The organism is Nostoc sp. NZL, assembly GCF_015714705.1.
Lineage (GTDB): Bacteria > Cyanobacteriota > Cyanobacteriia > Cyanobacteriales > Nostocaceae > Nostoc > Nostoc foliaceum_A.
Genome location: NZ_WBKL01000001.1, coordinates 57672 through 105605 on the forward strand (window position 1 = coordinate 57672; position 47934 = coordinate 105605).

Consider the following 47934-nt stretch of genomic DNA (forward strand, 5'->3'; position numbering starts at 1 on the left):
TTGACAGGGCCAGGAGTTTTAGACCAACAAGCAATCGCTCCGACACTTCCCGTAAATTTTTGGGACTTCTGGATGCAGAATCACCAAGCCTATCCACAAGGCGTAGATGTATTTTTATTTACAGAAAATGCAGTAATGGGACTACCACGCACCGCCAAACCAGAGGTGTACTATGACTCTTGATATTCGCATTGCTACCCGTGAGGATTGGCCTCTATTGAATCAGCTTTATGCTGATATGGATGGTGAGTCACCCTTACCAAGCAATGATGTAGAGAAAATCTTGACAGAAATTACACAAGTTCCTAACTATTACATCTATATTGCTTTTTTAAATCAGCAACTTGTAGGTACTTTCAGTCTCCTCTATGCGCCAACAATGATGCACCGGGGCTATCACAAATTTGCAGTTCTAGATGCAGTGACAGTTATTACTCAAATGCGAGGAGAGGGGATTGGTAGCCAAATGGTAAAAGCCGCGCTCCAGTTCAGTGCTGAGGCTGGGTGTTATAAAGTCACGCTCTCTTCTAATTTAAAACGTAGCCGCGCCCATCAATTCTATCAATCACTGGGATTCGAGCAGCATGGCTGGAGTTTTAAATGCTTAGTCCAACCAAGCCTGTAAAGCCAAAATTGCGGAGGATAAAAATATAAATATGGAAACCTGAGAACCCGATTAAAGCCTAACTCTCTTAATCACAAATTACGAATTACGAATTACGAATTAAAAATTATGCCATACGTTGCAGTCAAAGGCGGTGAACAGGCAATTCAAAATGCAGAAGCACTCCTCCAAAGTAGACGCAGAGGTGATCCTGCAATTCCCGAATTGACCCTAGGCCAGATTGAACAACAGCTTACCCTAGCAGTAGAACGGGTAATGTGTGAAGGTAGTTTATATGATCGGGAGTTAGCAGCCCTTGCTATTAAACAATCTTGGGGTGATTTAGTAGAAGCAATTTTCTTGTTACGAGCCTATCGGACAACACTACCCCGCTTCTACTATAGCCAGCCAATAGATACCAGCAAAATGCAGATTCAGCGCCGCATTTCTGCCATTTTTAAAGATGTACCAGGAGGACAAAGGTTAGGGACTACCTTTGACTACATCCACCGCCTACTAGACTTTAAGTTGTTAGCAGAAGGAGAAGTCCCGACAGCACCAGAAGCAGAAGCAATTACAGAATCAGTTCCGCGTGTAATTGACACTTTAGATCGTGAAGGCTTGATGCAAGCGGAAGAAGGGCAGGGGAGCAGGGGAGCAGGGGAGCAGGGGGAGCAAGTAAATAATGATTCTCCGTTATCTCCCTCATTTCAACCATTTGATTTAACTCGTCAACCATTAACTTTTCCTGCTGGACGGGATGCGAGACTGCAAAATCTAGCGCGTGCAGATGAGGGTTTTTTGCTATCTTTGGCATATTCTACACAGCGAGGCTATGGCAGAAACCATCCTTTTGCCGGAGAGATTCGCATGGGGGAAGTAGAAGTGGTAATTTGCCCAGAAGAATTGGGATTTGAAATAGCGATCGCAGATATTACTGTCACCGAAGTGCAAATGGTAAATCAGTTTAAAGGTAGTAAAGAATTACCTGCTCAGTTTACCCGTGGCTATGGGCTTACCTTTGGTTATAACGAACGTAAAGCGATGTCGATGGCGCTGGTAGATAGGGCGATGCGAGCAGAGGAATTAGGAGAAACAATTCAAGGCCCAGCCCAAAATGTCGAGTTTGTACTTTCCCATTCCGATAACGTTGAAGCACAAGGTTTTGTCCAACACCTTAAACTTCCACACTATATTGACTTTCAAGCAGAGTTAAATCTGGTGCGAAAAATTCGAGAGCAGCAGCTAAATAATCAATCGTCATTAACTGTTGCTGCCCAAGAATCTCAGCCTTTAGAAAATAGTGATTTGGTTTTGGAACAAGCGAAATGATTACAGGAATTAACCATATTACTTTGTCTGTCTGCAACTTGGAAAAAGCTTTTAAGTTTTATACCGAAATTCTAGGTTGTCAAGCGATCGCCAAATGGCAAACAGGTGCTTATTTATTAGCGGGTGACTTGTGGTTGTGCCTATCTTTAGATTCCAACACACGCCCAAATCCTATGGACGAGTACACTCATATTGCTTTTAGTGTCTCTGAAGAAAGGTTTCCAGAATATAGCGATCGCCTCAAAGTTTTAGGAGTCAAACAGTGGAAACAAAATACAAGTGAAGGCGAATCTATATATATTCTCGACCCCGATCACCACAAACTGGAACTGCATATAGGTGATTTATCTTCCAGAATTGCCGCCACTCAAAAAGCTCCATATAAAAGCATGAAATTTTTTACTGAGGTAAGTCAGTGACAACACCTAAAAATATCCAAATATTATCAAAACCAACCAACACAAAAATTGCTATTCAAGGAGTAAATGTACTAACTCCCGATGGTTGGCTGGAAGATGCCACAGTTTTAATTGAAGATGGGCAATTTACCAGCATTGATCAGGCCAGTAGTCCTAATAGATTTCATTTGGTAAATGCTCAAGGACTCCAGATGTTGCCAGGAATTATTGACTTACACGGCGATGCTTTTGAAAGGATGATTTGCCCTCGCCCTGGAGTTAACTTTCCTCTACCAATAGCGATCGCAGATAATGACCGCAATCTCTTAGCATCGGGTATCACAACTTTTTACTGTTCAATCACCGACTCTTACGAACCAGGTTTACGCAGCCGAGATTCTGCCCGTGCTTTAATTGACTTCATCTTAGGGACAGGAAAACAAGTTTTAAATTGCAATCATCGCATTCATATTAGACATGAAGAAGCAAATATTGTAGGCCATCAAGAATTGTGTGATTGGATGGTATCCGGTCGTGTGCATATTTTATCGATTAACGATCACCTACCACCCCCAGGAAATCAAAAGAGATTGAGCCGATATCTTAATAGTGTGAGGCAAAGATCATCGATGTCCATAGAAGAAATCGAAGAATTAGTCAACCAAGTAACAGAACGCCGACATGAAGGAGACGTGCAAATAGAACAACTGGTGAATTTAGCTCATACCTACAGTATTCCTCTTGCTTCTCATGATGATGATAGCCTAGAGAAAGTAATACTAAGTCAACAACGCCGAGTAGCGATCGCAGAATTTCCAGCTACTGTGGACTTAGCTGCTCAGTCTCGTGAATATGGTGCAGCAGTTATTATGGGTGCGCCTAACTTAGTGCGTGGTGGTTCTCACTTAGGTTTGATGAGTGTAGCTGAGGCAGTTAAAAATAACGTTATCGATTGTCTTTGCTCAGACTATCATTATCCTTCCTTGTTCTATGCACCCTTCAAACTCCAAGAATTAGGCTTAATGTCCTTTGAACAAGCGTGGTCATTAGTTTCCAGCCAACCAGCAGAGGCGGTGGGGATAAGCGATCAAAAAGGTAAAATTGCTCCCGGTTTAGATGCTGATTTCCTGTTGATATCTCCTGATAATCCTTTACTCTCTGCAATTACTGCCATCTCATGCGTATACGTAGCAGGACAAGAAGTTGCTCGATATCAAATTCAATAAATATCCAGTCAACAGTCATCAGTCATCAGTTACCTATTATGAAACCTACCATTGAAAGCATTATTGAACTCTTCACCGAAAAGAGTTCTCAATTGTATGGTGCAGAAGCCGTCAGTCAGCTAGAACACGCCTTGCAATGTGCTAGCCTTGCTGAAATATCAGGTCAAAACCATGAATTGATTACCGCTTGCCTACTCCATGATTTAGGGCATTTAATCCATAACTTGGGAGATAATCCCGCCACCCAAGGCATAGACGATCAACATGAACATCGAGCCATTCCCTTACTACGTCAGATGTTTGGGTCAGCAGTCACACAACCAATTAGGCTTCATGTAGTCGCCAAACGCTATCTTTGCTCAGTTGTTCCTGAATATTGGGATAGTCTTTCAGCCGCATCCAAACACAGCTTAGAACTGCAAGGAGGCATATTTTCCCCTGAACAGACAGAGAAATTCATTCAGCAACCCTACGCCCAAGATGCTGTGCAATTAAGGATTTATGACGATAAAGCCAAAATTACCAATCTACCAACACCCGATTTAAACCACTTTACCCAATTTATGAGCGCCTCTTTAAATAAGCTGTCGCGTATATAAGTTCTATGTACATCTTTTCGTATGGTCTGTTAACAGTCAACAGTCATCAGTGATCAGTCTAATGAATATCTCTCCCAATCCCCATTACCCCTTATCCCCAGAGGGGGCCCCGAGTTCCCCAGAAACAGGCTTTAACTTTGCTTACTTAGACGAGCAAACAAAACGTTCCATTCGCCGCGCCTTGCTGAAAGCCGTGGCAATTCCAGGACATCAAATTCCCTTTTCTTCCAGAGAAATGCCCATGTCTTACGGCTGGGGTACTGGTGGAATTCAGGTAACAGCTGCTGTGATTGGTCAAGCTGATGTATTGAAAGTAATTGACCAAGGGGCAGACGACACCACTAACGCCGTTAATATTCGTCGCTTTTTCCAAAAAGTTTGTGGTGGAAAAACCACAGAACGCACACAAGAAGCAACTTTAATTCAGACTCGCCATCGCATACCCGAAACGCCACTACAGGAAGGACAGATTTTAGTTTACCAAGTACCGATACCCGAACCTTTGCGTTGGCTAGAACCCTCATCTGTAGAGACAGGCAAAATGCACGCTTTAGAAGAATATGGAGCTATGTATGTCAAGCTTTACGAAGACATTACCACACATGGACATATTGCTACATCCTACGACTATCCGGTAATGGTGCATAACCGCTATTTGATGAGTCCTAGCCCGATCCCACGTTTTGATAATCCCAAAATGCAGATGAGTCCGGCATTGCAATTATTTGGTGCAGGGAGAGAAAAACGCATATATGCAATTCCACCTTACACCAAAGTCAAAAGCCTCGACTTTGAAGACCATCCGTTCACCGTAGAAAAATGGGATAAAGCCTGTGAATTATGCGGTTCTACAGAAAGCTATTTAGATGAGGTAGTGATTGATGACCAAGGTGGGCGAATGTGGATCTGCTCAGATACAGATTTTTGTGGGGGACGGTTGACGGATGATGGACGACTGATCAGTATGGACTAATGACTAATGACTAAACCTCTTTTACAAGTTCACCAACTGAGTAAATCTTACGGCGCAATTAAAGCGTGCGATCGCATTTCGTTTAATCTCTATCCTGGGCAAGTTCTCGGTATTGTCGGAGAATCAGGTTCAGGTAAGTCTACTTTGCTGAGTGCAGTTGCCAATCATATTGCTGTTGACAAAGGTAACGTTACTTATACTAGGCGTAGCGGTGAAGACTTAGAAATTTTTCAACTTGCGGAAGCTAAACGGCGGTTATTAATGCGAACTGAGTGGGGCTTTGTGCAGCAAAATCCCCGTGATGGTCTGCGAATGAAAATTAGTGCTGGAGCAAATATCGGCGAACGCCTACTAGATATTGGGGTACGGCACTATGGCAATATTCGGGATGAGGCTGCTCATTGGCTACAACAAGTGGAAATTGACCCAGCACGGATAGATAATTTGCCAGTCCAATTTTCTGGAGGGATGCAACAAAGATTACAACTTGCTCGTGTATTGGTGACACGTCCTCGGTTGATCTTGATGGACGAACCAACGGGAGGTTTGGATGTATCAGTGCAAGCGAGGTTATTAGATTTATTGCGATCGCTTGTCCGCAATTTTCACCTTAGCGTGATTATAGTTACTCACGATATCGGCGTAGTCAGGCTTCTAGCACACAGATTATTAGTTATGCAACAAGGACAGGTAGTGGAATCAGGTTTAACTGACCAAGTACTTGATGATCCACAACATCCATACACCCAACTCTTAGTCAGTGCTGCTTTAACACCCTGATATTTGTTGATTGTTGACGGTTAACAGTCAACAAATATCAGGGTGTTGCGCGGGTTTCCAAAGCACTCTGTTGGGCAGCTTTGCCGACTTGAAAGAAATACCGCCGCGTTGAAGCAACTGGCGTTCAACAGTCATCTATTTTCTTAACCATGCAATCATTAACTGTTAATCATCGTCCAGTAAGCTCTTCTGGCAAAGCACTTTTACAAGTTGAAAATTTGCGAAAAAGTTTTACTCTGCATCAGCAGGGAGGCATTAATCTATCGGTGTTAGAAGGAGCGTCCTTGAGCGTTAATGCTGGGGAATGTGTCGCCCTTTCTGGAGCATCCGGGAGTGGGAAATCTACATTTATGCGCTGTTTATATGCTAACTATCGCGTTGATAGTGGTTCAGTCTGGATAAAACATCAGGAAGATTGGGTTGATTTGTGTCAACTCGCTCCCCACGAAATTTTAGCAGTTCGGCAGAAAACCATTGGATATGTCAGTCAGTTTTTAAGAGTAATTCCCAGAGTGCCAGCGTTAGAAGTTGCCGCAGAACCACTGTTGGAATTAGGGGTAAATATAGATGTTGCATATAACAAAGTTAAAGACCTATTTCATCGCCTCAACCTCTCAGAACGACTGTGGTATCTTTCCCCCACTACCTTTTCTGGAGGCGAAAAGCAACGGGTAAATATTACTCGTGCTTTGGCAGTTGATTATCCCATTTTGCTACTAGATGAACCAACTTCAGCCCTAGACGCTACCAATCGCCAAGTAGTAATTGAACTGTTGCAAGAAAAAAAAGCTAAAGGCTGTGGCTTAATTGGCATTTTTCACGACGAAGAAGTGCGATCGCAGCTTTGTAACCGTGAATTAATCTTTGACAGGTGATTTGCCAAAACAAGATGATGCCAGTATTAAAAATTACGAATTACGAATTACGAATTACGAATTAGTATGAGTGAACAGATTTACACTAACTATCGTCTGCAACTCCCAGACAAAGAACTACTAGGTACTTTGGTAGTGCGAGATGGATTGATTGCTGATATTCAGCCAGGGATTGTGAGTCATGGTCAAAATGGACAGGGAGATTATCTATTACCAGGGTTGATTGAGTTACACACCGATAATCTCGAACGCTGTATGTCTCCCCGTCCCGGTATTCGTTGGCCTTTAGAAGCCGCAGCAGTTTATCATGACCGGGATTTAGCCAGTGCGGGAGTAACAACAGTATGTGATGCGATCGCAATTGGTGATGTGGCGGCTGGCTCTCCTCGCTTAACTAACTATGCGCCGATGATTGATGTCATTTCCCAAGGACAAGCCGCCGGACGCTTTTGTGTGGAACATCGAATTCATCTGCGGTGTGAACTGGCTTTTGACAAGGTTTATGAGATTACAGCACAATACTCAGATCATCCTCTTTTATCAATGATTTCGTTGATGGATCATACTCCAGGTCAACGGCAGTTTACCCGGTTGGACAAGTTTAAAGAGTATTACATAGGAAAACACGGTGTTACTCCTGACAAAATTGACGAGTTCATCATCATTCGTCAGCAACAGCAACAACTATATGCACAAAAAAATCGTATGGCTTTAGTAGAACTTACCAAAACCAAAGGTATTTCCTTAGCAAGTCACGATGATGCTACCGTGGAACACGTCCAAGAAGCGGTTCAAGATGGAGTAGTGCTAGCCGAGTTCCCAACTACATTAGTAGCTGCCAAAGCAGCGCATAATTTAGGATTACAAGTTTTGATGGGTGCGCCTAATTTAGTGTTAGGTGGTTCTCACTCTGGTAATGTTTCAGCTATGGAACTTGTTTTGCACGATTTAGTTGATGTGATCTCTTCTGATTATGTTCCGCAAAGCTTATTACAATCCATTTTTATGATTGCCAAGAAAACGGGCAAGCCTATTTACCAAGCTATGCAATTATTTACCAGCAACCCAGCCCAAGCCATTAATGTATTTGGCGATCGCGGTAGTTTGGAGGTCGGAAAAAGAGCTGATGCGATCACTGTTCATGATGATGGTATCATACCCCGTTTGAGTGCAACTATCTGCCGAGGCAATCGTATTTCTTAAGTTAAAAATATTACATATAAATATAACCTTTATGCTTAGAATTGCTTCTAGAGCAATCCCAGCTATCTACATCTTTACATCTTTTGAGGTTCTATTTGATTTTGTTCATTTCTAGCCAGTTGTAGAGCATTAACTGAACTCCATTGAGCGCTGTATCAATTATGTAGAGCGTTTCTACAGCACTCGTTTGACAACTGGCATAGCACGGGACACCAGAAGCGGAAAGTTTTGCCATATCCCTCGTACAACTTAACTCCTTACTGTCTCATTGTGGTAATATCTCCATTGAAACTGCAACCCAAAGATATTGGATCCCAAATTGCCAAAATTGTTCAGGGTATTCTCCCATACTCCGACTCCAGAAGCGTCAACAGCTTCTCTTCCACAGCAGTAAGATAAGGACGGTTCAACTTACCTAATAACTGCAACAGACTTTTGACTGTCTCCTCCAGTGTGTCTGAATACACCCGAATAATGCGTAGGCGTAGGCAATCAAATAATTTGATTGTTGCCGACTATGCCCAAAGCGATCGCGGCAATAATCTTCAAATGTTTTATGCGTGGAGCGATAAAGCCGTCTGTCCCTCAATTCCGTCAGCGCTTTCCCCGCCTCAAAAAACGCCCGTTCCACTTTCCTCTCCAGGAGTAGGCGCTCGCTCTGTTCTTCCTCTGTCAACTCTGGAACTTCAACAGCAGTAACCGTAATTGTTGCTGAACTTGGATCTACTTGCTGGGAGATATCCTCGTTTACGGGAGCGATGCGATTGTGTTAGATCGGACTTAAATTCTCAGTTACAGAGGTAGATTCTCAATAAAAACAGTTATTTAGCTGCGATCGCACCTCTAAATAGGTGACTTAGTACCCGAATTTTAAGCACCTCACAAAATGGGGTTTTTTGTACAAACCCTCGAAAAGGGGGAATAGGGAAATTAGTGAACCGGGGCTTGGGTTAGCAGTCGAGCGATCGCATTCAACGCCTCCCGCATTGTGCGCCGCGAACCTTCACCAAGACTGTTAAGGTAAACTTCAGCCGGGTGCATAGTTAGCGGAACTGGTTCAGTTAACGCCAGCGACTCTGGGTTGAAGTTAAAGTTGGCGATCGCGCGGGTGTTCACGGCAAGTTTAATGAGGCTTTGAATTAGATCCTCCCTCAAAAAGAGCTTCCTGTATACCTCCCAGCCCCCACTTGGTGCGAGAATAAATTTTTCTCTCCACCCGTTTGCGGAATGCTACTCATACCCCAGTGTATATAAGTAGAGTAGCCACTCTAAGTGCAACTTTATCGTTAAGTTGCAGGCTTTTCATACAAGCGTAGGAGACTACTATTCACCATAGATGCTGCGTCAGAAGCAAGCCAAGCTGTAAATTCGCCAATGTCATCAGCAGTAATCCAGGTAGGTTGACTGCGCTCTTTGCTGCTGCGAGTTGCCACCCAGCTATGAACAATGACTTCATTAATTCGGATAGTACTACCTTTATTTTCCTGCATCAATACCTGAGCTAGCATCAACTGTCCAGCAGCAGAAATGCTCACAGGGCTGACATTGGGAATCGGTACTTCGGCTGCGGCTCCTCCAATCAAGGTATAGCTAGCACCTTTGCGTTCTTGAAGAATAGGTAGAAAGGTACGGGCGGCGATGAAATGACTCGTTAAATTACTATCTAAATATTGTTGCCATTCTGCGATTGAGACTTCAGTCAAAGGTCTGTTACCAAACCACCAGCCGCCAAGGGAAGCAACCACAGCATCAAGCCTTCCAAATTGTTTAAGCAGTTGGTCACGAATACTTTCGGCACTATCAATTTGACCAATTTCTCCCACAATGGGAATAAAGCGATCGCCTTGTGCAAGTTCACCTAAATAAGTGCGTAGTTCTTCTAGTTTTTCGACTTTACGGGACGGCACAGCTACTATGGCACCTGCTTTGAGAAATGCTCTCACAATGCCTTCTCCTACATTGCCTGCACCACCAAGAATTAATGCAACTTTGTTCTCTAATTGACTCATGATTGCTCCCGCATCTATTGTTTTTACGAAAACCCACATTCAGCAAGTAAAGCAGTGATCACGCCGCCAGTAATCCGCCATCCACAGCCAGGGTATGTCCATTGACAAAATTGGTAGCATCAGAACACAACCAGATCACAGCATTAGCAATGTCATCGGGTTTGCCCAAACGTCCGGCAGGAACAAAATTCTCAAAAGCTTTGGTATTACCGCCAGTTGCTTGACTGAGCATTTCCGTTTCAATTGGCCCTGGTGCGATCGCATTTATCCGAATTTTTTGTGAGGCATATTCTAGGGCTGCGGCTTTTGTCAGCATCACCACAGCTGTTTTAGAGGCATCATAAATCGATAAGCCAGGTGCTAAAGGACGAAAACCATTGATGGAGGATGTATTGACAATTGCTCCACCATTACCTTGAGCCAACATCTGGGTAATTTCATGCTTCATACAGAGAAAAACTCCCTTGACATTGACTCCAAAAACCCGGTCATAATTTTGCTCTGTTTGCTCTGCCAGCAAGGCATTTTTACCCAGCAACCCCGCATTATTAAAGGCGATATCAAGCCTACCAAACTTATTGACAACAGCGGCAATGGTTGCTTCTATGTCTGCTTCTTGAGAGACATCAGCTTTCACAAATAAACCTTCACTTCCTACCTGATGAATCAAGCTGACGGTTTCACTGCCTTCTTCTTCTCGTCGTCCGACTACAACAACTTTGGCACCTGCATGAGCAAAAGCGATCGCAGTAGTCCGCCCAATTCCAGAAGTACCACCAGTAACAAGGGCAACTTTGTTTTCTAACGGTTTCATCCAAATCTCTCCATTTTCGCTAACTAAAGCAGTGTGCCTGATTTGGATTCTTCTTTACAAGAAGGAACTTTCTGGTGATATAGTTACCTCATGGTTCCCAACAATGAGCAAATACTCTTGGGCGCAAACTGTCCTATGCGGCAAATGCTGGATTTGGTAGGAGATAAATGGACACCGCCAGTACTCTATCTTCTATCTTCTGGTACTAAGCGATATACTGATTTTCAACGTCAAATTCCTGGAATATCAAAAAAAATGCTGACACAAACCTTAAGAAGGTTGGAGTCAGCTGGTGTTGTTAATCGAACTGTGTATCCAATTGTGCCGCCCAAAGTGGAATATAACCTGACTCCCTTTGGTGAAAAGTTGATTGAACCGATTTCAGGTTTGGCAGAGTGGGCTTGGCAACACCAAGAAGAGTTGAAATTGGTTTCCGAACGTCAACAGATGTCTTTGAGTAGTCAGAAATTGAAACTTTGAAGTTTTTCAAAACGGATTCAGGAGTTAAGGCACCAGACCCTATAAATCGCCATCTCTACGAAGGATGATTCTTGTAAAGATGGCGGTAAACCGCGTCTTTGTGATCTATCAAAAAACCTTAACCGAAACGTATTGAAAAAGGACTGATAAATTGGGAGTTTGGCGCGGTTGACGGGTCTTTTTCCCCCTGGGAAAGGAGGGGGTGAAGAAATTGCCTATGGTGGCAAAGGAAAAGGTATCCTCATTCACACTCTGACTGAGGGCAATGGAATGCCCGACCTCGCTACCATTCACATCTGGATTAACAAAATATTATTAGTGGGATAGGTTCTAGTAAATCCCTGAGAAAGTTTTTGCAAAAGTTCAGTAGGGGAGTAAAATGTCTAACGATTCAATACAAAGTTAGCGATCGCCTTCATGCCTGATTCTCCTTTTCGGTTTTCGATGATTGAACCTGATGCCAAAGCACCCACATTGAAGCGCCTGCGCCAATTAAGCCGACTGCTGGATAATGTTATTACCATTCCTGGCACGCAGATTGGTTTTGGTCTAGATCCAATTATAGGATTAATACCTATTGGTGGTGATTTTTTGGGAATCATGTTTTCTAGCTACATCATTCTAGAAGCGGCGCGGCTGGGTGTATCTAGAGCCACTTTAGGCAAAATGGTTCTGAATGTGATCGTTGATGGCTTGGTAGGCGCTGTCCCAGTTTTGGGAGACTTTTTTGATTTTGCCTGGAGAGCTAACACTAATAATATCAAGCTATTGGAAGATTACTTAAAGTTTCCTAGCCAGCAAAAGAGTGCAGATGGGTGGTTTATCTTTGCAGTTTTGGCTGGATTGTTGCTGATTGCCATTGTCTTAGTAGCATTGCCCGTGATACTAATTAGAATGCTGTGGAATGCCCTAACTGGTGGTTAAAATAATTCGTAATTCGTAATTCGTAATGACGCTCGAATACTCGCTAACGTAATTCGTAATTAAGTTTTGTAACAGTGATAAACACAAGTGTCATAAAACTTGCCTTGACTCGACAGAGCACTTACCGGGCGTCTTATTAGTTGCTATGCAACTTAAACCCACATAATTAGTTAAATTACTTATTGATAACGGAATGAAAGATTGGTGGCAAGCTACTTTTCCTAAAGGGCGGCAAAGTCTAATTATTACTGATGCTAAAGGCTATCCTGTACAAATTTCTTATGGCGAAAAAGGTAAAGGTAAACCGCTAATTTTATTACATGGCATGGGTAGCTGGAGCTATAATTGGCGTTACAGTATAGAACCATTATCTAAATATTTTCGGGTAATTTGTTTTGATGCCAAAGGTTTTGGCTTTTCCGAAAAACCATTGTCTCGGAGAGAACACAATGGTCATCAAGTTATTGAGTTTCAAAGAGTTATTCAGGCATTATGTGATGAACCCGCAGTGATTGTAGCTGAATCTCTGGGAGGATTAGTTGCCCTTGCCCTTGCTCAAGAAAATCCACAGTTAGTCGGGCAGCTTGTAGTAGTAAACGTACCTGTTTTTGCCGAACGTCTACCCCATTGGGCTATGTGGTTACTTGCCCAAACACCCCTGGAAATCATCCAAACAATTGACTCCTTACGTCTGGCATATTTGTTTGCACCTCTATTGAGAGAAATTATGGCAATAGAAAGACGTGGGGTATTATTTGATCCGTCAATTTTGACACAGGAAGATGTCTATTGGATAACTTACCCGTTTATTGAATTTCCTGGTACTATTGCAAAAGTCGCCGAAGAGTTACAAATAGCAGCGCAAGAAATTGAAAATTGGCAAGTAAATAAGCCAAATATGCTTACCCAAATTCAAAATAACCTGAGTGCGATTAAGTGTCCTACACTAATTTTGTGGGGTAAGCAAGATAGCTGGTTTCCTGCTAGTCATGGTGAAAAATTGCATCAGCATATCCCCAATTCTAAATTACAAATTTTGTCTAACTGCTGTCATGATGCTTCAACTGGTGCTTCTGAGGTGTTGAATGCAGCAATTATTGAGTTTTTACGAGATACTGATTTATAAAGATAGTTCATATTTTGATGAGAGCATCCCAAATATGTAAAATACCTCACAATTACGCGCGAGTATTTCAACAATAATTCCGAATTATGTTACCGTAGCGGTAGCGAGTCCGCATAATCTGTAAGAGTTGCAAGCTACGCTTCTAGCGTCTCGTAGAGAGCGTCATTACGAATTACGAATTATATAAAAAGAGAATGGGAGGAAGCATATCAGTCAGCTTTCAAACTCCCACTCTGCCATTTGCCACTGAAGTGAACAGGAATGTATACAGACGTTGCCCGTTATTTGAGGGCTAATGCGTACTTCAACAACAACACCCGCACACATTTAATATTCCTGTTGCAGCAAATGCCAAACCTAATTATTGATATTTATCTGCTGAGAAAAATACTCCGCAAATAATTGGTAGAAATAGTTTTTTCTTGTAAATCACTTAGTAGATAGTGTTTTACAAAAGGAATTTGCTTACGTGGTAGTCCCTGATAACAAAACCCTTGAAGTCGTTTATCTTTGTACAATTTAACTTGGTTAATTAGAATCTGGTTGCCATTTTGGCAGGTTTTTAAATTTCCGAATTGCTCGCCTTTCCTATTGCAGCACCATCCGAAATAGATCCAGACTCAGACGATAGAGATTAAGCTCACAGGAGATTCCTAAAAAACTACTGTTGGGCGATAGTATAGCTGTAGATTCTTTCAATTCTCTGATCTACCATGCCAAAACAGTCTATAGGCCTTGATAACCAACTATATAATTACCTTTTATCCGTTTCGCTGCGGGAACCGGAGATTCTTTTGAAGTTGCGCCAAGAAACGGCCAGCCATCCTCGTAGCGGAATGCAGATTTCACCAGAACAAGGGCAGTTTATGAGACTACTGGTGCAGCTTATTGGAGCTAAGAGAACCCTGGAAGTTGGAGTATTTACAGGTTATAGCTCACTTTCTGTAGCTTTGGCACTACCAGATGATGGCAAGATTATCGCTGCTGATGTGAGTGAAGAATTTACTGCGATCGCACGGCGTTATTGGCAAGAAGCCGGGGTTGCCGATAAAATCGATCTGCGATTAGCACCAGCTTTGGAAACTTTAGATCAACTGTTGGCAACTGGCCAAGCCGAGACATTTGATTTTGCCTTTATTGATGCTGATAAAGAAAATTATGATGGATATTATGAGCGATCGCTGCAATTGGTGCGTCCAGGTGGATTGATTGCTATTGATAATGTTTTATGGTCAGGACAAGTTGCCCAGGAGCAAAATCAAGATGAAAGCACCCAAGCTATCCGGGCGCTCAACGAAAAGTTACATCATGACGAACGGGTTACCCTCTCCCTTGTCCCCATTGCTGATGGACTTACTTTAGCAATCAAGCGACCTTAATCCAGTTTGATGCCAACTTACTGTTATAGCTGTTTTTTAGTTGTTGGAATAGAGTATGGCTGCACAGATGTGCATTGGTGTCAACTTAACGTGAAAGTCAGCCTATAAGCAGCTTTTAGATATTGTCTCGTTCCCAGTCAAAGACTGGGAATGCCGTCCTAGAGACTCCGCCTCTCTTGCTGGCGGCAGAGCCGCTTTTGAGTTGCATTTCCAGCCCAGAGGCTGGAAACTAGATTTGAAAAGGCTTTTAGCTTAAGTTGACACCAATGATATCTGTTTGCCCCTAGTGCATTTTCTACTTAGAAGTTGTAACCAACTCCAAATAGTAGCCCTACATCAGTTTGATCCATAAAAGCAGCATTTACAGCACCTGTCACCGTAAATCGATTACCTACAGGAACGTCTACACCACCAGTTAGCAGTAATCCAAAATCAGTATCAAGATTAGCTTCAATGGCTACGCCAGCACCTACATAAGGAGATATAGAGAAAGTTTGTTCACCCACTGCACCTGCTGTGCGCGGAGAAAAATCTAAAGTCAAGGGAACCAAAAATATTGTATCGCCACCAAACAGCACCGATGGCCGCACTGATATGTTACGTGTCAGACCAATTTTGCTGATCACTGCAAAGTTACCGTCGCTCACAGCTGTATCATTACCGCTCAAACCAATATTACCAGCAACACCGATATAGCTAGGCCCACCAAGAGTGGTTCTACCTGGCGTAACATCAGGCGTTGTACCATTTGTGGTTCCTGTTGGTGGTTGATTTAATTGACTGATGTTAATATCAGGCGGGATCAGGACTTGGTTAATCGCATGAATAACACCATTGCTAGCTTGGACATCCGCCTGGATAACTCTGGCATTATTTACCGCGACTTGATTGTTAGCGCGATCAATTTGAATATTTACAGGTCTTTCTTCATAGGTTTTCAGTTCCCCAGCCGAGAGTTGACTAGAAGTTACTGCACCAGGAACCACATGATATCTTAAAATCTTAATCAATGCTTCTCTGTTCTCTGGTTGCTGTAACTGTTGTAGGGTAGCAGCAGGTAAAGCAGCAAATGCTTCATCGGTGGGAGCAAAGACTGTATAAGGGCCAGGCTGTTGCAAAATATCTGCTAAACCAGCTGTCTTTAATAAAGAAGTCAGAGTTGTCAAAGAAGTACTGGATGCAGCAAGAGAAACAATATCGCTACCTGTTTGAGTACCACCAGTAGTTCCACCGACAATATATTGAGTAGCTGGAAGATTACTAGCAATGGGTTGCACCCGTCCCTGTCTGGCCAAAGCTTGATATAAGAGTGCCGCAGCTTCAGCACGAGTCAGGGGCTGTTGCGGATTGAGTTGTTTTACATCTGGATAATTAACAACGATATTAGATTGTGTTGCTATTGTCACACTATTAACAGCATAGTCCGGGATAGCTGAAGCGTCGTTGTAGTAGGTGCTGAGGTCAGTGCTGGTTCCAGTGGTGCTAGCAGTTAAACCCAAACCATTCGTTAAAGCAACGATCGCCTGTACCTTGGGTATTTGTTGATTTGGTGAAAACACGTTCCCAGGATAGCCTGCCAGAAATCCGGTTTCGTAGGCGTACTGAATTGCAGAAGCCGCCCAGTAGCCAGCAGGAACATCACTAAATCCACCTGCGGTTAATTGCCGAACTCGGTTTTGGTTAGGGAAAGCTTTTTGAAGTAGGGCGGCAAACTCGGCACGAGTCACAGCTTGATTCGGACGAAAGCTGCCATCAGGAAAGCCAGTAATCACATTATTGTCAGCTAGGACTTGAATGAAGGGACGCGCCCAATAATCTGAGGAAACATCAGACAAGTTAACAGTTGAAGTAGGCGATGGTGTCGCAGATGGTGTTGCAGGTGATGGTGTCGTAGATGGAACAGTATTTTGAGATGAAGCTGGGGCAGAAATTACGATGGGGGTTATTGTAGCAGCTGTCATTCCCAGAACTAATAAAGCAACCCTTGCTGATGACCAACGAAAGAAACTAAACATAGAAATATCCTCTCTTCAAATTCTTGGATTGACTATTGAAAAAACTGGATGCAAGGTTAAGTGAATACAAATATCGAGATGATTGTTTGGTTTGCCTCAATATGAAAACCACAAATACAACCATTAACTCTGTAAAATTAAAATGTTGGACATTATGAGTAGCTGCTCTGATATCTCATAACTCATATTTATCCAAATGCTCACCACACATATAAAACTCCTATTTGATTTTTAAAGAAACGCAGATAACACTAATAAGCGTAAGCAGGCGTATTGTGGTAATATCCTATGTTGCAAAAATAAAGATAGTTATTGCAAATATGCGGTTTTATCAGTTATAAAATCGCAGTCAAGCAGCAAGATAATTGGCTTTGAATAGCCGTCTCTTTATAATTGCCCAGGAGGGTTAACGCCGTCAAGCTCAATGCATCATATTGAGCAACATTTAAAAAATGAAATGTGTCTTGGCGATATACCCGATTATTAAGCTTTGATCAAAATAATACAACTAACTAATGGCTGGATTTCAAGGAAAAACTCTCACTCTTTAGATAGTTGTCTGTGATGGTAAATTTTAAAATACTAGACTGGAAATTAGCGATCGCAATCAAAAATTTGGGGCATGATTTCGCCAAGTTTTTTGCCTAGTGTTTATTTTTTCGCAAAAGACAATTTCATAAAAATGAAGCCACGGATAAACTAGGATTTTTGAAAGGTGGCTAATCTGTGTCAATCTTGCTCATAACTCCTCTGGAGGTAGGGCAACAAATCCGGTTTTGACTCCACGCTAGGAGCTACGCATTGATAAGAAAGACTAAATATAGCGCTTCTCGGTTGAGTCCAATACAGACCTAACCCCCAGCCCCTTAAGAGCTAGCGTTGGGGAGTAAAATTCAAAGCTTCTCTCCTTTTAGGAGAGAGGTTTAGAGAGAAGTCAAAGTGTATTGCTTCCATTCGAGAACCGCTATATAGGTGATTTAAAAAACCATATCTGTGGTTCGCATTTTGAGCCAGTCAGAAGCATTACTTAGTCTTGACCTAGCAAATCTGCAATTGAGGTTAGTAATTCAGTTGGTTGTACTGGTTTAGCAAGGTGTTTCTGGAAACCAGCTGCTAAGACTCGATCGCGATCGCTTTCTCCAGCATAGGCGGTAAGAGCGATCGCAGGAATTTCCCCTCCCTCCTCCTTTGGCATTGCTCTGAGTACCCTAATCAGGTTGTAGCCATCCATCTCTGGCATTCCTAAATCACTGATTAATAGATTAGGTACAGTTTGGGCGATGAAAGCCAGCGCCTCTGTTGCCGATGCTGCAACAGTTGTCAGCGCTCCATTCTGTTGTAGCAAGAAGTGCAAAAACTCCCGTGTGTCAGCATCATCATCAACAATCAATATCTGTAGTCCGCTAAGAAGTGACGAGTTAAATTTTTCCCCCACTCCCCCACTCGCCTGCTCCCCTGCTCCTCTGTTCCTCTGCTCCCTCGCTTCCCCACCATCCTTCATCAGAGGCAGCCTAACAGTAAAAATTGCACCCTGTCCAATTCCTGGACTATCTGCTGTGACAGCCCCACCATGCAACTCTACCAAGTGACGAACTATTGCCAATCCCAGTCCCAGCCCGCCAACTTTTCTGGTTGTGCTGCTATCGGCTTGGCGAAAATATTCAAATACGTGGGGTAGGAATTCAGGTGAAATACCTAGTCCTGTGTCTTTGACTTGAATTAGTGCTGAGTGGGAAGCCAATTCCCGACTCAATGATAGGCTGACTTCTACTGAACCATTCGGGGGAGTGAACTTGACAGCGTTCGAGAGTAAATTCCCCACAACTTGCTGTAAGCGATAATAATCGCCTAACACTTTGCCAACATTGGGGTCAAGCTGTATTTTTATCTGGATGGATTTGGTTTCTGCTGTTAACCGGACTGTTTCTAATGCAGCATCAATTACCGATACCAGGTTAACAGCAGCAAAAGTCAGATTCAATTTACCGCGAATAATTCGGGACACATCTAGCAACTCATCAATTAATTGAATCTGCAATTGAGCATTTCTTTCAATGGTTTCTAAAGCACGATTTGTAGTGGCTTCATCAAATTTGCGGCTTTTGAGTAGCGATGACCAACCAAGAATCGGGTTGAGGGGCGATCGCAATTCATGGGAGAGAATAGCAAGAAACTCATCTTTGTTGCGGTTTGCCTGTTTGAGTTCCTCTGCTTGTTGTCTAAGTGCCTTTTCTAATTGCTTCCTGGGGGTTAGGTCAAGAATAAAACAGATCCAAGATGCCGGATCTCGCTCCACTAAGGCACCACCAATTAGTATGGGAATACGGGAACCATCCTTGCGGATGTATTCTTTTTCATAAGGTGTACATACCCCAACCGTTAAAAGTTGCTCTATCCCTTGCTCATCAAGAGCATGGTATTCAGGCGGGGTGATATTTTTTCTGCGTACTTGGCCCGCCAAGAGTTCCTCTCGGCTATAACCCACCATTTCTAAAAAAGCCTCGTTCGCCTCAGTAATGTAGTTAGGAGTGGCGAACATAATGCCAATAATGTTGGAATCAACTAATCGCCTTAATTGAGTTTCGCGCTGGCGCAAATTATTTTCTGCCTGTTTGCGCTGGGTAATATCCTGGGCAGTACCCATCAACCGTACTGCATTACCCTCGGCATCGTAAAAGACACGACCTTTAGCAGCAATCCAATGAATGCTACCATCAGACCAAACGCTGCGGTATTCTATATCACACTCAACCTTTTCTTCAAAAGAGCGAGCGATCGCTTCATTGATGCGTTGACGATCTTCTGGATGTATACAGTTGAGGAAAATCTCATAGCCCATTTCGGCTTCTGGGGACAGTCCAAACAACTGCTTACACTTCTCTGTCCAAATTAACTCCTTGGTGGACATATTCCAAAACCACATACCCAGTTCCGCAGCGGTAGTGGCCAATCGAATCCGTTCTTCACTCTCGCGCAGGTTTGTTTCAATTTGTTGGCGTTCGTGCAGCGCAGCTTGCTGTTCAGTAATATCAGTACTAGCACCAACTACCCTAACTACCTGACCATTTGCATCCCTGACAGCAAAACCCTGGTCTTGTACCCACAAATAGCGACCATCCTTGTGACGAATTCGATACTCGATGCTATAACGGTTTCCAGTCAGCATACTAGCCATGAACTGGTCATTAACTATTTGTTGGTCATCGGGATGGATGCGTTCTTGCCACCATTCTAAGGTAGGTTCAGCTTCTTGTTGTGTGTAGCCAAAAACCTGGGTTAAACCCTGAGTTCTCTCCACCGTATTTGTATGAACATCCCAGTCGTAAATTAGGCAATTAACCGCCGCCGCTGCTAGCTCAAACCTTTCGTTACTTTGCCGCAGGGAAATTTCTATGTGTCGTCGCTCTGTAATATCAAAAGCGATCCCCAAAAGATATTGCGGTAATCCATCAGCAGTTCTGCTGTATAGAGTGTCATAGCTACAAAACCAGCGCCACTCTCCATTAGCGTGTCGAATTTGGTATTCAAAGCTGATGACTTCGCCCTGAGGAGCAGAATTAAATTTTTCAAAATAGCTAGGGAGTCTAGCCAAATCTTCAGGGTGTAGAAGTTGGGTAAATAACTCCTTTCCCATTGCCTGGATTTCTGCTGGTGTGTAGCCCCAACCTTGAGCAATCTCGTAATTAACGTAAGAATTTCGTTGCTCAATTAGGTCATAAATGTAAAGTATCCCCGGAAGAGTGCCAGCAATTTGTTGAAGCAGACGTTGACTATCCCACTGAGGCTTAAATTGATCTGCATCAATAGGAGGCAAGGGGGCAGGGAGCAGGGAGAAAGGGGGAATGTCAAGCGCTTGCAAGTGAATGGGCGAAGAGGGAGATGGGTTTGATTCCCCAGATGCGTTAAGCGATTTTCGTACCCTGCTGGAAGCTGGCGCAAGAGGTGGGGTTTGAATCCCTTTTCTATTCATCCCCCTGCCCCCTGCTCCCTTCTCCCCTGCTTCTTCCTCAAGCTGTGCGTGCTTAGATTCTGTAATATCCGAAAAATTTGTAACGATCGCGTAGGGAGTGCTTCCTCCAACTTGGAATAGAGGTTGTGAAGACAACAATAGCCAGACTAGCTCACCATTTGGCTTATAAAAGCCACACACTACATTCAAGCAAGGTTTACCTGTTTTGCAGGCAACGATCACTGGGTGAGTCTCACTGGGCAAAGGAGAACCATCTTCATGAATAAATTGCCACTTGGAATTGAGCAAATTTTGCCCTACAAGCTGTTCTGCGGTCAGTCCCAGAATGCGATCGCAAGTTGCACTGCAAGCCTGAATAGTGCCATCAGCTAACTGAAGCACCATTCCCTCTTCTACCAGCGAATAATTTGCTTTGTTACTAACTTGCCGATTCAGCAGCTTCTCATTAGCCAGCTGGTTTTGAGATTTTTCCGCGTCTGGCATTCTAAAAAGATAAATAAATTTAAATAAGATTCAGCGGCTCATACTTACATAAATTTTAGGGCAATTTCTTCCAACTTTAGGCTGAATATAGTTGATTAGCGAATTGGCATTATGGCTGGGGACTTAAGGTGTTTCAGTTAATCTAGTTTTAGAGTATCTAAACTGTACAAAAGTTGATTATGTGGATGCAACCTTTACTTCAGCAAAAGTTGCTGTCCAGATCCCCGACTTCCTCAAATCAACATCCCAGCAATACAAGCGGTGATAAAACCCGCTAACAATCCGCCAATCATTGACCTTACACCCATGCGAGCTAAATCATGCTGGCGATTAGGTGCTATCCCAGCAATGCCGCCAATGGTAATTCCTATTGAACCTATATTTGCAAAATTACATAAGGCATAGGTCGCAATAATTACTGCGCGTTGGGAAATTTTACCGCTTTCGATTAGTGCCTTTAAATCCAAAAAAGCAATAAAGTCATTCAAAATTGTCTTTGTACCTAATAAAGCCCCAACTTGCCGACAATCAGTCCAAGGTACGCCCATCAGCCACGCCACGGGAGCCATAACAAAAGACAAAATCCACTGTAATGACAGTTGCTGTAAGCCCACAAATGCCCCCAACCATCCCAGCAGTGCATTCAGTGCAGCTAATAATCCCAAAAAGGCGATAATCATCACCCCAACATTAACTGCTAGCTTCACGCCGTCAATTGCTCCGGTAGTAGCAGCATCAATTACATTTACATAATTGGTTTTTAGATCCACTTTTGCTTTACCAGCCGTCTCTGATACTTCTGTTTCTGGATATAGTAATTTTGATACCACCAATGATGTGGGAGCAGTCATAAAAAAAGCAGCAATCAGGTGTTCTGCGGGTATCCCAAAGGAAAGATATGCCCCTAGAACTCCACCCGCAATTGTGGCAAAACCACCCGTCATTAAGGCATGAAGTTCGGATTGCGTCATCTTCGCTATATATGGTTTAACCATCAGCGCCGACTCTGTAGGCCCCAAAAAGATGTTACCTGCACAGGATAAAGATTCAGAACCCGATGTTTTCATTGTCTTCATCATTACCCACGCCATCACGTTTACGACTCGCTGTAAAATGCCGTAGTAATACAAGACGCTGACGAAGGCAGAAAAAAAGATAATTGTCGGCAGCACTTGGAAGGCAAAGAAATGATCCTTAAAATTTTCTCCAAAGACAAATTTTGCACCCACATCAGAAAATGCTAAAAATTGGCTGACAAAATCTCCTAGGGATTTAAACACATTGAAACCCCAAGGAGTTTTAAGAATCACCAGTGCAAACACAAATTCCAACCCCAAGCCCCACGCCACTAAGCGCCAACGCACTGCTTGACGATTAACAGAGAAGGCGTAAGATATACCAATAAAAACTAAAATTCCCAATGCAGAAATGGCACGTTCCATAATGACTCCCGGAAATGTATCGCTAAGGCACATGGTCACAGAGCATACACAAAAATCCGCGTGTTTTTATGGTTTTGTAGTCAATTACTAGAGTTTTGATGGTGCAAAGAAGGATTTAGCGATCGCCCAAGCGATAAATTTTAGACAATGCTGGATCTGATAAAGCTAGACGTAACTCTCTTTCTATTTGCGTGAAATCAGGCTTTTCTGGCTGCATTTGCAAGTAAGCAAGCAATTCTGTGGCTGATGTGCCAGTTCTAAAAAATACCGATGCATAACCGTCTCCTCCAGAAACGACTCTCCAATCAACTAAGGTGAGTTCTGATGATTGCGCCAGCGCCATAATCAGTGAAGTGTCGGCTTGGTTATCTGTGCCAGTTATGCCACCATAACCAGACTCAATGCCAAAATTGCGATCGCAGTTTCACAACCCCATAACCGTCCGATAATGAGCCTCTATTTGCGCGACGGTTTCAGACTTACGCTTTGCCTCCCATTGACTACGATTAAATAATTCTTGTCGTAATTCATCAACGTTAATTGTTGTCACTTTCCCATCAGCAACAATTTGCTTACCATTTACCCAAACACTATCTACAACATTACTAGGACGACCTAAAACTAACAAACCAATGGGATCTGTACGGGGTAATAATGATAAATTGGTGAGGTCATAAAGTACCAAATCTGCTTGCTTCCCCACAGTTAGGGAACCGAGTTTATCTGCTATATTCAGTCCCTTTGCGCCTCCCAAAGATGCCATTTCTACTGCTTGACGCGGTGTAACCCAGGATTGATAATCGGAGTCTGTAATATTATGTAAGATAGAACCCATTTTGATGGCTTCTAGCAAGTCTTGGGAGTCATTACTTGAAGCACCATCGCAACCAAAAGCCACATTTACTCCAGCTTGGCGATATTTTAAAATCGGGGCGATGCCACTACCTAAACGCAGATTACTTAAGGGGTTATGAACAACTGTAGATTGAGTTTCGGCGAGAATGGTAATATCAGTATCATTTAACCAGACGCAATGAGCAAGAGAAGTACGATCGCTCAAAAACCCGATTCTTTTCAAATGTTCCACAGCAGTACAACCGTACTTTTCTTGAGCGAGTTTTTCTTGTGCCCTGGTTTCGAGTAAATGGGAGTGACGGCAAAGATTATAGCGATCGCTTAACTCAGTACACCCCTCAAATAAAGCATCAGTACACAATTGAATCCCTGTTGGTGCAACTAAAATATTTACACCCTCATCTGGGCGATGAAATTGCCTTACCGCCTCTTCGATGATTTCCAAAGTTGCCGCAGTTGAGCGAAAATAAGGTTCATGATTTTGGACTGATTCCCCAGATGGCATACCTGCGGTGAGGGATTCATCTTGAATTAAGGGGGCGATAAAAGCGCGAATTCCAACTTCTCTGTAAGCGCGAGTGGCAATGGCGATCGTTTCTAACTCAAGTCCGGGAATTAACACCAGATGATCTACCACACTCGTCCCGCCGGAAAGTAAGGTTTCCACCGCAGTCCCCAAGGCGCTGAGATAAACCTGTTCGGGATCGAGGGGGGCAAAATCATAAAGTTCCGCCAACCATAATTCTAAAGGGAAAGCTGACATGATTCCTCGCTGCCACATTTCTGATGAGTGGGTGTGGGCGTTAAAAAAGCCAGGTAGCAGGAGCTTATTTTTGCCATCTATGGCTGTGCCAATTACTTGTAGATTGGGGGAAATGGCTGCGATCGCACCATCTACAATCTGTACATCTACCGTTGCATAATCATCACTGACGGCAATCAAAACATTCTGGATAGTAAAATTCACCATATTTAACCTTGATTAAGTAATTGTATTCTCGACTGAATTTCAAGTTACAAAATAGAAAATGGTGTTGGGTATTGCAATTTTATGAATTTACCATTACGGACATTGGGAGTTCCACCAAATGCGTGGACAGTGAATGATGCGATCGCAGATATCACTCGTCCCCAAAAGACCCCACAACCCGTTATTTTATCAACAGAAACTAAAACCCTGCGCCTAGACTTAGCAAAAGCTGCTATCCTCGTCATTGATATGCAAAACGACTTCTGTCACCCTGATGGGTGGTTAGCGCATATCGGCGTGGACGTAACTCCAGCGCGTCAGCCTATTGAACCTTTGAACAACTTACTTCCAGAACTGCGTGAGGCTGGTGTTCCGGTAATTTGGATAAATTGGGGAAATCGTCCCGACTTACTCAATATTAGTGCTGGTTCGCGTCACGTCTATAATCCCACAGGGGAGGGTGTAGGATTGGGCGATCCACTGCCAAGCAATGGTGCTAGAGTACTCATGGCAGGTAGTTGGGCCGCAGCAGTAGTAGACGAACTAGAACAAATTCCCGAAGATATTCGTGTGGACAAATACCGCATGAGTGGATTCTGGGATACGCCATTAGATAGTATCTTACGGAATCTGGGAAGGACAACATTATTTTTTGCTGGCGTTAATGCTGATCAATGTGTACTCACTACGTTATGTGATGCCAACTTCTTAGGATATGACTGCGTGTTAGTTAAAGACTGTACCGCTACCACTTCTCCTGAATATTGTTGGCTGGCAACATTGTACAATGTCAAACAATGCTTCGGTTTTATCACTGACTCGCAAGAGATTTTAACAGCGCTGCAAAAGGGTGAGGAGAGACGCGATTAATCGCATCTGTACAGGAGTTAAGAGTAATTAGTGATTTTGTGATTTAGAGATACAACTAACAACTCAATATTCAAAACTCGGATTTTAGGAATTTTCGTACCCATCGATAACTTCAGAGGGGATAAATAAATGTACGCTACTCGTTGTGTAATTCCGGTTATCAAATCTACCAAAGATTACCAAGTATATCGCATCAGTCCCAACGACTCTAATCGATTAGCAATTATCTTCGATTCGACAAATGCTAATACTTCCTTGACTTGCTGCATAGAAATTTTTGATGTTGGTGGACAAACACCACCAAATCGCCATCAGTGGGCGGTAGAAATGTTTTTCGTCCTCAAAGGGGAAGCGATCGCTATGTGTGACGGCAAGAGTGCCATGATCAAAGCTGGAGATAGTTTATTAGTGCCTCCCACCGGTACTCATTTGATTAAAAATACTGGTTCTACTCGCTTGTATACGTTGACTGTTATGGTTCCCAATGAAGACTTTTCGGAATTGATTCGCAGTGGGATTCCAACGGAGTTAGATGAAGAAGATATGGCAGTACTAGGGAGATTCGATGCTTTGATGCCCTGTTAGAATAATTCGTAATTCGTAATTCGTAATTCGTAATGACGCTCCTGTGTCGCTAACGTAATTCGTACTCACAGGTGTCATGCCTCCCAAATGCAACATTTACGTCATTTTCAAAAATACAGCATTTGCGATCGCCTACAGCGGGCGGGTACGCCATCGAACTGCCGAATATGGGCTACCATAACAATCTTGAATCATTCGTGAGAAACAAGATCCCTGACTTTTCCAAGAAGTCGGGGATCTGCGGGTTGCAATCCTCTCAAATCAAATAGGATTGCTATATTTTGCTCAAAAAAAGGGGCTGGAGGTTTAGTCTGTATTGAACTCAGCCCAGAAGCGTTATAAAATTCAAAATTCAAAATTCAAAAATGAGTCAGAAGTCTAATTCATAACTGATTTTGGCGACAAATTCCAAATGCTGAAGTGTAGGCATGTAAGAAGGTTCTGCCACCAACAGGGCCGATTTCACCACCACAGAAAAAACCGCCTACAGGAATATCGTTGAGGTAGCGCCGAAATAGTTCAGAATCGAAATTTGGTTTACCATACAGTCCTTCACCTCGCCCCAGACAGGAAAACATTAAGGCAGCTACGGCAGAGGGTTCAGACTCTCGTTGGTGTTGATAACTTTGGAGGAGTAATTCTAGGTCTTCAGCGGAGGCTTGGGCATCGCGTAGGTGGAATTGCAGCCTTTGACCAGGACGAACACGATCGCCAATTGCGATCGCCCCAGCGGTTGGATCGACCCCAAGAATACCACGAATTAAAAAGTCTCCCTGTTGCAAAGCCAGCTTAAATTCATCCATCGCCACACCAACAAACAGAGAGTGCTGTGCTAAAGTCCGTTCGTGTTCGCTGAGACTGGCAATCAAATCTCGCAACACCACTAGAGGCACTTTCTCATCTAACTCTAGAATAATATTGCGATCGGCTTTTGTAACTTGTAATGGTTTCCCAATCGGCCGGCATCCTTGGGCTACAATCGTTTCCAAAACAATATTGCCAGTCAAAGCTATACCAACAGTGCCCTCACGATACAAACTTTGGCATTCCTCGCCCTCAGTATCATTACAAAAAAGAGCAACACGACCACCCATACCTCCACCACTAGCTTGTCCCCCCACTATCACCGATCCTGGATAAGCGAAATCCAGCCCCTGCAACAAATCGTTGATTCCAGAGGCGAAAGAACTAGACAACAAGATGAACTGCGGTGTCGGTGATGCTGGCACACCGATCAAATCAACCCAAGCATCTGGTGAACTGTCTAAGTCAGGTAATTCTTCAGCAACAACATGAAAAACTTGAACCTTCACTCCTGGAAGGTGTGCTAAAGTCAAGCTAATAGCTGGTTCAGCTTCTAGTTCTTGGGTTTCTCCGCTAACTGTTGTCCCAATCACACCTCCACCACTACAGCCAATTAGCACAGGCACAGAAAGTTTCTCAGCTAACAAGGGTAACAGTCGGGAATACTCACTCGTAAAAGCAGACGAAATGAATACCAGTCCTAGATCCGCAGGTGCTGTTAATGATGAGACAGCCCGTTCCACCACATCTGTAACAGCTGCTTCCAAAGAATGACGGGTTGATAGGGCGTTTGCCCACTGCATTTGGTCTGCCATGAGTTTCGGACTTCTTTTTCTTTTTAGGCTAGTAAGTTTTGATTTTTGATTTTGGAAAGAATTGCATCCTACAAGAATTGACACCAGCCCTTTATCTCCTTTATCCCAAGAAGTTGGGGTTGTCATTCCTAATAGATGCATCTAAATATATTGTATGATTGTTTATCTATGGTACCGATTCCACAAAATCTTAAAAAATAAAGATGAATGCATTATAGATGCGGCAGTTTACTGTAATGGTTATAAATCAATAGGCTAAAATACTAACTTATTAGCTAAGTGGTTAGAATGGTTAGTAATCAAGCTAAAATCTGCCATTTCTGAAGTTTTTCTATACTAGTATTAACAACACACAACGAGACTAAAGCAATGACCAACATCCAAGAAACAGCAAAGAGCGACATCCAAGAGAAAATCCAAGAAGAAGTGGAGCAAGCGCGTACTGTCTGTGACATTAACGGTAGCGGCTCACCAGAGTGTGCTGCTGCTTGGGATGCAGTAGAAGAATTGCAAGCCGAAGCTTCCCACAAGCGCCAAAGCAAGCCAAAGAATTCTCTAGAACAGTATTGTGATGACAACCCAGATGCAATTGAATGCCGGGTTTACGATGACTAAATATTGAGGCAAGTGAATTTTCTGTCCCTTTGGTTAGCAAGCAACCAAGATTTACTTACTGAGATTTAGCACTTTTACCTCACTCCCGCCTAAAATCGTCCTCTCCCTCTTTCATAATTTTCCCTAACGGGCAAAAAATTAGTGAAATATCTGGAGTTAGGGATGTATGAAGGTTAAACTTTGAGAGTTTTTATCTTAAAAGGAAACCTTTACACCCAAAAAATTGGGGTTTTATCCGGGAGTATTCAAGTATATAGGCGCTGGGTGGGTTTTGAACAGGCTCCCTAGCGGTACTACAGGTAGGTGCAAAATCTAAGTTGAGGATCTTTGAGTTGCTTGTTTTTTTGCTAAATAGAGAGATTGAGGAAAGTGAATTAAAAAATTTACTATGTAATACCTTTTCCACAAATCTTTGCAACAAATGAATAGGCTGTAGAAGTGTATAGAATGTCGTTGGTGTCAACTTAACGAAAAAACGAGTCTAGAAACAGCTTTTAGGATTGTCTCGTCAAGAGTCTCTGACTGGGAATGCCCTTCGTTGGGGCTGTCGTCTCCCTTACTGGCGGCAGAGCCACCAGGAGCAGCATTTCCAGCCTCTGGCTGGAAACGAGGATTGAAAAGGGTTTTTGACACGTATGACATTCTATATGCCCCTACAATCGTGTTTATAGTATAAATTTCGTGAAATTGTAATGAGTTGGGGAGCCACTTGCTTGTACAAAGAAGTTAGAGCATAGTGTTGAGGCTAGACACTAAGCTTTGTGCTTTGATTAAACTGTTATGTAATATAGATAGACTACTTGCTAGCTAATAGCTTACAGGGTTGTCAGTTATAGATACTTGCTCTTGGTTAAAAATGTTTTATTTATCGTTTGAGAAAAATTATGGACTATAACGTTTGGTTTCGCCCTTTCGTCTGGATTGATTATCGGCTAGCAGTATTATTCCTGGTAATTATTCCGCTAATTCTCCTGATTTGGGCATTTGTGCAAAAAGCAGAAGGCATACAACGCTTGTTAGCTATATATTGGCGAGTATCAAGCCTAGTGGCAATCACTATTTACTTAATGATTGCCCAGTATCCAGTTAGCTTTATCTCTGGGTTGATAGCTCAGATTTTGATCCCGATTTCGCTGTGGTTCTGGGTGGATATTAACGATGAAATTGAGTATCAAACTAGTGGCTCTTTGAAATTGATTTTTACCTCTTGGCGCTGGGCTACAACTGTTTATTGTATTTTGGGTACATTAGCCTTTATCCCGTTTGTAGGTTGTGCTTTTTCTGCCAATTTGCTAAAGACTCCTTATTGTCGTGTCTGGTTTGAAGCTCCCTTGCTATTCAAAGAATATTTCCATGCTAATAGCAAGGCTGAGTTCTTAGGTTTTCTTGGCATAACTAGTTTAGTAATTTATGTGCTTTACTTAAGCTATTTTGTTCTGATTAAGCTGGGCAAGCAGGGACGTTCAGCCACACCACAGTAATCTTCGCTGCCCACCGTACCTCTAATTTTTAAAACATGAATTCCATTGGCAAGCGACTGGAACAATACACCGCTAAACGCCCCCAAGAAGTCCTACTTGTAATAGTGGAAATTGCCGATGAGCAAGATACAATTGCTGTTTTCAAAGGCTTTTCCAGTTCTTTGATGCGCCCTACGGCATTTGATGCAGATGTACCAGTTTTGCCAGATGGAGCAAACATCCTCAACATTGACCGAGTAGCCAGTCCTTACAATCCTGAAGCACCCCGTTATATTCAACAAGGACTTTCTTGGGAAGCTATGGAAGCTTTATTATCAGAAGTGGGAGTATGAATAAACCGATTGTTTGGATACATGGAGATTGCCTTAGTCCATACAACCCTGTACTGCAAAAATACCCCGATGTCCCAGCTATCTGGGTTTGGGACGAGGCTTTGATAGACGAATGGAAACTGAGTCTCAAACGTCTCACCTTCATCTACGAATGCTTGCTAGAGTTACCCGTTGTTATCCGTCGCGGTAATGTGGCACAAGAAATTTTAGCTTTTGCTAAAGAACATGATGCGAATTTAGTCGTCGCAGCCAACAGTCCCAGTCCCCGGTTTGATGATATCTGCAATCAAATAAAGGGTTTTATAGCAGTGGAAGTGCTTGAGGTAGAACCATTTTTTGAATATGATGGCTATATTGACCTGAAGCGGTTTTCGCGCTATTGGAAAGTGGCTCAAAATTATGTTTTTGAATAGCTCAATTGTTATATTGTAATGTCTAGTGATCGCAGATCCAACTGATGAAGCAATCTGCTAGTTACAGCTTACAAATGGCAAAATTTATGAAGCATTAAATTTTCTGACTACCTTCTCGTGCTAAATTACTAAAGCTTGGAGTTGGGAAACTCCGGTGAAATTCCGGGACTGTGCCGCAGCTGTGATGGGATCACCCAAGTCAGAATGCCAACCCTCAAGATGTCCTCAATACACACTCAGCGTCTACTCCCTGCGTTGCACGGGGAAGGAGTTCCAAGTTTGCTTTCTGGATTTGCCACTTGTCCTGGCTTGTTTTATGCTACACCCGCCGCAGATGGTATATTATCTCGCATTAGAATACCAGGTGGAATTATTAGTAGTCAGCAGTGCCGTGCGATCGCAGATATAGCAGAACAGCACGGTGGCGGCTATCTGGATGTGACTAATCGAGCTAATTTACAAGTCCGCGAAATCCACAAAGGGATAAATACTGAAGTTTTGAAGTATCTACAGAGTATAGGACTGGGTTCTCACAATTCTGTTGTAGATCATATCCGTAATATTATGACCAGCCCTACTGCTGGTATCGACCCGCAAGAATTAATCGACACTCGTCCTTTTGTCCAAGGTTGGGATCATTATATTGCTGCACATCCAGCGCTTTCGGGACTGTCAGCAAAATTTAGCGTTTGCTTTGATGGTGGTGGGATAATTCGGGTGTGCGATCGCTTGAATGATATCCTATTTGCTGCTGTCTTAGTTAACAGTGATGTTTACTTCCGCCTATATCTCAGTGTAGGGGCGAAGGGTCAACCGCCTAGCGATATGGGAATATTGTTACCACCAGAGGAATGTTTGCCCGTCTTGGCAGCTTTGGCGGATGTCTATCTAGCTCATAGTAATACTACAAGTAAGCGTCGGCTACGTCTCTTAGAGTTATTGAATACTTTGGGTTGTGAAAATTATCTCCAGGAAGTTCAGCAGCGTCTACCTTTCCCTCTTTTATGCAGTGAAGCAAGAAATGACCTAACCCCCCAATCCCCTTCCCTGCAAGGGAAGGGGTTGGGGGAGAGGTCAAATGCTAGCTATCAGCATATTGGCATCCATCCCCAACGTCAGAAAGGCTTCTTTTACCTTGGTGTTGTCTTGCCCCTTGGGCGATTGGAGAGTAGACAGATGCGGGGTTTAGCAGATTTAGCAGCAAAATACGGTAGTGGAACTCTCAGGCTAACCCCTTGGCAAAATTTGTTGCTAACTGATATTCCTCAGCAATGGGTTGGCGATGTCCAGCGAGAAATTGCTTTCTTAGGATTAGATTTCTCAGCAACCAACATCAAGAGTGCATTAGTTGCCTGTTCTGGAAAAAAGGGTTGTGCTGCTTCTGCTACGAACACCAAGGATCATGCATTGGCATTAGCAGAGTATCTGGAAACTCGCGTCATTCTGGATTGCCCAGTTAATATCCACTTCAGCGGCTGCGAAAAATCCTGCGCCCAGCATAGCAAAAGTGATATTACTCTGCTCGGTGTCAGCATTGAGGCTGACAATGGAACTGTGGAGGGTTATCACATTTATGTTGGTGACAGCAAGCAGAAATTCGGACGTGAAATATATCAATATGTAACTTTTGCCGAACTACCTGCATTCATAGAGCGGATGCTATATGTATATAAAAATCAACGCCTAAATTCTGATGAGTCCTTTGGGAAATTTGCTAATCGATATGCGATCGCCCAATTACAGCATTTATTTAATATTATTCCTAAATCATTCGTGAATAATAAGATTCCCAACTTGTTGGAAAAGTCGGGAATCTGAGTCTTTCGATTTTCATTGGTCAATCCCAAATTTAAAATCCCAAATTTAATGCCCGACTATATCCGAGATGCCAACGAAATTTACCGTAATTCCTTTGCAATCATCCGGTCAGAAGCAAACCTAGATGTGCTGCCACCAGATGTAGCAAAAGTTGCTGTGCGTCTCATTCATGCCTGTGGGATGACGGATATTGTTACTGACTTGGGATATTCACCGACAGCGGTGCAATCCGCAAGGGAAGCACTAGCAGCAGGAGCGCCGATTCTGTGCGATTGTCGGATGGTTGCCGATGGCGTTACCAGGCGAAGGTTATCTGCAAACAATCAAGTTATTTGTACCCTCAACGAGCCGGAAGTGCCAGAAATTGCCCAGCGTCTAAATACTACAAGGTCGGCGGCAGCTTTAGAATTATGGCGATCGCACCTGGAAGGATCAGTGATCGCAATTGGCAATGCGCCCACAGCACTGTTTAGGCTGTTAGAAATGCTCGATGAAGGAGTGCCCAAACCTGCTATTATCTTAGGCTTTCCAGTGGGTTTTGTCGGTGCAGCAGAATCGAAAGCAGCACTAGCAGCAGACAGCAGAAATGTACCATTTTTGACCTTACATGGTCGGCGCGGTGGAAGTGCGATCGCAGCCGCAGCAGTTAACGCCCTGGCAACGGAGGAAGAATGAATATGAAAACCAAAGGTCGTCTTTATGGAATTGGTGTCGGCCCAGGCGATCCCGAACTATTGACTCTGAAAGCGTTGCGGTTATTACGTGCGGCTCCTGTGGTAGCCTATCAATCAGCAACAGATAAAGAAAGTATTGCTAGAGCGATCGTGGCGCAATATCTTCCTGGCAATCAAATCGAGGTGCTATTTCACCTCCCCCGCGCTTTGGAGCCAGAAAAGGCAAAGTCTATTTATGACAAGGAAATTGAACCAATCGCCGACCATTTAGCAGCGGGTCGAGATGTTGTGGTGCTATGTGAAGGCGATCCATTTTTCTATGGTTCCTTTATGTACCTGTTCACGCGGTTATGTGACCAGTACGAAACAGAAGTTGTCCCTGGAGTTTCCTCGCTGATGGCTTGTCCGGTAGCCTTGGGTGTCCCGTTCACCTACTATACCGATATCCTCACAGTGCTACCCGCCCCATTGCCCGCAGAAGAACTGACTACACATCTGCTGATGACTGATGCAGCCGCAATTATGAAGTTGGGTCGTCATTTTACCAAAGTACGAGATATCCTGCATAAATTAGGGCTAGCGTCACGGGCAAGATATATTGAGCGGGCATCAACTTCACAGCAACGCATCGTACCCCTGGATGAAGTTGATCCAGCCGAAGTACCCTATTTCTCGATGATTGTGATTCCCACCAAGAATCGGCTATAGTCCTTTGATATAATTCATCGAAAATCGAAAATAGAATAACCTCCTGGCAGATTGAACCAGGAGAGTTCAAAAAAATTGATTCATCTTTACAAACGTTGTAGCAGGCTCAAACCGTGGGTATCAGTACCACAGGTATTGAAAAGAAAGTATTCATCAGCCAACTTTTGCACTTGTTCTGATTCCAATACGCTGGGTTGCCAAGGGTTAGGGTTATTGTAGGCGTAGAAAGTTTCCACACCATCGATACCCTTTTGGGCAGCAGATGGAATTAAGTCAAAGTGCGATCGCTTGTAACGAGCCGGATGAGCCAGAACTGCCAATCCCCCAGCATCATGAATAGCGGCAATCACGTTACTTGCCTGATATTCTTCGCCTATAGTCGCCCTTCTTTGGAGATAAGGCTTCATGCTAGGGTGTTCTGGTGTAAAAGCGTAAGCCAAAATGTGAACTTCTATATCCAAAAGGCTGGCATTAATTTCCACGCCACTCCACAGGTAAGGAGTACTTGCACCAGGATTACTCCACTTCCAATCTTCTAACCAAGATTGTGCAGCTTGATAGCCGATAATACCATGATGATCGGTGATGGCTAACCCTTTTAGCCCAATAGCGATCGCCTGTTCCATCAATCCAATCGGCTGCAACCTCCCATCCGAGTAGACAGTGTGCATATGAAAGTTAAATAACCTTGGACAACTTTGTGCATCAATGTTCTGGAATACTTGCTTCAAAAGTTCTGTGGAAGCAGTAGTCCGGGCCAAATTTACAGCCATAACCCCCTCTGAATAAAAATATATATTTTTAACACACTAAAACGCCCTATCTACAGATGAGAAACCTCCAACACTGTAAATTAGTATTGGTGGCTACTTTCTCAGCTTTTTCAGCAAATTTTTCAATATGTTAAGACTACGTTAGCAAATCTTAACCTCAGTAGTCATGGGTAATTTGGACTACTTGAAATATAAGTAGTAAAAAATATTGCATATAAAATTTTATAAATAGGTTTATAGTATTTGTGTGAAATGGCTTATGTTTAAAGGCTTAGGAGAGTAATTTTCTCTAGCAAGCCTAAGATGTGACTTTATATATCGTGTAAAAAATACTATTTATAACGGTAATTACACTAAAATTATCTAACTAGTAATTACTTCAGCGTAGGCGTAGCCCGCCGCAGGGATCGCAGTGATTGAAAATGGATAATTGTCTACAATAGCTTCAAGAAAACTAGCGATGTCTACGACGGGCTATGCCTACGCTTGCGGCTAACTATACCCCTCGCGCAATCCCAAAAGAATCTCCCTTCAAGGTGATTCCAAGCGGTTTTACCACAACCTCGCGGGCAAGAGACGCTTCAACTTTTCCGGCAATCACCGCTGAAAGCTTATGTTCTCTTGCGAGGATAACGATCCTCTCTGCATCCTGCACCGACTCTGTATAAAATGCAAATCCTGCTCCGTAATTGAACACGGAAAGCATCATAGCTGCCCCGCCCTCAAGATGACCCTCGGCAAAGGTAAATATCTCCGGTACAGGGAGCATCGTTTCGATGACGTACCGCAGCGGCTTCACCGACCGCATCAGCTTCTGCCAGCCATGGCCAGTAATGTTCTCCATTGCGGTGGGACGAATTCCCTCACCGAGCACCGCCTGGACAAGCGGCGTGTAGAGATACGAAGCGGCATTCATCGCTTCCCAGAACTCCTGCCCACTTGGAAGTTTGGTTCTGTAGCCATCAGGGAGAGACTCAGCAAGCTTTCGCAGTGGGGTAAAGCCATTCTCATGGGGCCCCGAACTTTCGACGAGAACAATAGTATTTCCGGCATCTAGACGCGAGCTATCAATGGGAGCGACACCAGCAGGCATAACCCCAAAAACCGAGCCTGCGATGTCGAGCCGGCCTGGAATCATCTTTGTTTTTAGTTGAGGAGTTTCCCCTGAGAGGTACACACACCCCACTCGTTTGCACGCCTCAACTACTCCATCAAGAAACCCATCAAGGAAAGCTGGGGTAAATATCGTTTCAGGAGTACTCGACGGCAGATATAAACCGAGAAGTATAGTCTGCATACCTGATGTTGCCGCATCATTCGTAAGACACGAGATGATCTTGATACCTATATTCCACCAGAAGCGTCGAAGCTCTTCTTCGGAAAGGTCGTCAGGTCGAGTATCGTCTGCGGTGCCCAGTCCTTCCGGGACAAGTGTCATCGAAAGTTCTCTAGCTCCCGCCTCTAGAAATGGAGCAAGGTTGAAGCTGAAAGCATTAGCACTTGCTCCGAGACCCGATGCGGGCACGATGCCATAGGCGCTTGCAAAGCCAAGCGTGCGTTTTGCAGCATCGATGAAGCGTCGTTTTGCGGCATCGAGAGTATCGTAATCGACTTGATCGAGAGCTTGAGCCATCAGGTTGCGTTTTAAGTTAGAAGTTAGGAGAGATGCGATTAATCGCGTCTGTGCAAGAGTTAAAAGTTAGGAAAACTCATAACTCCTAACTTTAAAATACCTCATCTTCAATACCACGCCACCATTCCCCCAAATTCATCAAGTCTTTGTAAATGTCTTCTAATTCTTTGGTGTAGACATCGTTTGTAAGAGTCGCTCGACGCTCTTGCAATTTCTGGAGGCGCAGTTGTACCAATACCCAAGGTTTAGTGATGCTATTCGTTGCTTCGATGTATTGCGCTAGTTCTTTGCTATCCATAATGTTTTATATTTTGATTTTCATTTAACTACTTTTATTCAAGTGATTGCCCATTCCGCCACTGAAGAATGGAAAAGGGAGAAATTAAAAAGAATTTCTCCCTTTTCTTGCTGGGCTTTCTGCTTCAACTTTTGTAAATTAACTGATTGTTTCTACTTTACATAGTCTGGCACAAGCCATGTATACACATTTAACTTTACCGTTCCCAAAAGGTAGGGTAGCAGCTTGCTAGCATGTATAGCAGCCAGTTTAAAACTGACAATTAATTAAGCTTTGGCCAGGTTTTCAGCAGCAAAGTCCCAGTTGACCAAGTTTTCTAGGAAATTCTTGATGAACGCCGGACGGGCGTTTCTGTAGTCAATGTAGTAGGCGTGTTCCCAAACATCCAAGGTTAGGAGTGCCTTCTGACCATAAGCTAGTGGATTTTCTGCATTTGGTGTCTTAATCACCTTCAGCGTCCCACCATCATCAATCAACCAAGACCATCCACTGCCGAATTGAGTTGCAGCAGCGTTAGAGAACTCTTCCTTGAATTTGTCGAAGCTACCAAAATCTTTATCGATTTTGGCTGCGAGATCACCAGTAGGTGCGCCGCCACCGACTGGTTTCAAGGAATTCCAAAAGAAGGTGTGGTTCCAAACCTGGGCAGCATTGTTGAAAATTCCCACCTTAGAGGAATCTTTGAAGGAAGTTTTGATCACTTCTTCCAGAGACTTATCAGCAAGTTCTGTACCTTCAGTGAGCTTGTTGAGGTTGTCTACATACGCTTTGTGATGCTTGCCATAGTGATACTCGAAAGTTTCAGCTTTCATGCCATGTGGCTCTAAAGCATTAATGTCGAAGGGTAGTGGGGGCTGTACAAATGCCATTGTGTCAAATCCTCTCTTTACCGGTTTCCAGTTTTAAGCTATTACAGAAGCTTAGGAAATTAACAGCTTTTATTTTTGGGGTTTTATGTCTTTAATGATGAAACATAAAACTTAACATCGTCATTTTACTACCAAAGTGAAGATAAAAACAAAGTACTCGTCCAATAAGTCAAATCGCTAGTAAATAATGACTATAAATAAAAATGGCTAATATTTCCTAGCTTAAAGACCAATAAGTAATTAAGTAGGCATAATTAAACGTAAAATGCCAACCACTGAAATCATCTTACTGAGCAGGTTTTAGCTTTTAGAGGTAGTACCATCTTGAGGTTTCCCCAAGTGGATTAACTGCCGTCCTTCTACCTCCAGCAAAAACTGCTTTTTACTTAGCATTTAGGAATTAAAGCTTTCTGGCTTCTATCTGTAGCAAGATTAATTGAGATGTGAGGTATCAGTCGAAAGCGTGATGATTTAGTACTGAAAAAATATAAAATTTAGAATACGAGACTAAAATTTGAAAATTATTTATTTTGCCTCTGGGCTGTTTCTGGTCGATGCAGTTTTAAGGATGGTAAGTGAATAATTACTCATCTACCACCCTTTTGAACTAAAAAACTAACAGCAAATAGCGGTGATTACCACTAAGATAAACGCTGCTGGTAGTAATCAACAATTTGTGCTGTGACTTCAGAAATATTCAGACCATCGGTCTGAACTTCGATCGCATCGGCAGCTTTTTGCAAAGGAGAAACTTTGCGTGTACTATCTTTCCAGTCACGTTCGGCAATATCTCGTTCCAGCTGCTCTAAACTCACTTCGGGTTGACCTTGTTTGTTAAAGTCTTCCTGGCGGCGACGGGCGCGTTCACTCACAGAAGCGGTTAAGAAGATTTTCACTTCGGCATCAGGGAAAACGTGAGTACCGATGTCACGACCTTCAGCCACTAAACCACCTCTTTTACCCCAATTTTGCTGTTGTTTAACTAGTGCTTGACGGACAGCGCTTTGTGCCGCGATCGCAGATACTTTAGATGTCACTTCAATTGTGCGAATTGCCTGGGTAACATCAGTACCGTCAATCCAAACCCGCACGCTCGATTGTAAATCCTGGTTAGGAGTAAGTTCAATTTTACACTGGTTAGTTAATTCAGCGATCGCACACTCATTATCAAAGGCAATGCCCTTTTGCAGTACTAACCAAGTAACAGCCCGGTACATTGCTCCTGTATCTAAATACACTAAACCCAGGTTTGCTGCGACTTGACGCGCCACTGTGGATTTTCCAGCCCCGGCTGGGCCATCAATGGCGATAATGGGTTGACGATCGCGCAATATGATATTGTCAATCAAACGTGTAGACCCAAGACGAGCTGCGATCGCCAACATTCCTTCCTCCTCAACTTTTTCTAAAGACATCAACGTAGTCGGTTCAACCAATTCAATATATTCCACTAAAATCGTGCTGACTATTGCCACTTCTTGCTGTACCACTGCTATCAACTTGTTGCTATTGCGATCGCCTGCTTTGAATGCAGCTTCAGCTCGTTGTAAGCCGCGATATAATGCCGCTGCTTGCTCTTTTGCTGTTGCAGTCAAATATTGATTACGAGAACTGAAGGCAAGACCCGACGCTTCCCGCACTGTTGGACAAGCAACAATTTCTACTGGCAAATTTAAGTCAGCTACTAAGCGTTTAATAATTGCCAGTTGCTGACCATCCTTTTGACCAAAGTAGGCACGGTCAGGCTGTACCAAGTTGAAAAGTTTGGTCACAATCGTAGCGACACCCTGAAAGTGACCTAGCCGAGAACGACCACACAAGCCTGTTATCATAGCAGATGGGGGGATAACTTGTGTAACCTTTGATTCTTGTATACTCTTCTGGGGAACTGCCATCTCTTCAGGAGTTGGTGCAAAAATAGCATCTACCCCAGCTTGTTCACAAAGTTTTTGGTCTTGCTCTAAAGTGCGGGGATAGCGTTGATAATCCTCATTAGGAGCAAATTGCAAGGGATTGACGAAAATACTCACAAGCACCGTAGAATTTTCTTGTCGCGCCCGTTGGATCAAGCTTAAATGACCTTGATGCAAATTCCCCATTGTTGGCACCAGACCGACTGCCGTCTGATACCAGCCAGCCATCTCATCTAGTCTCAGATCCTCAGTAGCCGCAATTAGCTTGTTTTCTGAGCAGCGTTTAGTTAAATAGCAGCGTAAAGCTGCGACTGTTGTCAGCAGGCGCACAAAAATACCCCTAGTTCTTATCGATCCCTCCCCCGTTAGTTTATATCTGAAATAGAGGGAAGAGATGATTGAACTAGGGGAATTAAGTGATACGGAACTGAAAATTGGGTATTAGGGATTGGGTATTAGGGGTTGGGAATTGGGTATGGTTCTTCTTGTCTCCCCAGTCCCCAGTCCCTACTCCCTAATAATTATTTCCCCAAAACTTCAACACGTACTGGTGCCACGCCACTGCCCATCATTCCCAAAACCCGAGCCGCGCCAGTAGACACGTCAATGATTCGACCCCGAATGAATGGGCCTCGGTCATTAATTCGCAGCACTACAGAACGACCATTGCGGGTGTTGGTTACACGGACTTTTGTACCAAAAGGTAAGCTGCGATGAGCGGCAGTCATTCCTTCAGGGTTGAATCTCTGTCCGCTAGCAGTGCGATTACCAGCAAAGTCATAGCCATAAAAAGAAGCTATACCTCTCAAGGTGGATCGCACTGCTCCAACAGCAATCTGTTGAGGCTGCTTTGGCATTGCTATTGGCGAACGCACAGGTAAATTAGCAATCTCTTTTAAGGGAGATGCATTGCCTAGTAGCCTCCGCAGGCGATTGGTTGCTTGCAATGCATCTTGCGCCAGATTGTCGGTGCTATCTGCTAGTCGTGTACCTTCGTTGATTTCGACCAATTCTTCGCCATTAATTTTGATTATATAGCGATCGCCATTTTGCTGGAGAGGGGCGCTTTTGTTTTGCGCTTGATTGGCAGTAGATTTTTCCCCTGCTTTCCAACTTACGCTAATCTTACTCCCGTCTACATTTTCCCGATTCAACTGGTTGATCTTAGCTGCTATTACACCAGCTATCTGAACCGGGTCATTGTCACCGTAGCTAATCTGGTTACTCACATCTGTTACGTTCCCAGCATTCAGTCCATTTGATGAATTGCTAGCAATAAGGGCGTACGATTGTACGCCCCTAGTATTTCCAATTTCACCAACTTTTTTAGTTTCAAGATTCGTATTTGATACAGAACTCAAAAAGGTCAGAACAGGTATATTTCGGATAAAAAGGGTTGCCGCCTTACGTCCTCTAATGTTGTGAGGATGAATTTCTGTAATCACAGCATCCAAGGTTTGTTTCCCTGCTCTGGATTGGTACTCTCCCACCTTCACCACTTCAGGGGCAGGTGATTTTTGGGAAGCTAGCGCATTCCCCTTGGTGGTTTGAGTGCAACCGACTGAGGGTATGCCCAAAACAGCCATAGAGAGGGTAACAATAATCCACAAATGTCTTTGATTCATGCGTCCGTTTTTAAAGCGACTGTAGAACTTAAGTTTTATAACTCGCGGGATTTTTCACTAGTGAAAGTGAATTCCCTTCTGAAAAACTCGAACTCGTTCCGTTTTCACTTTGTTATTTATAACTGCAACAGACTAACACGAACCTTTTGGCTTGGGGATCAGGGTTTTAGCGTAATTATTGGCAGCTTTCTCTAATTCCAATTCCAATTTTAAGGGCGAAACCTTTCTCAAATAGGGGCTTTGGCTATGTAACGCTTTTTTTAGCAAGTCAAAAATTTCTTAAAAAGACTTTACGCTTATTCCACACCAAAGTAACGATACCCTATTCACATCTGTTCTAAAGGCTCGTAACTACCCGTGTATTCTAGATTACATATATTTTATCTATTTCCTATAAGAAGGTAATATAACTTTCATTAAATGGCAACGGCATAAATACTCAAAATCACTTATTTAATGAAATATTCAGATTTCCCTATGAATAAGTCGTGATATGAGTTACATCTTAAATAATTATGCAGATTAGTTTGAGTTTAATATCTTGTTTCAAAGTTTTTTCTACTTAGATTAATCATGACTTTTATTCACCATGACTAGACTGAAGCTAGTGATATATATAACTTACCGTGCCAGTGTTACTGAGTATAAAAAAAAGGGCAATACCCAACTTAATATTTTTCAGGATGAATGACTCAAAAATTAAGAAAACTTAGTGATCGTTTGGAGATGAAATTTTATCAGTATAAAAAACGACAATAAGTATTTTTTACCCTAAGTAGTTGCTCAAGTCTGATTTTTTAGAGCAAGCTGTCTTTTCCAAAATCTTTCCAATTTTAGGGATGTACATCTACACCCCTACTATATATATAGTGAGTATTTTGGGGAATGCTATCAGCGTGACGACAAACCAAGCACATCAAGGAGATTTTAAAATAGAACCATCGCCATTATTAGCTGTTCTCAACGAGTTGCATTCCCAGTACAAGTCAGTGCGGGAGGGTGCAGTAACGAAATTTATTCCGGAACTGGCAAAGGCAAACCCGGACTTGTTCAGCATTTGCATTGTGACAGTAGATGGTCAGGTTTACAAAGTAGGCGACTACGATCACCTCTTTACCATTCAGTCAATTTCCAAAGTATTTGCTTATGGACTTGCCTTAGAAGATCATGGACTGGATTACGTATTGACTAGAGTTGGCGTGGAACCGACGGGGGATGCATTCAACGCGATTATTTTGGATGAGCAATCGAAGCGACCTTATAACCCAATGGTAAATGCTGGAGCGATCGCAACCACCAGCTTAATTAAAGGTTCCGGCCCCACCGAACGCCTCAACCGGATGCTGGATATGTTCAAGCGATATATTGGCCGCGACGTGTTCGTTGACATTTCAGTTTTTACTTCAGAACGGAGTACAGGGCATCGCAACCGTGCAATGGCGCATCTGATGCTCAACTTTGGCATGATTGACCGGAACATTGAAGAGTCGCTGGATCTTTATTTCCAGCAGTGTGCTGTGATGGTAAATTGCCAAGACTTAGCAGTGATGGCGGCTACCCTTGCTAACAGAGGTATTAACCCCATCACCAAAGAATCGGCGGTGGATAAGCGTTACATCAAAGATATTTTGAGTGTTATGTATACCTGTGGGATGTACAACTTTGCAGGTGAGTGGGCTTATAAAATTGGGATTCCGGCAAAAAGCGGTATTTGTGGTGGAATTATCGCCGTTGTACCCAATAAGATGGGCATTGGAGTTTTTTCGCCCTTGCTAGATATGCGTGGTAACAGTGTGCGGGGGGTGAAGGTGTGTGAAGAACTTTCCCAACGGTTAGGTTTACATTTATTTGATTGTTCAGGTCAAGAGGCGAAATTTCAATAAATTTTGCTTGAATAGGACTTATGCAATCAATCATGAACTTCTGATTTTTGATCTGCCCAAGAGCGCTTGCCTCATAATAAATATCGCGCCCTTGGGCTTTAGTTTTTCAGAAACTGTTATTTTTGCTTCTGTGGAGGGTTATGAAAATTATCGAACCGCCTACTCCTACGGAGAAGCAAGCTACGCGCAGCGTCTCGTAGAGAAGCCGCCAAGAGCGCTTTCGCGTAGCGTCTCGAAGAGAAGAAAAGAAACAGAGAATTTCATAAATCATTTAGGACTGCTATGGATCACAATTCTTCTGCTTGGGGAAGCGGGAAGATTTCACCAGCCAAGTAAGCTGGAAAGTGCTTTTGAAAATACAACCAAGAAGTCATATCTTCGCCATCTATCAATGCTTTTGGGGCTTTTTTATATAAAGGAATACGGTTATTAATTTCGTCTTGCAGCAATGGGGGCAGTTCTGTTAAACCATTGACTTTGCTGCCAACAGCACTGTAGATCAGTTGACCGGGGCGATCGCCCATTTTCATCCAGGGAAGCCATTGACCAATCCGATCCCAACTCAGTTTAAGTTCAGAAACAGAGGAGAGGGCTGTGTTGAATAAATCTGCGGTTGGCACAGTTAATTTAAACAATTCCGCTGCCTGATAAATTGGATTTGGGCTGTATTCGGCAAATTTTGGCTCGTCTGCTAAGGGATTGGGGTAATAGGGAAATATATCAAAAACGAAGGTTGTACTATCACCATCTACTTGTGCGGGAAAATTTCCCTCAAACTTACCCTGTACAGGATTATTGGCAACGTGAATCACTGGAACTGTCTCGCCTGTCCAAGGATTCTCCCATTTGGATAAAACCTCATCTGTTTTTGGGTTGAGGTAGTAAGTCAGTTCCCTGGAAGTAAAATCCCAGCTACCCTCTGCTGTGGGAATACATCTGCTAACACTCAATCCCAGCATCTTAAAAAGGAGTTGTCTTTTCTCGCCGGGGATAAAGGCGTAAATTTTACCTTTCCAAATCAGGAAAGTCGATTCGGTAGGGTCGAGGGAAGAACGAGTTTTAACCCAGTGCTGCGCTTCAAGTTCTTGAATTTGGGCAACCATCTAAAGCATCCTTAGTATCTGGATAACAAAAGAATAAGCTAACCTGCATCTTTGTTATTAGTCATTAGTCAAAAACTAATGCCCCATGCCCAATACTTCGGCAATTAAACTGATTCAGAAAGTTGCTCATCCAGACGGCGAAACAAAAACAGCCAAAGTGGTAGGGAACTATTAATCGCAATTAATCGCACTAAATGACCAGTTGTGACAATTTCAACATTATGATTTAATGCCAGGGAAACTAGGATCATTTCTGCTGATCCTCCTGGGGCTGTGACTAAAAGACAGGTTAACCAGTCCCAAGAGGTTAATTGCATCGCAAGTATAGCAGCGATCGCTCCGGCTATAAGGGTCATCGCCACAGAGATCAAGGCATAGCCGACAGTCCGCTTTCTAAAGTTGGGTTTGTCTCCCCAATATTCACCAATAGTAATTCCCAGGAGCATTTGACCCAATAAGTTAATTAAAGGCGGTGGACTAAAGCTAATATCACCCACAAAAGGCAGCCAATGTAGCAAAGGATTAAAACCGATACCAATCAACAACGCACCAAAGAAATCGCCAGCGGGAATTTTAAATAATATAGCTGGATAAACAACTAATCCAGTGATTAGGAGTACTAACAAGAGTAATTCTAGTTGAGATGGATCGAGATTGAGCCAAGCAGCGTTGATGGGGAGTGTTTGCGGATAGTAATTACCAGCTGATGTCCTAGCGATGAAGGGAATTAGAACAACTACTGAGGTGACGCGAATCGCCTGAACTAGGGCAACCAAGCTAACATTTTTATTGTAATCGGCGGCGATCGCTGCCATAATTCCGACACCGCCAGGAACTGTAGCCAGCATTGCTGTCAATAGATTGGTTTTGCTGATGCGGGAGTAAATGTAACCAATACAGCTTCCACTCAGCAGCAAAAACAAGGTAAGAAAAATAAATATGGGAATACCAGAAGCAACACTAGCCAGATTACCGTGAGCATTGGAAGCGCCGACAGTTAAGCCTACAAGTGCCATTCCCACTTTTCTCGCAGTACGGTTAGGTTGAGGGGAATATTGATAAAAAATTCGACACCCTTGAAGAACTACTGTACCAGCAGCAATCCCGCCAAAGATCCAGGCAATCCTACCAATTTGGAACTTTGCTAAGAGTAAACCCAGAGGTAATGCCAGAAGCATTTCTAAGGTAAGGACAATTAGTTGCTTCGTAAATAGCTGTTGTTTGGTAACAACAGGAGTTTCATGAATGTGTTCTTCCAGGCTGGGAGCAACACTTAGGCTTTGATTCATCGATATGAGCTTTTTTATTAATTTAACTATGCATTTAAGGTAATGCGATCGCGTTGAAGGAAGAAGGTGGCAGGAGGCGGCACTTCTCTACGAGATGCTGCGCCCTAAGCGTAGCTATGCCGCAGGCTTTACGGCTACGCTCAGTGACCGGAGGCAGAAGGCAGGAGATTGCCGAAACTTATCCTAGCTTTCTTTTCCAATTGTTATAGAGGATAGGGGCACAACAGCAGTTGTACCCCTACAAATAATTGGTATTCCTTTCAACAGTTATCAGTGAACAAATTTAATACTTCACCCGTTTAATCTTCGTCAAGGGCTGGGAAAGCTTCTTCAAGCTGCCACAACCTATCTTTGTTTTGAACGAACCAAATACGAGTTTCTGGAGTTAATTTGCTCCAAATGACTTCAACAGGGATGTGAGGAGATGCATATTGGTACTGCTGACCAAGTGATTTGAGATTGTCTGCCACATCACGGGGAATTCCGAATTGTTCCCAGTCAACTGTTATGTGTCTTCCCGAAACTCCGGCTGTGGGGTCGAAAATCAATTGCGCTGATCTGACTAAATCAGCAAAGTGTTTCGGTTTGAGTTTGGTGATCTCCTGAATTTGGAGTGATTCGTTATGCTCTTGAGACATTATCGCCGCAGTGGTAAAGATTAGTGATTCAGTTGAACTTACTGCCAGAGATTTTTATCCCAATATTTTTACTTTAGCGCAGAGCCACTAACTTGATCATGACTTAACCACATAAGAGGTTTGAGCAAATTGTTTAAGGTAAACAAACTTTTGATACCGTGTCTAAGCTAGTGCAAAAAGGTTTGTAGTAAGCACTTTAGTGCATAGAAAATAAGGACTAAAGCAATACCCTTGGGTTAAGGACTAAAGTCCTTACTACGAACGTCTCGATTTTAGTGACGAGTGTAGGAACGCTCAAACTGAGTTTTGAGTGTCTGAGCCATAGCGGACATTGCAACTGCTGCTACAGAAAGCGATATTGCTACGATTCGTATTCTATAATCATCTGCAAGTATTGCTATAGCAGCTAGAGCGATCGCTACCCCTATACAACCTTGTTTAACCCTATTTGTAACTTGATAAGCTCGATTGCATGAACTACAGATAAGTGTGTGTCGCGAAAATCTGTCTAACAAAATCGGCTTTGAATTCAACTCACCATTCTCAACATTTTTCCATGTAGAATAGCCGTGATAAAAAGGCAAAGACGACCCAAATTTATCTAGCCACTTGCGGAACTCAATCACCAATGTGTCAGATGTTTTCAGCGGCAAATATAATTCCTTAAGACTTGTTCCTAAGCGCTCAATTTCTGCCTGTTGCCCCGCAATCAGAGGTAAATCCTGCTCTAATATTTTGTTGGTATTTAAGTGATCGAGCCAGCGGGGTCTCAGCTTGACTCCCCAAGTCATGAAATTGCGATAACCTCTAGCTAAAAGACGGCATCGCCCTTTACCTAAAGGAATTGAATACAAAGCTAGTCCAAATGTCCAACCTCGGTCTTCAATATAAGCAGTGTTCAGCACAAGACTTGGAGCAACAAAATCAATATATTTCCAGGCTTCATTTGATTTGTTAGTTCCCCGCCACCGGCCTTTAATCCCTTGAACCGAACTCTCTAGAACTTCCATTTCTAGCGGTTGGGCATTTTTGCGATTACTACCACCTCTGGTGCCATGATGGCTAATAGCAACATGAGCAGGATCGATGACGTTCTCTACTAGATATGTTTGGTCATAAGGCAGATCCAATATAAAGTCTGTATGTACAAATCCTGGCTTATCTAAATCTGGCAGAATTGGAATAATTTCATCAACAGCAGTTTCTTTTTCGCCAGCCCACACCCAAATCATGCCTTGGCGTTCTACAACCTTAAAGGATTGTACGCAAGCATTGGCTGGAATTTTTGCATCTGCTGGTAATTGGGGAATGTGCAGACATTCACCATCACTACCAAACTGCCAACCGTGATATAAACACTCAATTTTGCCGTCAATAATTTGTCCTTCAGAAAGTTTCGCTGTACGGTGAGGACAACGATCCGCTAAACAGATAAACTGTCCATCTTTGTTTTTGAACAAAACCAAGGGTTCATCGTACAAGGAAAAGCTATGAGGGCGGTTGCTAGGCAAGTCTTGCACAAAGGTAACGGGATACCAGCATTGCCTCCATTTAAATTCTTGCTTTTCCTCAAGTGACTCAAAGGTAGAAGTTGGTGGTGTCGCCTGTAGTGTCTCTGTTTCTAATGACATAGTTTTCTCCAGGTTTCTATAATTTTATACCTTTGAATCAGCAGATTATTAGTCCCAGAGATAGAAGATTTTTAGGGTAAAACTTCAAAAATTAACAATGTAAATGTCCTGGAATGTTTTTATGTAGATCCGTTATCTGACTAATTAAATGTTGCAGCTTTTACCTCAGTTAATCATTTTCGATCAGAACTGTAACTGCTGCGATCGCAATCAACATTTCGTCATTTTTATCGTTGAGTTCGGGAATCGCCCGCCCTTGAACTATCATTCCCCCAGATTCTACGGTAAGAGTTTTCCGACCAAATGGTAGTACAGCTAATACTTCTTCTTCTCTAACTTGTTCTGGATATGGAACTGCTACCTGAACCTCTATAATCATTTCATTGGGGTGACTTAAGCCTGCAACTTCCCAAACACCAGGTAAAGCATTGTGAGCGATCGCATTTCGTACTGCCCTAGATGCTGCTACTGTAGGTTCTTGTCCATGCTGATCTATTCCCATCCCCATTTCAATAATCAACCGTTTACGTGCCATTACTACCTCCGGTAAATTCTGCAACGATAAATTAGGAGTCAAGAGCCAGAATTTAGAGTTATCTGAATACTGACTTATGACTCCCCAAGAGAGCATATATATTATGTATGGCCTTCTGTGGAGAAGGGAAAATTAGTGGCAGATTTTGATAAGAGGCAAGGGGGCAGGGGGC

General features: G+C 43.1%; 48 protein-coding genes, 1 pseudogene and 1 riboswitch (1 of these 50 cut by a window edge). Of the genes and pseudogenes, 25 read left to right on the forward strand and 24 right to left on the reverse strand.

Annotated features, from left to right (window positions below; genetic code table 11):
* The 10 genes from phnH to phnM form a co-directional block, all read left to right on the forward strand.
* Positions 1-183, forward strand: partial view of a phosphonate C-P lyase system protein PhnH gene (gene phnH, locus F8R90_RS00230; protein WP_442946729.1) — the end only. Its footprint begins 420 nt before the window's first position; the window shows 183 of its 603 coding nt (coding positions 421-603); its start codon lies off the left edge, out of view; it ends in the stop codon at positions 181-183.
* Positions 173-625, forward strand: coding sequence for a GNAT family N-acetyltransferase (locus F8R90_RS00235; RefSeq protein WP_196508567.1), 453 nt, complete (start codon positions 173-175; stop codon positions 623-625). Before phnH ends, F8R90_RS00235 begins: the two co-directional genes overlap by 11 nt.
* 108 nt (positions 626-733) lie before the next feature.
* Positions 734-1936 carry a carbon-phosphorus lyase complex subunit PhnI gene (locus F8R90_RS00240; RefSeq protein ID WP_196508569.1) on the forward strand — a complete coding sequence of 401 codons (1203 nt, stop codon included), beginning with the start codon at positions 734-736 and terminating at the stop codon, positions 1934-1936.
* The gene (locus F8R90_RS00245) at positions 1933-2355 is read left to right on the forward strand and encodes a fosfomycin resistance glutathione transferase (RefSeq protein ID WP_196508570.1); all 423 of its coding nucleotides are present in this window, start codon (positions 1933-1935) and stop codon (positions 2353-2355) included. The genes F8R90_RS00240 and F8R90_RS00245 overlap by 4 nt, the downstream gene beginning before the upstream one ends.
* Positions 2352-3560, forward strand: coding sequence for an alpha-D-ribose 1-methylphosphonate 5-triphosphate diphosphatase (locus tag F8R90_RS00250; RefSeq protein ID WP_196508572.1), 1209 nt, complete (start codon positions 2352-2354; stop codon positions 3558-3560). Before F8R90_RS00245 ends, F8R90_RS00250 begins: the two co-directional genes overlap by 4 nt.
* Before the next feature lie 38 nt (positions 3561-3598).
* Positions 3599-4159, forward strand: coding sequence for a phosphonate degradation HD-domain oxygenase (locus F8R90_RS00255; protein WP_196508573.1), 561 nt, complete (start codon positions 3599-3601; stop codon positions 4157-4159).
* A gap of 61 nt (positions 4160-4220) precedes the next feature.
* A complete protein-coding gene (locus F8R90_RS00260; RefSeq protein ID WP_230966003.1) occupies positions 4221-5132 on the forward strand; it encodes an alpha-D-ribose 1-methylphosphonate 5-phosphate C-P-lyase PhnJ in 912 nt (303 codons plus the stop codon).
* A 6-nt stretch (positions 5133-5138) separates the two neighbouring features.
* On the forward strand, positions 5139-5912 hold the full coding sequence (phnK, locus tag F8R90_RS00265; protein ID WP_196508575.1) for a phosphonate C-P lyase system protein PhnK: 774 nt from the start codon (positions 5139-5141) through the stop codon (positions 5910-5912).
* 149 nt (positions 5913-6061) lie between these two features.
* On the forward strand, positions 6062-6787 hold the full coding sequence (gene phnL, locus F8R90_RS00270; RefSeq protein WP_196508577.1) for a phosphonate C-P lyase system protein PhnL: 726 nt from the start codon (positions 6062-6064) through the stop codon (positions 6785-6787).
* Between the two features lie 66 nt (positions 6788-6853).
* Complete coding sequence (gene phnM, locus F8R90_RS00275) at positions 6854-7990, forward strand: phosphonate metabolism protein PhnM (RefSeq protein ID WP_196508579.1); 1137 nt, start codon at positions 6854-6856, stop codon at positions 7988-7990.
* Between the two features lie 91 nt (positions 7991-8081).
* On the opposite strand, the gene F8R90_RS00280 is transcribed toward phnM, so the two are convergent.
* The 6 genes and pseudogenes from F8R90_RS00280 to F8R90_RS00300 all read right to left on the reverse strand — a co-directional run bounded on the left by F8R90_RS00280 (position 8082) and on the right by F8R90_RS00300 (position 10813).
* A complete protein-coding gene (locus F8R90_RS00280) occupies positions 8082-8225 on the reverse strand; it encodes a hypothetical protein (protein WP_196508581.1) in 144 nt (47 codons plus the stop codon).
* Positions 8226-8322: 97 nt separating this feature from the next.
* A complete protein-coding gene (locus F8R90_RS33300) occupies positions 8323-8457 on the reverse strand; it encodes a hypothetical protein (RefSeq protein WP_269141712.1) in 135 nt (44 codons plus the stop codon).
* A 14-nt stretch (positions 8458-8471) separates the two neighbouring features.
* Positions 8472-8750, reverse strand: a pseudogene (locus tag F8R90_RS32575) (hypothetical protein); the annotation flags it as partial.
* A gap of 170 nt (positions 8751-8920) precedes the next feature.
* The gene (locus F8R90_RS00290; protein WP_442946730.1) at positions 8921-9145 is read right to left on the reverse strand and encodes a hypothetical protein; all 225 of its coding nucleotides are present in this window, start codon (positions 9143-9145) and stop codon (positions 8921-8923) included.
* A 131-nt stretch (positions 9146-9276) separates the two neighbouring features.
* Positions 9277-9999 carry an SDR family NAD(P)-dependent oxidoreductase gene (locus F8R90_RS00295; RefSeq protein ID WP_196508587.1) on the reverse strand — a complete coding sequence of 241 codons (723 nt, stop codon included), beginning with the start codon at positions 9997-9999 and terminating at the stop codon, positions 9277-9279.
* A gap of 58 nt (positions 10000-10057) precedes the next feature.
* Complete coding sequence (locus F8R90_RS00300) at positions 10058-10813, reverse strand: glucose 1-dehydrogenase (protein WP_196508589.1); 756 nt, start codon at positions 10811-10813, stop codon at positions 10058-10060.
* A 90-nt stretch (positions 10814-10903) separates the two neighbouring features.
* On the opposite strand from F8R90_RS00300, the gene F8R90_RS00305 reads away from it, so the two are divergent.
* The 5 genes from F8R90_RS00305 (at position 10904) to F8R90_RS00325 (ending at position 14722) form a co-directional block, all read left to right on the forward strand.
* Complete coding sequence (locus F8R90_RS00305; RefSeq protein ID WP_196508591.1) at positions 10904-11293, forward strand: winged helix-turn-helix transcriptional regulator; 390 nt, start codon at positions 10904-10906, stop codon at positions 11291-11293.
* Between the two features lie 159 nt (positions 11294-11452).
* On the forward strand, positions 11453-11620 hold the full coding sequence (locus tag F8R90_RS00310) for a hypothetical protein (protein ID WP_196508593.1): 168 nt from the start codon (positions 11453-11455) through the stop codon (positions 11618-11620).
* A gap of 90 nt (positions 11621-11710) precedes the next feature.
* Positions 11711-12217, forward strand: a complete 507-nt coding sequence (locus F8R90_RS00315; protein WP_196508595.1) for a DUF4112 domain-containing protein — start codon at positions 11711-11713, stop codon at positions 12215-12217.
* 193 nt (positions 12218-12410) lie between these two features.
* Positions 12411-13343, forward strand: coding sequence for an alpha/beta fold hydrolase (locus F8R90_RS00320; protein WP_196508597.1), 933 nt, complete (start codon positions 12411-12413; stop codon positions 13341-13343).
* Positions 13344-14056: 713 nt separating this feature from the next.
* Positions 14057-14722, forward strand: coding sequence for a class I SAM-dependent methyltransferase (locus F8R90_RS00325; RefSeq protein WP_196508599.1), 666 nt, complete (start codon positions 14057-14059; stop codon positions 14720-14722).
* A 299-nt stretch (positions 14723-15021) separates the two neighbouring features.
* Here the strand turns inward: F8R90_RS00325 and F8R90_RS00330 are convergent, their stop codons facing one another.
* The 5 genes from F8R90_RS00330 to F8R90_RS00355 form a co-directional block, all read right to left on the reverse strand.
* A complete protein-coding gene (locus F8R90_RS00330) occupies positions 15022-16737 on the reverse strand; it encodes a fasciclin domain-containing protein (RefSeq protein ID WP_196508601.1) in 1716 nt (571 codons plus the stop codon).
* A gap of 1027 nt (positions 16738-17764) precedes the next feature.
* A complete protein-coding gene (locus tag F8R90_RS00335; protein ID WP_230966004.1) occupies positions 17765-21190 on the reverse strand; it encodes a PAS domain-containing protein in 3426 nt (1141 codons plus the stop codon).
* Positions 21191-21423: 233 nt separating this feature from the next.
* Positions 21424-22632: a NupC/NupG family nucleoside CNT transporter gene (locus F8R90_RS00345; protein WP_196508602.1), complete on the reverse strand. Its 1209-nt coding sequence runs from the start codon at positions 22630-22632 to the stop codon at positions 21424-21426.
* Between the two features lie 115 nt (positions 22633-22747).
* On the reverse strand, positions 22748-22975 hold the full coding sequence (locus tag F8R90_RS00350; RefSeq protein WP_196508604.1) for a hypothetical protein: 228 nt from the start codon (positions 22973-22975) through the stop codon (positions 22748-22750).
* A gap of 81 nt (positions 22976-23056) precedes the next feature.
* The gene (locus tag F8R90_RS00355; RefSeq protein ID WP_196508659.1) at positions 23057-24454 is read right to left on the reverse strand and encodes an amidohydrolase; all 1398 of its coding nucleotides are present in this window, start codon (positions 24452-24454) and stop codon (positions 23057-23059) included.
* Between the two features lie 84 nt (positions 24455-24538).
* Here F8R90_RS00355 and F8R90_RS00360 point away from each other — a divergent pair, with 84 nt between their 5' ends.
* Positions 24539-25327 (forward strand): cysteine hydrolase family protein, encoded by a 789-nt coding sequence (locus F8R90_RS00360; RefSeq protein WP_196508606.1) that lies wholly within the window; start codon positions 24539-24541, stop codon positions 25325-25327.
* Positions 25328-25456: 129 nt separating this feature from the next.
* A complete protein-coding gene (locus F8R90_RS00365) occupies positions 25457-25912 on the forward strand; it encodes a cupin domain-containing protein (RefSeq protein ID WP_196508608.1) in 456 nt (151 codons plus the stop codon).
* Positions 25913-26295: 383 nt separating this feature from the next.
* On the opposite strand, the gene F8R90_RS00370 is transcribed toward F8R90_RS00365, so the two are convergent.
* Positions 26296-27531 carry an FIST signal transduction protein gene (locus tag F8R90_RS00370; protein ID WP_196508610.1) on the reverse strand — a complete coding sequence of 412 codons (1236 nt, stop codon included), beginning with the start codon at positions 27529-27531 and terminating at the stop codon, positions 26296-26298.
* A 369-nt stretch (positions 27532-27900) separates the two neighbouring features.
* Here F8R90_RS00370 and F8R90_RS00375 point away from each other — a divergent pair, with 369 nt between their 5' ends.
* Positions 27901-28146: a Calvin cycle protein CP12 gene (locus F8R90_RS00375; protein WP_196508612.1), complete on the forward strand. Its 246-nt coding sequence runs from the start codon at positions 27901-27903 to the stop codon at positions 28144-28146.
* Between the two features lie 459 nt (positions 28147-28605).
* Here F8R90_RS00375 and F8R90_RS00380 read toward each other — a convergent pair whose 3' ends face one another.
* Positions 28606-28779, reverse strand: a complete 174-nt coding sequence (locus tag F8R90_RS00380; protein WP_230966006.1) for a hypothetical protein — start codon at positions 28777-28779, stop codon at positions 28606-28608.
* 251 nt (positions 28780-29030) lie between these two features.
* On the opposite strand from F8R90_RS00380, the gene F8R90_RS00385 reads away from it, so the two are divergent.
* The 6 genes from F8R90_RS00385 (at position 29031) to F8R90_RS00410 (ending at position 33572) form a co-directional block, all read left to right on the forward strand.
* Complete coding sequence (locus tag F8R90_RS00385; RefSeq protein WP_196508616.1) at positions 29031-29627, forward strand: DUF3177 family protein; 597 nt, start codon at positions 29031-29033, stop codon at positions 29625-29627.
* A 35-nt stretch (positions 29628-29662) separates the two neighbouring features.
* A complete protein-coding gene (locus F8R90_RS00390) occupies positions 29663-29959 on the forward strand; it encodes a DUF7734 family protein (RefSeq protein WP_196508618.1) in 297 nt (98 codons plus the stop codon).
* The gene (locus F8R90_RS00395) at positions 29956-30372 is read left to right on the forward strand and encodes a hypothetical protein (protein ID WP_196508619.1); all 417 of its coding nucleotides are present in this window, start codon (positions 29956-29958) and stop codon (positions 30370-30372) included. Before F8R90_RS00390 ends, F8R90_RS00395 begins: the two co-directional genes overlap by 4 nt.
* A gap of 128 nt (positions 30373-30500) precedes the next feature.
* A riboswitch (adenosylcobalamin-variant (AdoCbl-variant) riboswitch) is annotated at positions 30501-30590 on the forward strand.
* A 1-nt stretch (position 30591) separates the two neighbouring features.
* Positions 30592-32190, forward strand: a complete 1599-nt coding sequence (gene cobG, locus F8R90_RS00400; RefSeq protein ID WP_230966007.1) for a precorrin-3B synthase — start codon at positions 30592-30594, stop codon at positions 32188-32190.
* 48 nt (positions 32191-32238) lie between these two features.
* Positions 32239-32865, forward strand: a complete 627-nt coding sequence (locus tag F8R90_RS00405) for a precorrin-8X methylmutase (protein ID WP_196508623.1) — start codon at positions 32239-32241, stop codon at positions 32863-32865.
* Positions 32866-32867: 2 nt separating this feature from the next.
* Positions 32868-33572, forward strand: a complete 705-nt coding sequence (locus tag F8R90_RS00410; RefSeq protein ID WP_196508625.1) for a precorrin-2 C(20)-methyltransferase — start codon at positions 32868-32870, stop codon at positions 33570-33572.
* Between the two features lie 86 nt (positions 33573-33658).
* On the opposite strand, the gene F8R90_RS00415 is transcribed toward F8R90_RS00410, so the two are convergent.
* From F8R90_RS00415 to F8R90_RS00440, 6 genes are all read right to left on the reverse strand, one after another.
* Positions 33659-34345: a PHP domain-containing protein gene (locus F8R90_RS00415; RefSeq protein ID WP_196508627.1), complete on the reverse strand. Its 687-nt coding sequence runs from the start codon at positions 34343-34345 to the stop codon at positions 33659-33661.
* Between the two features lie 496 nt (positions 34346-34841).
* Entirely contained in the window at positions 34842-35978 is a 1137-nt protein-coding gene (locus F8R90_RS00420) for an AIR synthase related protein (protein WP_196508628.1), read from the reverse strand.
* A 91-nt stretch (positions 35979-36069) separates the two neighbouring features.
* Positions 36070-36276, reverse strand: a complete 207-nt coding sequence (locus F8R90_RS00425) for a hypothetical protein (protein ID WP_190894227.1) — start codon at positions 36274-36276, stop codon at positions 36070-36072.
* A 266-nt stretch (positions 36277-36542) separates the two neighbouring features.
* Entirely contained in the window at positions 36543-37145 is a 603-nt protein-coding gene (locus F8R90_RS00430; protein ID WP_196508630.1) for a superoxide dismutase, read from the reverse strand.
* Between the two features lie 641 nt (positions 37146-37786).
* Positions 37787-39388: a bifunctional pantoate--beta-alanine ligase/(d)CMP kinase gene (locus F8R90_RS00435; protein ID WP_196508631.1), complete on the reverse strand. Its 1602-nt coding sequence runs from the start codon at positions 39386-39388 to the stop codon at positions 37787-37789.
* A gap of 191 nt (positions 39389-39579) precedes the next feature.
* Positions 39580-40683, reverse strand: a complete 1104-nt coding sequence (locus F8R90_RS00440) for a septal ring lytic transglycosylase RlpA family protein (protein ID WP_196508633.1) — start codon at positions 40681-40683, stop codon at positions 39580-39582.
* Between the two features lie 839 nt (positions 40684-41522).
* Between F8R90_RS00440 and glsA the strand changes: the two genes are divergently transcribed.
* Positions 41523-42566: a glutaminase A gene (gene glsA, locus F8R90_RS00445; protein ID WP_230966008.1), complete on the forward strand. Its 1044-nt coding sequence runs from the start codon at positions 41523-41525 to the stop codon at positions 42564-42566.
* Positions 42567-42853: 287 nt separating this feature from the next.
* On the opposite strand, the gene F8R90_RS00450 is transcribed toward glsA, so the two are convergent.
* The 5 genes from F8R90_RS00450 to F8R90_RS00470 all read right to left on the reverse strand — a co-directional run bounded on the left by F8R90_RS00450 (position 42854) and on the right by F8R90_RS00470 (position 47762).
* On the reverse strand, positions 42854-43669 hold the full coding sequence (locus tag F8R90_RS00450; RefSeq protein ID WP_196508637.1) for a DUF1838 domain-containing protein: 816 nt from the start codon (positions 43667-43669) through the stop codon (positions 42854-42856).
* A gap of 104 nt (positions 43670-43773) precedes the next feature.
* The gene (locus tag F8R90_RS00455) at positions 43774-44958 is read right to left on the reverse strand and encodes an AbrB family transcriptional regulator (protein ID WP_196508639.1); all 1185 of its coding nucleotides are present in this window, start codon (positions 44956-44958) and stop codon (positions 43774-43776) included.
* Between the two features lie 299 nt (positions 44959-45257).
* Positions 45258-45596: a hypothetical protein gene (locus F8R90_RS00460; protein WP_196508641.1), complete on the reverse strand. Its 339-nt coding sequence runs from the start codon at positions 45594-45596 to the stop codon at positions 45258-45260.
* Positions 45597-45868: 272 nt separating this feature from the next.
* Complete coding sequence (locus F8R90_RS00465; RefSeq protein ID WP_196508643.1) at positions 45869-47227, reverse strand: aromatic ring-hydroxylating dioxygenase subunit alpha; 1359 nt, start codon at positions 47225-47227, stop codon at positions 45869-45871.
* Between the two features lie 169 nt (positions 47228-47396).
* Positions 47397-47762 (reverse strand): Lin0512 family protein, encoded by a 366-nt coding sequence (locus tag F8R90_RS00470; protein ID WP_196508645.1) that lies wholly within the window; start codon positions 47760-47762, stop codon positions 47397-47399.
* Positions 47763-47934: the final 172 nt, after the last annotated feature.

Excerpts from the sequence above, each read along its gene's own strand:
- F8R90_RS00235 (WP_196508567.1), top strand. The coding sequence starts at position 173 with ATGACTCTTGATATTCGCATTGCTACCCGTGAGGATTGGCCTCTATTG.
- F8R90_RS00240 (WP_196508569.1), top strand. The coding sequence starts at position 734 with ATGCCATACGTTGCAGTCAAAGGCGGTGAACAGGCAATTCAAAATGCA.
- F8R90_RS00245 (WP_196508570.1), top strand. The coding sequence starts at position 1,933 with ATGATTACAGGAATTAACCATATTACTTTGTCTGTCTGCAACTTGGAA.
- F8R90_RS00255 (WP_196508573.1), top strand. The coding sequence starts at position 3,599 with ATGAAACCTACCATTGAAAGCATTATTGAACTCTTCACCGAAAAGAGT.
- F8R90_RS00260 (WP_230966003.1), top strand. The coding sequence starts at position 4,221 with ATGAATATCTCTCCCAATCCCCATTACCCCTTATCCCCAGAGGGGGCC.
- phnK (WP_196508575.1), top strand. The coding sequence starts at position 5,139 with ATGACTAAACCTCTTTTACAAGTTCACCAACTGAGTAAATCTTACGGC.
- phnL (WP_196508577.1), top strand. The coding sequence starts at position 6,062 with ATGCAATCATTAACTGTTAATCATCGTCCAGTAAGCTCTTCTGGCAAA.
- phnM (WP_196508579.1), top strand. The coding sequence starts at position 6,854 with ATGAGTGAACAGATTTACACTAACTATCGTCTGCAACTCCCAGACAAA.
- F8R90_RS00280 (WP_196508581.1), bottom strand. The coding sequence starts at position 8,225 with ATGGCAAAACTTTCCGCTTCTGGTGTCCCGTGCTATGCCAGTTGTCAA.
- F8R90_RS00295 (WP_196508587.1), bottom strand. The coding sequence starts at position 9,999 with ATGAGTCAATTAGAGAACAAAGTTGCATTAATTCTTGGTGGTGCAGGC.
- F8R90_RS00300 (WP_196508589.1), bottom strand. The coding sequence starts at position 10,813 with ATGAAACCGTTAGAAAACAAAGTTGCCCTTGTTACTGGTGGTACTTCT.
- F8R90_RS00305 (WP_196508591.1), top strand. The coding sequence starts at position 10,904 with ATGGTTCCCAACAATGAGCAAATACTCTTGGGCGCAAACTGTCCTATG.
- F8R90_RS00315 (WP_196508595.1), top strand. The coding sequence starts at position 11,711 with ATGCCTGATTCTCCTTTTCGGTTTTCGATGATTGAACCTGATGCCAAA.
- F8R90_RS00320 (WP_196508597.1), top strand. The coding sequence starts at position 12,411 with ATGAAAGATTGGTGGCAAGCTACTTTTCCTAAAGGGCGGCAAAGTCTA.
- F8R90_RS00325 (WP_196508599.1), top strand. The coding sequence starts at position 14,057 with ATGCCAAAACAGTCTATAGGCCTTGATAACCAACTATATAATTACCTT.
- F8R90_RS00330 (WP_196508601.1), bottom strand. The coding sequence starts at position 16,737 with ATGTTTAGTTTCTTTCGTTGGTCATCAGCAAGGGTTGCTTTATTAGTT.
- F8R90_RS00335 (WP_230966004.1), bottom strand. The coding sequence starts at position 21,190 with ATGCCAGACGCGGAAAAATCTCAAAACCAGCTGGCTAATGAGAAGCTG.
- F8R90_RS00345 (WP_196508602.1), bottom strand. The coding sequence starts at position 22,632 with ATGGAACGTGCCATTTCTGCATTGGGAATTTTAGTTTTTATTGGTATA.
- F8R90_RS00350 (WP_196508604.1), bottom strand. The coding sequence starts at position 22,975 with ATGGCGCTGGCGCAATCATCAGAACTCACCTTAGTTGATTGGAGAGTC.
- F8R90_RS00360 (WP_196508606.1), top strand. The coding sequence starts at position 24,539 with ATGAATTTACCATTACGGACATTGGGAGTTCCACCAAATGCGTGGACA.
- F8R90_RS00365 (WP_196508608.1), top strand. The coding sequence starts at position 25,457 with ATGTACGCTACTCGTTGTGTAATTCCGGTTATCAAATCTACCAAAGAT.
- F8R90_RS00370 (WP_196508610.1), bottom strand. The coding sequence starts at position 27,531 with ATGGCAGACCAAATGCAGTGGGCAAACGCCCTATCAACCCGTCATTCT.
- F8R90_RS00375 (WP_196508612.1), top strand. The coding sequence starts at position 27,901 with ATGACCAACATCCAAGAAACAGCAAAGAGCGACATCCAAGAGAAAATC.
- F8R90_RS00385 (WP_196508616.1), top strand. The coding sequence starts at position 29,031 with ATGGACTATAACGTTTGGTTTCGCCCTTTCGTCTGGATTGATTATCGG.
- F8R90_RS00390 (WP_196508618.1), top strand. The coding sequence starts at position 29,663 with ATGAATTCCATTGGCAAGCGACTGGAACAATACACCGCTAAACGCCCC.
- F8R90_RS00395 (WP_196508619.1), top strand. The coding sequence starts at position 29,956 with ATGAATAAACCGATTGTTTGGATACATGGAGATTGCCTTAGTCCATAC.
- cobG (WP_230966007.1), top strand. The coding sequence starts at position 30,592 with ATGTCCTCAATACACACTCAGCGTCTACTCCCTGCGTTGCACGGGGAA.
- F8R90_RS00405 (WP_196508623.1), top strand. The coding sequence starts at position 32,239 with ATGCCCGACTATATCCGAGATGCCAACGAAATTTACCGTAATTCCTTT.
- F8R90_RS00410 (WP_196508625.1), top strand. The coding sequence starts at position 32,868 with ATGAAAACCAAAGGTCGTCTTTATGGAATTGGTGTCGGCCCAGGCGAT.
- F8R90_RS00415 (WP_196508627.1), bottom strand. The coding sequence starts at position 34,345 with ATGGCTGTAAATTTGGCCCGGACTACTGCTTCCACAGAACTTTTGAAG.
- F8R90_RS00420 (WP_196508628.1), bottom strand. The coding sequence starts at position 35,978 with ATGGCTCAAGCTCTCGATCAAGTCGATTACGATACTCTCGATGCCGCA.
- F8R90_RS00425 (WP_190894227.1), bottom strand. The coding sequence starts at position 36,276 with ATGGATAGCAAAGAACTAGCGCAATACATCGAAGCAACGAATAGCATC.
- F8R90_RS00430 (WP_196508630.1), bottom strand. The coding sequence starts at position 37,145 with ATGGCATTTGTACAGCCCCCACTACCCTTCGACATTAATGCTTTAGAG.
- F8R90_RS00440 (WP_196508633.1), bottom strand. The coding sequence starts at position 40,683 with ATGAATCAAAGACATTTGTGGATTATTGTTACCCTCTCTATGGCTGTT.
- glsA (WP_230966008.1), top strand. The coding sequence starts at position 41,523 with ATGTACATCTACACCCCTACTATATATATAGTGAGTATTTTGGGGAAT.
- F8R90_RS00450 (WP_196508637.1), bottom strand. The coding sequence starts at position 43,669 with ATGGTTGCCCAAATTCAAGAACTTGAAGCGCAGCACTGGGTTAAAACT.
- F8R90_RS00455 (WP_196508639.1), bottom strand. The coding sequence starts at position 44,958 with ATGAATCAAAGCCTAAGTGTTGCTCCCAGCCTGGAAGAACACATTCAT.
- F8R90_RS00460 (WP_196508641.1), bottom strand. The coding sequence starts at position 45,596 with ATGTCTCAAGAGCATAACGAATCACTCCAAATTCAGGAGATCACCAAA.
- F8R90_RS00465 (WP_196508643.1), bottom strand. The coding sequence starts at position 47,227 with ATGTCATTAGAAACAGAGACACTACAGGCGACACCACCAACTTCTACC.
- F8R90_RS00470 (WP_196508645.1), bottom strand. The coding sequence starts at position 47,762 with ATGGCACGTAAACGGTTGATTATTGAAATGGGGATGGGAATAGATCAG.